We start from the raw sequence: 51,990 nt of genomic DNA on the forward strand, positions 1-51,990 counted from the left end.
TTCTTTTAAAACGTTGCACTTCTTATTTGAATCTAGGATCTTTTAGATCGATAAAATCTAACCTTCAGGTTTTTCAATATCAGGTGGACCTGTCAGCAAATCTTCATCGCGAAACTCATTGGCCGAATTATGCTCTGCTGACTCTTCGGTGACAAACCATTGCTGGTTGCGATACAGTATCAAACGATCTCGACTCAAGCCGCGTAATAAGGAGTACATCATAACGACTATCACAATCGCAAAAGGGAAACCTGACACAATGGAAGCCGCTTGTAGCGCACTCAATCCACCTGCTGCTAATAGTACGGCAGCGATGACACCTTCTGTACCTGCCCAAAATAGGCGTTGAATTTTAGGTGGATTGGCATCGCCACCTGAGGTCAACATATCAATCACAAAACTGGCAGAATCCGATGACGTGACAAACCAAAGCACAATCATCACTACGATAAGCAAGTTCAAAGCTGACGTAAATGGATAAGATTCCATCAGCTTAAAGATGGCACTGCCAGTATCTGCTTGGACAGCCTCAATCAAGCCAGGACTAATGAGGTTGGGATCAGCGGCTGCCATTAATTCCATATTAACGGCTGAACCACCGAAAGCGGTGAACCACAAGAACAAGATGGTGATAGGAATTAATAACACCCCTAAGATAAACTCACGAATGGTTCGACCACGAGAGATACGAGCCACGAACACACCGACGAAAGGCGACCAACTTATCCACCATGCCCAATAAAAAATCGTCCATGATGCCTGCCAGTTTTCTTGACCATCATACGATTCTGTCCAAAGACCTAATGGCACAATTTGATGTAAATAATTGCCAATATTTTCTACAAAGCTATTAAAGATAAACTGGGTCGGACCTAAAATAATCACAAAACTGAGCAATATCACAGTAAATAATATATTGGTATCACTTAAGCGCTTAATCCCTTTATCTAGCCCCATAAATAGAGACAGACCTGCCAACATAGTGATTAAGGCAATCAAAATAATTTGCACTGTAATATTATTGGGTATGCCAAATAACGTCTCAAGACCTGAGTTAATTTGCAATACCCCAAGACCTAAAGTGGTCACTACTCCAAACATCGTACCGAATACCGCTAGTGTATCTACCGTATGACCCCAGCCACCATAGATCTTTTTGCCCAATATAGGATATAGTGTCGAACGGATGGCCAGCGGTAAGCCCACTCGGTAATGGAAATAAGCCAATGATAATGCGACCATGCCATAGAGCGCCCACACATGTAAACCATAATGCAAGAACGAGATATTCATCGCTTGCTTGGCGGCAGCCACTGTTTCAGCTTCTCCTAATGGCGGCGCCATAAAATGGTACAAGGGTTCGGCCGTACCCCAATAGAGCAGTCCAATACCGATACCCGCGGAAAATAGCATGCCAATCCAAGAAACTATATTATACTCTGGTTTTTCATTTTGATGACCAAGCCTGATATCGCCATAACGACTAAATATCATGTAAATGCTCATCACCAACGTTAAGTTGACCACCACAATAAAGAACCAGCCAAAACGCAAAGACACGAATGCTTTGGCATGACCAAACAACAATTCTGCTTGCTCATTAAAAAGAGCACCAAAAATAATGAACACAAGAATTAATAATGCTGAAGTTAAAAACACAGGTTTACTTACCCGTGGAAAAGGGCCTAAGCGGCCAACTTTTACATGATCCATTTAGTCATCTCAATTTTTGAAGGGGCTCACCTTAACAAGATACTGCACAACTATCAAATCGAATCAGACACTTTATAACCTTGCTATTGGTCAACAAATAAAAAAATCCTAAGATAACGATGCATCTTAGGATTTCAAATCACAATTGTTATATTGTGTTTTTACGTAAAAAAAGAAGAAGCTAACTGACTGATTCATTTCATAAAAACAGTATTAAAGCTGATATATAGAATCTGCTAATCACCTTTCACGATTTTAGGTGGTCCTTTTAATAAGTGCTCATCAGCAAACTCATTGGCTGAGTTGTGATCTGCGGATTCTTCGGTGATAAAGTGCTGCTGAGCGCGATACAGTATCAAACGATCTCGGCTCAAACCACGAAGTAACGCATACATCATCGCAAATACTACTAAAACAAAGGGTAATCCTGCAACGATAGCCGCTGCTTGTAATGCACTTAGTCCACCAGCAGCAAGCAAAACAGCAGCAATGATACCTTCCGTACTTGCCCAGAATAAACGCTGGATTTTTGGTGGGTTGGTATCACCACCTGCGGTCAACATATCAATCACAAAGCTTGCTGAATCGGATGAAGTCACAAACCAAAGGACAATCATAACGACAACCATTAAGGTGACTGGTTGTGCCAATGGATAAAATTCAACCAATTTAAAAATTGCACTACCAAAATCCGTTTGCACGGCTTCTACCAATCCTGGGCTGGCCATAGCGGGATCAATAGCAGCTAAGAGCTCCATATGGATAGCAACGCCACCGAAAGTGGTGAACCAAAAGAACAAAATCAGCATGGGAATCAATAAGACACCCAATATAAACTCACGAATAGTACGACCACGACTGATACGCGCGATAAATACGCCAACGAACGGTGCCCAACTTACCCACCATGCCCAATAAAATATCGTCCATGATGACTGCCAATTTTCTTGACCTTCATACGATTCACCCCACAGACCTAGCGGTACAACTACCGACAGATAATTGCCAACATTTTCAAGATAGCTATCAAAGATAAAAAGCGTCGGCCCTAAGATGACCATAAACCCGAGTAGGATTGCCGTCAGTCCGATATTAATATCGCTCAAGCGCTTAATACCTTTGTCTAAGCCCATCATGACGGAAAAAGCAGCTAAAATAGTAACGAAAACAATCAGACCGATCTGTATCGTTAGATTATTAGGAACACCAAATAATCGCTCAAGTCCTGAATTAATTTGCATAACGCCAAGACCAAGCGACGTTACCACACCAAACATCGTACCAAATACCGCTAAGATATCAACGGCGTGTCCCCACGAGCCATAGATTTTTTTGCCCAATAGAGGATAAAGCGTTGAGCGAATCGATAACGGCAAGCCACGGCGAAAGTGAAAATAAGCCAAAGACAATGCAACAATCGCGTATAGCGCCCATGCATGTAATCCCCAATGCAAGAATGTAAAATTTATGGCTTGCTGAGCGGCTTCTATCGTTTCCGCTTCTCCGAGTGGTGGTGCCATAAAGTGATACAAGGGCTCAGCTGTCCCCCAATACACCAATCCTATACCAATACCAGCAGAGAACAACATCCCTATCCATGAGAACAAACTGTACTGTGGCGTCTCAGTTTGTGCACCTAGACGAATATCGCCATAACGGCTCATCGCGAGATAAATACAAAGCAACAATGCTAAATTTACTAAAATAATAAATAACCAGCCGAACTTATCCGTAATAAAGTTCTGCAAAAAGCTAAATAACACACCAGCGGTTTCAGTAAAGAAAGCACCAAAGATAATAAATCCAATAATAAGTAGCGCTGAAATAATAAACACAGGTTTACTTACCCGTGGAAAAGGGCCTAACCTGCCAACTTTTACATGATCCATTTGTTTGTTAGCCTTAGTTTTTTAGGAAGAATACCTTAACAAGATACCTCTCAACTATCAAATCTAATTAGCTATTTACGTTTTTCTTATTGACAGAAATAGACCAAAACCATTTATCAGCCTAACCTACAATAGTGCAAACGCTTGGAAAGTTGAAGAGCAATGGCTACTAATCACTACTGCGGAATCAATTGTAATAATCCACTATTATCGCCATCTTCTAATACCCAAACTTGTCCATCTACATTTAACACACTACGAATACGCTCGCCCATATCATAGCGATAGCGCTCAGTCGCGTGACTATTTTCATCAAAATCGACGACTATCAGCGCTTTAGATGATAAGCCACTAATGAGCGCATTACCTTGCCACGCTGGGAAATCATTATATTTTCCAGCGTTATAAATACTCATCGAGGACGGCGATATCACTGGCGTCCAACTAATTTTGGGCGACGTAAACTCAGGACGCGTCTCATGGTCAGGAATATCAGTGCCTGTATAGTTACGCCCATTTGAGACGCTTGGCCAGCCGTAGTTATGACCTTTTTCAATGAGATTGAACTCATCACCGCCCCGTGGTCCCATCTCATGCGCCCAAAGCCTACCTTTTTCATCGAACGCCATACCCAATACATTACGATGTCCTATACTCCAAAACTGCGCGGCAATGTCATTGCTATTATCTACAAAAGGATTGTCTGCTGGAACAGAACCGTCAGGGTTTAGGCGTACTATTTTACCCAGATTTACACTCATGTCTTGTGCTGGTGTTTTTTCTTGGCGCTCGCCTGAACTGATATATAAATATTTTCTGTCAGGCGAGAAAAGCAAGCGATGACTATAATGCCCCTGCCCTTTTACTTTCGGTATTTGCTCCCAAATGGGCGTAAGATCCTGCAAACGTGGCGTGGCTGTATCCAATCCTATCAATGTCGCTTTGATGACTTTAGCGCCAAATTTATTATTATCAGTGTCATTCCCTGCTTCAACGTAGCTCATATAGACATGATTAGAAGTAGCAAAATCTGGTGCAAAAACGATATCGCCAAGACCACCTTGCCCACCATAAGCCACTTTCGGGATACCACTGATGGCTGTCTTGGCACCTGTTGCCGTATCAACAATGAATAACTCGCCTGTCTTTTGGGTGACAAGTAATTTAGGGGGCTCATTATTAACGGTAGGTAATGCTGTCATTGCCCAAGGCTCATCAAACGTAGCAGTTTTTTTGGTGATAAAGGTGGGCTTTTCGGTACTTGCTAGCGATTCACTAGCAGAGGCTTGTCCTTCTCTATAGTCTGTCAGGTCTTCATGGGTATTGACGGCAGTTTGATTGGAGCAAGCAGGAGCACTAAACAGCAGTGCGCTGATCATTATCGGTAACATTAATGGCGTGCTTAGGTGCTGCATACTGATGATCGTCATTTTGTCGTCTCCGTAACTGTTGATGTCTTATTCCTAGTGCTTAATTTTTAGTGCTTAGTTTATTTATAACATAGTCAAAGCACTCAAACCGTAAATAATAATGGCGCACAAAAAAACCCCTTACCTGCCTGTAGAAAAAATAGGCAAGTAAGAGGTTGGTTTTAAACCACGGTCAGTTAGGGTTAGATATTAATTCATGCTACGTTTCTCAAACACCAACTTATCATCTGCGCCGACATCGACTTTGATGATATCTCCTGCGCCAAAATCACCAGCCAATAGCTTCAATGACAATGGATTTTCAATTTCCTGTTGGATCGCACGTTTTAGTGGACGTGCGCCATAGACAGGATCATAACCAATCGCAACCAGTTTGTTCATCGCATCAGCTGATAGCTCGATATCCATCTCACGCTCATGCAAGCGCTGGCGCAAGCGATCCAACTGAATCGCAGCAATACCTGACATCTGCGACATACCGAGCGGATGGAATACCACAATCTCGTCGATACGGTTGACAAACTCTGGGCGGAAATGCTGCCCAACTGATTCCATCACCTCAGCTTTGATATCTTCGTAACTTTCACCGACCATCTCTTGGATTTTGTGCGAACCCAAGTTACTGGTCATAATGATGACCGTGTTTTTGAAGTCCACCACGCGACCCTGTGAGTCCGTTAAGCGACCATCGTCCAATACTTGTAGCAAGATATTGAACACATCAGGGTGCGCTTTTTCAACTTCATCAAACAAAATCACACTATAAGGCTTACGGCGTACCGCTTCGGTTAATGCGCCACCTTCTTCGTAGCCCACATAACCTGGAGGCGCACCCACCAAACGACTGACACTGTGCTTCTCCATATACTCACTCATGTCGATACGAACAATCGCATCTTCAGAGTCGAATAAGAAGTTCGCTAGTGACTTGGTTAGCTCCGTTTTACCGACACCCGTTGGTCCTAAGAATAAGAACGAACCTGAAGGGCGATTCGGATCAGACAAACCAGCACGGCTACGGCGTACCGCATTGGCGACCGCTTCGACTGCTTCATCTTGACCGATGACACGTTCATGGAGCTTTTCTTCCATCGCTATCATCTTGTCACGCTCGCCTTGCATCATTTTACTGACTGGAATGCCAGTCGCTGCCGCTACGACTTCGGCAATTTCATTATCCGTGACTTTGTTACGTAGCAGTTTTACACCACTACCTTCGCCTGTCTGCTCTTTTTGTTCTGCCAAGTCAGACTCAGTAATGCGGCGCTCAAGCTGCGGAATCGTTTCATACTGCAGCTTACTCATAGTCTCGTAATCACCTTCACGACTGGCTTTGTCATAGGCGATACGCGCTTTATCCAGCTCGTCTTTTAGCTGCTGACTGCCTTTGACCAAGGCTTTTTCTGCTTGCCAAATCTCATTAAGGTCAGCGTACTCTTTTTCTAGCTCTTCAATTTGTGCATCAAGCACTTTACGCTCGGCTTGCGCACCAGCGTCTTCTTCATTTTTGAGCACTTCGCGCTGCATTTTCAACTGAATCAAGCGACTATCAAGCTTACCTAAGGCTTCAGGCTTGCTGTCCATCTCCATACGTAAACGACTCGCCGCTTCATCAATTAAGTCAATCGCTTTATCTGGCAGCTTGCGATCGGTAATATAACGATGGCTCATCCGCGCAGCAGCAATAATCGCGCTGTCTTGGATATCAACACCGTGATGCAGCTCATAACGCTCTTTTAGACCACGCAAAATCGCAATGGTGTCTTCGACCGTTGGCTCATCGACCAGTACCTTTTGAAAACGACGCTCAAGAGCCGCATCTTTTTCGATGTACTGGCGATATTCATCGAGAGTTGTCGCACCGACACAGTGTAGCTCACCACGCGCAAGCGCAGGTTTTAGCATATTACCAGCATCCATCGCGCCATCGGCTTTACCAGCACCTACTAAAGTATGCAACTCATCGATAAATAAGATGACATTGCCTTCTTGCTTTGATAAATCGCTGAGTACCGCTTTGAGTCGCTCTTCAAACTCACCACGGAATTTTGCACCCGCAATCAATGAGCCCAAATCTAACGACAACACTTCTTTGCGGCGTAGTCCTTCTGGTACGTCACCATTGATGATTTTTTGTGCCAAACCTTCAATGATAGCCGTTTTACCAACACCTGGCTCACCAATCAGTACGGGGTTATTTTTGGTACGACGTGATAGTACTTGAATGGTACGACGAATCTCTTCATCGCGACCAATCACAGGGTCAAGCTTACCAAGTTCCGCCTGCTCAGTTAAGTTAATGGTATATTTATTCAGCGCATCACGTTGATCTTCAGCATTTTGATTATTCACGGTATCATCACCTCGCAATTGCTCAATGACTGTTTTTAATTTACTCGCTGTTACGCCCGCACTCTCAAATATCTTTTTGGTTTCACCTTGCTCAGCGAGCGCCAACATCACCCATTCAGTGGCGATAAAATCATCGCCTTCTTTTTGTGCTTGACGATCTGCCAAGTTCAAAATCTTAACCGAATTGGGGTTTAAATTAACGTCGCCGGTTGGCTCGCTAATCGTTGCTTGATTGTCGAGCGCCTTTGCCACACCATTTTTTAGCGCAGGAATAGACGCGCCCGCTTGCTGGCAAATAGACAAGTTAGACTCATCTTGCAGCAATACGGCAAGCAAATGCACAGGGTCGATACCTGTATGGTCGCGTCCCAATGCTAGGCTCTGTGCTTCTTGAATGGCTGATTGTAGTTTCTGGGTAAATTTTTCGAACCTCATAATTGTATCCTTTTATAATTAGTATTATCAGTCAGTGGATGCAACATAAAATACCGAACGCGCAGCATTTAAAACATAGCGCTTATCGTCAATTTTATCGTGTTTCAATCACCGTTAGTTGTTATATATATAGGGTATAACATACAAGATTTCAACCTACTTGTGCAAGTTGTCAATCAATATCTATGACTTATTAGTAAATACTGAAAAATAGTAAGATTTTATATAGGTAAAAACCTTACCCATAGCAATGATATTATCACAAACTATCAATAGGCACACTAAGAGAGTATTTCAAGAGGATAAATAAAAAAAACAACCAAAAGAGAGGCTTGCTCAACAATGAAAGGCAAGCAAGAGACAGCTATAGCAGAGATTTTAATACGCTGTAACTGCTAGAAATGTACTACACGATAGCCAGCATTAACATAACGCTCACTCTACAATTTCTATCGATGTACCAACCTTAACTGCCGCCATAATCTCATCCATCTCATTATCAGTGACCGCAATGCAACCATCGGTCCAATCACGTTGTTGGTTAATCCACGCTAGATGACCGAAGCCGTTCATCTGCCCATGAATCATAATATCGCCACCAGGATGGACGCCGCGTGATCGTGCCCGAGCTTTGTCCGCAGCATTGGGGTAGCTTATATGGATGGAGCGATGGGCAATAGAGTTCTCATTCTTATAATCTAAGATGTACGCCCCCACGGGTGTGCGCTCATCGCCTTGCTGCTGTTTATGACCAACCGGACTATCTCCTAGCGCAATACGATAGGACTTAATGACTTTATCACCACTCAATAGCTGCAAAATACGATCGGATTTATCGACAAAAACTTTATCGATAATCACCGTGCTGGAAATAGGCTGACCATTATTGCCTGTACTTTTTGTATCTGAGGAGGCTGTTTTGACATACCCTATCGCACTGGTGCTCATAATAGTGGTCAGTCCCAGTCCTATCACGACAAACAATCGACGCGGCTTTTTGCTGAAATTCAGAGAAAAAAATGACATAGGCTTTGATAACTCCGTTTGGCGTTCAAGAATGAAATGACAACATCACACGCTATTAACTTACCAAAGCACCATGCCAGTTTTTGTGAAAATTTCATGGATAACATTAGGGTCTTTTGAACATAAAAACTTCGTTAATACCATTACACCATACGAATCGCGCCATCTAAGCGAATGACTTCTCCATTGAGATAGGCATTATCAATGATATGCATGACCAACTTGGCAAACTCATTGGGATTGCCCAGACGCTTAGGATAAGGTACGCCCGCCTCTAGTTGCTCGCGCGCTTTTTCAGGGATAGTCTCCATCATCGGCGTGGCAAATACCCCAGGCGCTATCGTCATTACGCGAATACCATGACGTGCCAGCTCACGCGCTAGTGGTAAGGTCAGACCGACAACCCCCGCTTTAGACGACGAATAGCTTGCCTGCCCTACTTGCCCATCAAACGCAGCGATGGAAGCAGTATTAATAATGACGCCGTTATCAGTGTTTTTTCCTGCCCCGCTGTCTGCGTTATTGGTATTCGCTACACGCTTTGCAATACTGGCTGCGACCAAACGTGCCACATTAAAAGAACCGACAAGATTAATATTAACGCCTCGACTAAAGGCATCAAGATCCGCTGGGTTGTTATCACGGTCGAGCAGCTTTTGCACAACGGCAATACCTGCGCAGTTAATAGACCCTTGCAAACCGCCAAATGCTTTTTCAGCCGTATCAACAGCCGCTTGCACTTCATCACCACTGGTGACATCGCAACGTGTAAAGCGAACGTTATCGCCTAGTTCAGCCACCAACGCTTGACCAGCTGATTCATTCAGATCTGCGATGACGACTTTACCACCTTGATTCACAATAGCCCGAACCACTGCCTCTCCCAAACCTGATGCACCGCCTGTGACCAAAAAGCTCTGTTGTTCAATTTGCATAATTATTCCTTTCATTAATATTTTTACTGTTATTTTTATCAGTTATCAATTTTTCATCCTAACCTGACGATATGAGTGCGTTGCTTTTTATCTATGCCGCAGACAAACTGCGCAGCAAAAAGCGCTGAATTTTACCACTTGGAGTCTTCGGCAATGCTGCCACAAACTCAACCTCACGTGGATAAGCGTGAGTCGATAGACGTTTGCGTACGAGCTCTTGAATCTCCTTGGCAATCTCATCCGTTCCTTCGATACCGTCTTTTAGCACCACATAAGACTTAATGGTATGACCGCGCACCTCATCTGGCACGCCAACAGCAGCAGACTCTGCGACTGCCTCATGCTCAAGCACAGTGTTTTCGACATCGGTAGGGCCAACGCGGTAACCTGCCGTAATAATGATGTCATCATCACGGCCTGAGAACCAATAGCTGCCATCACTGTGACGCTCAACCACGTCGCCTGTTAAATAATAGTCATCAGCGAAGGCGTCTTTTTCGTTCCAGCTATAACCGCGGAAATAAAACGCTGGCGATTGACTGACCACTACGGCAAGCTGCCCTTGCTCGCCATCAGGTAAGATGTTCATGTCATCATCTAACACCACCAATGTGTGTCCTGGTAGCGCCATGCCCATCGAGCCAACCGGACATTTATGTGCTAACGCATGGTGCTCACAGCAAGTCATTCCCGTCTCGGTCTGCCCATATTGATCACAAACTTTACAGTTTAAATAGGTTTCAACCCAGTTGACCACTTCGGTATTTAAGGTCTCGCCTGCTGAATTGGCACAGCGTAGTGATAATTTAGCCTCATTGTCATTATTATTGTCATGGTGAGCAGCTTCAAAGACGCCACTCGATTTCATCATCCGAAACGCTGTCGGTGAGGACGCCAAATTACTAATCTTATGACGTACCATAAAATCGCGAGTATTTTGTGCATCAAAGCCAGCTTCATTAAAATACGTTGTTACCCCTAATAACAAAGGTCCTGTAATCGCATAATAAAGACCGTATGCCCAGCCTGGATCAGCCATGTTCCAGTAATTATCATCCGCTCGCAAGTCAATCGCATAGTGCATGTAGAGATAAAACGCTGAGAGCGCACTTAGCGGCACACTAACGCCTTTTGATTTGCCAACCGTACCCGAGGTAAACATTTGCAGAAAGGGTGCATCGGTATCTAATAAAACCGCGTCTACTGTTTGCGGCTGCGTCGCCATCATCTTGGCATAATTATCATCGCCCCAACTGTTTTCACTATCAGCTTGCGCGTCATTCTCGCTGCCAACCATGACCATTTTGGTCTGCTGAGCCAAGTCTTCGAATTTTCCACGATTTTCTTGATTGGTAAAAACCACTTTGGTATTGGCTTTGTCCATCCGATACTTAATCGAATCATAGCCAAAGGCAGTAAATAACGGTTGATAAACCGCGCCAATCCGCCAAGTCGCTAATACAATGGTGAGCAGCTCAGGGGTGCGAGGTAGCATGGTCGCCACTTGGTCGCCAATTTTTACGCCATAAGACAGCAATAAATTGGCGACTTGCGCGCTTGCCTTATCAAGCTCAGCAAAAGTCATGCGCGTCACATTGCCCGCTGTATCTTCATGTACTAGCGCCAGGTTATCGCCACGACCGTCACGCACATGGCGACCGCAGCACGCCATATAAGCGTTTAAACGATCATCTAAATGCTTACCAAATATCTCAGTTAATAGCGCATTCATATCAAAGTTATGATAATAATCGCTGTAGCTCATTGGCGGCTGTGCAGGATGGTTTGAAGATGTATTTACAAATGATGGGTCTGGAGAAGAGGTGTTCATAAGCTAATCCTTTAGCAATAGACGGTAAATGGCGAAATAAGAGATTTATCAGCAGAAAAACAGTCATATCCAAGCAACTATTTTTTCTTCTTTTGCACACATATCAGTGCACATATATTCTATTAGTAACGCATTTTAATATTTATTTCAATACATAACGTATCATTTTTATAATCCGATCACAAAATTCTTAATGCATTTTATGTTAAAGGACTCAGCAGCCCCTTAAAAATCCTAGCAGTGCTTTTTCTTCACAGCTTTGATACTGTTTAGTACGCCCCCGGCGCGCTTGCTTATAAGGCTCAAAGAACTGCCCCGCCAAAAAGCGCTCTATAATCACTGGATTGATATAAGACGATCGGCAGACAGCAGGGGTATTGCCCAGCTCTGCTGCCACACTTTTTACCATGTTAGTGACCAGTTGCTGGCGCTCATCGCTATTGGGATCACTGGCTAATATTGCTTTGCCCTGAGCGCTCTGTAACTCATCGTGCAAGTAACTGGCGGCAAGGACACTGGCCATCCAAGTACGAAAGTCCTTTGCGCTATACAAATTACCGCTATACATCTCACTGTCACGACCATGACCGCTAGTATGCGTGCGTAGATAGTCATTAATATCGCTACTGTCGACGACTTGCTTGTGACCATTGTCATCTAAATATTTAAAAATCTGATAACCAGGTAACTCAGAACATGCTTGTACAATCTCAATCAAATGCTCATCTTGCAATTCAATATGATGCTCTTTGGCACTTTTACCGACAAAATCAAATGCCAGTCCGTTATCGGTTTCGCTCACGTGCTTACTGCGTAAAGTACTCAAACCATAGCTTTTATTAAGTTTCGCATAGCGGCTGTTACCGATACGAATTAAGGTCGTTTCTAATAACTTGACCACTGCCGATAAGACATTGTCACGCGATAATGATTTTGCCTCCAAGTCTTTTTCGACTTGCAAGCGTAAATTCGGCAATGCTCTAGCAAAACCTATCATGGCATCGAATTTGGCTTGGTCACGTACACGATCCCACTCAGGGTGATATAAGTATTGTTTTCGCGCTTTGTCATCGCGCCCCGTCGATTGCAAGTGCCCTTTATCATCTTGGCATATCCAAACCTCTGACCACATCGGCGGTATCACTAGCGCATCAAAACGCTGACGCAAGGCTTTGTCTTTGACTGTTTTGCCCGTTGCATCGCGATAGGTAAAGCCGCGCCCCCAACGCCTGCGCGTAAACCCAAGCTCATCATCACTGACATAGCGCAGATTAGCAAGACGAGCGAGTTTTTCATAATCATGGCGTATGTCTTGCGTGGTGGTTTGGTCATCTAACGTCGCCATAATACATACTCGATTGATAAAATAGTCGTTTTAGCATAATGAATTGCGATTGTTTTTGCTGTTTATTTGCCACGAGCAAAGTGTAATCGATGTGTAAAATAAAACAGTGATAAAAATAGCGATACGGGTTCTAAGCCATGCGTTTTTGAGGCATAATTTAGCACTACTCACGACTTAAGTTTATAAAAAATGAACCATTCATCTGTAAAAATAAAACCACTAACTATCACTGATTACGACCTTTGGTTACACTTATGGCAAAACTATCTAAAATTTTATGAGACCAGTTTGCCATCAGCCACAACGCAGACAACGTGGCGCAATCTGCTTGATGACGACGTCCCTGTTTATGGTTTTGGTGCTTGGCAGGACGATAAGTTGGTAGGTATCACACATGTGGTGCTACACCCCAATACTTGGAATACCACTGAGTGTTGTTATTTAGAAGATTTATACGTCAATGAACAGGTGCGCGGACAAGGCGTAGGACGGGCACTTATTGAGCAGGTCTATGACTTTGCCAACGACAAAGACTGCAACCGTGTATATTGGACGACGCAAGAGGGAAACACCGCGGCGCGCAAACTCTATGACGCAATCGCCACTCAAACAGATATGGTGCAATATCGTAAAAATCTATAATTTTACTAAATATTATATGACTGAAACTTAAAAGACAGTCATAAAAAAACGCCAAGCGTTAAACACTTGGCGTTAAGCTGTTGCCTATTAATCTAAAAATAATCACTTACCATAAACACATAAATAAGCAGTCTCTACTGCCACTTTTACTTGAAACTTCTGATTGGCTTCAACGGTAAACTGTTCGCCCGCATTAAAGGTTTGCCATTCATCACTCTCTGGTAGCTTGACCGTCAATGCACCGCTGACCACACTCATGGTTTCAAATTCGCTGGTGCCAAATTCGTACTCGCCAATCTCCATCACACCGACAGTAGCTGGCTTGGTCGCCGTTTGGAAAGCAATAGAAGTAACTTTGTTATCAAAATAACTATTAACGCTTGGCATAATTTTCCTTAATTAAGTATTGGTTGATATTTTAAAACTTTCTTTAGAACAGTTTTTATCACTTAGCCTTACAGTCCCGCTTTTAGGCTCGCTTCGATAAATTGATCGAGGTCGCCATCGAGTACCGCACCAGTGTTAAAAGTTTCAACGCCAGTACGCAAGTCTTTGATACGTGAATCATCAAGCACATAAGAGCGAATTTGACTGCCCCAGCCCACATCAGACTTACCATCCTCGACCGCTTGCTGAGATTCCATGCGTTTTTGCATCTCAAGCTCATAAAGCTTGGCACGCAACATTTTCATCGCCGTCGCCTTATTACCATGCTGGCTACGCTCGTTCTGACAAGTGACCACTACCCCACTTGGCTCGTGGGTAATACGTACAGCAGAATCGGTCGTGTTCACATGCTGACCGCCTGCGCCCGATGAGCGATAGGTATCGATACGCAAATCCGCAGGATTGATATCAATCTCGATATTATCATCAATTTCAGGCGACACAAAAACGGCAGCAAATGAGGTATGACGACCGTTATTGCTGTCAAATGGCGATTTACGGACTAAGCGATGCACGCCGATTTCGGTACGTAACCAACCAAAAGCATAATCCCCTTTAATCTCAATCGTTGCTGATTTAATACCAGCCACGCTACCAGAAGACACCTCAATGACCTCAACTTTAAAGCCATGCGATTCCGCCCAGCGTGTATACATACGCAAGAGCATCTCCGCCCAATCCTGCGCTTCGGTGCCGCCACTACCCGACTGGATATCCAAGTAGCAGTTATTAGGATCCATTTCTCCACTAAACATGCGACGGAACTCTAAATCCGCAACGCGTTTCTCCGCATTGTCGAGCTCTGCTTGCACATCTGCCAGCAAGGATTCATCCTCTGCTTCTACTGCCAGCTCCAGCATAGCAGACGCATCTTCCAATGTCGTCTCAAGTGATACCACGACATCAATGACGCCATCAAGCTGGCTTTTTTCTTTATTGATCTTAGTCGCACGCTCTGGATCATTCCATAGCTCGGGATTCTCTAGTTCCAAATTGACTTCTTCTAAGCGTTCTTGCTTACCATCGAAGTCAAAGATACCTCCGCAAGTCCTGCCCACGCTCTGATAAATCTTTAATTCGTTCTTGATACGGATTGATTTCCATAAAGTTTCCTGTCTTTTTAAATAAATATCTCACTGATATGGCGCTATTTTAAATGAGATTGACGATAAATAGTTGGCTAATTATGACTGGCTTTATATTAAATAATGTTAAATAGCCTAAATCGACCAATCCTCTACTGCCCAGCGATGCGCTAAAGCATGCGCATGCAGCGCCTCATCAGGAGATATACAAATAGCCACATCTGCCCACTCCAGCAATGGAATGTCATTTTTGGAATCTGAATACGCATAAGTTTTATCAAAAGTCGTGCCTGCTGATTGCTGCTTATCTAGCCATTTATTCAGATGGTAAATTTTACCTTCTTTAAAGTTTGGCTTGTCGGTAAGTTTGCCCGTATAGCGCTCATTTTTTATCTCAAGCGGTGTCGATAGCACATTGGCACCTTCGATACCAAAACGCTTGGCGATAGCAGAAACCACAAAATCATTGGTCGCAGAAATAATCACTACCTCATGACCTTTTTCAACATGCTGACAGAGCACTTCCATCGCTTTTGGGCGTATGTGCGGCTCAATTTCACTTTTAATATAGTCTTCTCGTAGCTCATGCAATCTATCCATCGGCAAGCTACTTAAAAACTGTGCCACAAATTCATTATATTCCGTCGCATCAAGCGTACCTTCGATATAGTCTTGGTAAAATTTTTGATTGGCCGTGCGGTATTGCGCTTCATCGACGAGGTCGTGCTTGACGATATACTCGCCCCATAAATAGTCGCTATCGACGTCGAGCAAAGTATGATCTAAATCAAAAAGTGCCAGCTCTTTTGGAGAAAGTTGTGCTTGTGTTGCCTGCATAATGAGACCTTATTATTGTTTGTTAAAGGACAGAAATACAACTGATTTTTAATAACTTCCGCTTTGGAGATAGATAATGATATGAAAAAATTTCTCAATAATTTTTAGTGAATGCTACTGTTTACCAAACAAAATTATGGTAAATTTATTTATATAACTTGTGGTTAGGGCGTGTCCTCAATCTGAACGAAAGTGCCTAAAAGGCGCCTAAATGGGTTAAAAATGGTGACACGCCCTAGTATCTGTTTTGCTTACTTCATCATAAAAATAGAGAATCGCATGGAAGCGCCTGATGTCAAAACTGTTTTGCCAAGTAAAACGCGTCGCCCTGCCCGTTCGATCAAAGAAATCAGACAACGTCAGCTGGGTAAAAGCTATCAATCACCTTTCGACCGTATACTGTATGCGCTCTTAAATGGTGTGATGTACGGCGTTGGCGGTTTACTGATCGATCTTGCTATCGTGGTTATTCGCTCAATAGCTGGTATAGGTAATGGCGACGTTTTTTGGTTATTCACCCCATTTATGTTGGTCGTAGGCGCAATCATGGGTTTTATCGTTGGTAAAAATGCTGGCGCTGAAAGCGTCAATGCGCTCAACATCAACGAAACAGCCAATCATAACGCTTACCTTAATGACTATTCTATACGCCACGATATTTTTCGCGGACTGATTATTGGTATTATCATTTTTGCCATCATTTGGCTGGTCATGATGCTGATGACATAAAGAACCTCTATATAAGGCGCGTTTGCATCATTTGCATAAACATAGACAATAGATCAATATCAGACAGTTCGCTTATGTTTTGCGTGACTCTATGATTTGGCTAGCGCTTTATTTAGGCAGTGGAATTTCAGTCAACCCTTCTTTATAAGTCTCACAAAGTTCAGCATAATGGTGCGCTGACATTTTTAGCATGGCGGCTTGCTCGTCCGTTAAGGTTTTGACCACCTTTGCAGGCGCACCCATGACGAGTGAGTTGTCTGGAATCTCTTTGCCTTCAGTGACCAATGCCTTAGCACCAATAATGCAATTTTTACCAATTTTGGCATTATTCAATACCACTGCCCCAATACCAATTAAGCTATTGTCACCGACTTCGCAGCCGTGCAGCATCGCTAAATGACCAATAGTGACATAGTTGCCGATTTTAACCTCAATACCTGCATCAGTATGAATGACGCTGTTTTCTTGCACATTACTATAATCGCCGATATGAATGCGCTCATTATCACCGCGAATCACTGCCCCAAACCACACGTTAGCTTGATGACCCAAATAGACATCGCCTATCACTCGTGCTGAGTCTGCGACCCAACCATTAAAAGGTGCCGCGAATTCGGGCACCTTGTCTAAATATTGATAAATCATAACGGCTCCTTGTTATATATAGTAATGAAATAGGTCAATCATGAAAATTAGTCATGAAAGCGAATCATGAAAACCAGATATTTCGATTTGCTGTCCATTGTGGCAAAGCCAAAAGGGAAAATCCAGCGCTATTAACGGCTAATAATTAAAGGCATACTTTTCAATCTAAAAATCGGCTGGCTATCTGCGGGCATATTGTATATAATGCGCAAAATCTGTGCCTAAGCGAGCGGACATGATGCAAGTTACCTATTCACTATCTAGTGGGTTTTGTAGTTTCCATCAATAATGTCTTCTCGCTTTTTTGTGGAAAAATTTTGGGTTTAGGTATTTTTTAGTATCCATTAATAGCAATTTTTGCGATACAAAAAACCATTTCTAATCTAACATTTAATCATGAAAATCATGGCACTCACTAATAACAGCGGAGGCAAACCTTGAATTCATCGGCAGAAATACAAGCAATTTTGGCATTAGCAGACGGTACGATTTTTCGCGGTGTGAGTATCGGCAGTCTCGGTCATCGTGTCGGTGAGGTGGTGTTTAATACAGCCATGACAGGGTATCAAGAAATCCTAACCGACCCAAGTTATGCGCGCCAGCTGGTCACCCTAACCTATCCACACATTGGCAATACCGGTACCAATAGCGAGGACACTGAGTCTGGCAATGGTCATCAGGTATGGGCAGACGGTCTTATCATCCGTGATGCAACGATGGTCACCTCAAACTTCCGTAACTCAGAATCATTAAGCGACTATTTATCACGTAACGATACCGTTGCAATCGCTGAGATTGACACCCGTCAATTGACTCGTCTATTGCGTGATAAAGGTGCACAGAACGGCTGTATTATGACCGCCTCAGACGGCGAGACAATCAGCGCTGCTGACGAGCAACAAGCCATCAAATTGGCACAAGAGTTTGCTGGTATCGAAGGCATGGATCTGGCAAAAGAATGCTGTACTAAAGAGACGTTCGAATGGACAGCAGGTACGTGGGATTTATCAGATACCCTACTTAACCGTGATGCCATTGGCAGTCATGATAGCGGTACCGGTGGCTTCTTTAAGCAGTTGGGCACTCACATCGATTCTAAATACAACGTCGTCGCTTATGACTTCGGTAGCAAAACAAACATCTTACGTATGCTCGTCGACCGTGGTTGTCACGTAACGGTTGTACCAGCACAAACGCCTATCGCTGATGTGCTAGCAATGAACCCAGATGGCATCTTTTTATCAAACGGCCCTGGTGATCCTGCAGCTTGTGATTACGCTATCGATGCGGTACGTCACATCATTGAGCAAACTGACGTGCCAACGTTTGGCATCTGCTTAGGTCATCAGCTGATTGGTTTGGCTAGCGGTGCAAATACTATCAAGATGAAAACTGGCCATCATGGTGCCAACCATCCAGTACAAGATCTAGCGACCGGCACGGTTATGATTACCAGTCAGAACCATGGTTTTGCGGTTGATGAAGACACGCTACCTGACAACGTTAAATCTACTCATCGCTCATTGTTTGATGGTACTAACCAAGGTATCGAGTTGACCGATAAGCCTGTATTTAGCTTCCAAGGTCACCCAGAAGCCAGCCCTGGTCCACATGACTGCGCGCCATTGTTTGATAAGTTTGCGGATATGATGGAACAGTCTAAAACTGCCCAAGCGTAAACGGTTGATTATAACTACATAATAAGTAAACGCTTGAATCGTCCATAGCGCCTCAAGCGGTACTAAATAAAGCACTGCAAGCATAAAACGCCATGAGCGTTATCAAAAATAAAGATTACTCAAATTATCACCCAAACGAAGGTAGCTCTAACTATGCCAAAACGTACCGACATAAAAAGCATTCTTATCATTGGCGCAGGCCCTATCGTCATCGGCCAAGCATGTGAGTTTGACTATTCAGGCGCACAGGCGTGTAAAGCACTAAAAGAAGAAGGCTACCGCGTCATCTTGGTCAACTCAAACCCTGCGACCATCATGACTGACCCTGTCATGGCTGACGCGACCTATATCGAGCCGATTACTTGGCAGACCGTTGAGCAAATCATTGCCAAAGAACGTCCAGATGCAATCTTGCCAACGATGGGCGGACAGACAGCTCTAAACTGTGCGCTAGAGCTAGACAAGCACGGCGTATTGACCAAGTATAACTGCGAGTTGATTGGCGCGACCAAAGACTCAATCGAGATGGCAGAAGACCGCAACTTGTTTGATAAAGCCATGAAGCGTATCGGCCTTGAGTGCCCTCGCGCTGAAACCGCTGAAACCATGGAAGAAGCCTTTGCTACTCAAGAAAAAATGGGCTATCCGTGTATTATTCGTCCATCATTCACGATGGGTGGTTCAGGCGGCGGTATCGCCTATAACCGCGATGAGTTCATTGAAATCTGTGAGCGCGGTTTTGATTTGTCTCCAAACCATCAATTATTGATCGATGAATCATTGATTGGTTGGAAAGAATACGAGATGGAAGTGGTTCGTGACAAAAACGACAACTGCATCATCATCTGCGCTATCGAAAACTTTGACCCAATGGGCGTGCATACCGGTGACTCAATCACCGTTGCGCCAGCACAGACCTTGACGGACAAAGAATACCAAATCATGCGTAATGCGTCATTAGCAGTACTGCGTGAGATCGGTGTAGAAACTGGCGGCTCAAACGTACAGTTCGGTATCAACCCTGATACTGGTCGCATGGTCGTCATCGAGATGAACCCACGCGTGTCACGCTCGTCTGCCCTAGCCTCAAAAGCCACTGGCTTCCCGATTGCCAAAATCGCAGCGAAACTAGCCATTGGTTACACGCTAGACGAATTGCAAAACGACATCACTGGTGGCAAAACGCCAGCCAGTTTTGAGCCTGCACTTGATTATGTCGTGACCAAGATACCTCGTTTTAACTTCGAAAAATTCCCACAAGCAGACAACATCCTATCGACTCAGATGAAATCGGTCGGTGAAGTGATGGCGATTGGTCGTAACTTCCAAGAGTCTATGCAAAAAGCATTGCGCGGTATGGAAACAGGTGCGGATGGCTTTGACGAGCAAATTGACTTGTCAAAAGTAAGTGCCGAAAAAGCGCGTAGCGAAATCATTAACCGCCTAACCATTCCAACACCTGAGCGTATCTACTACGTTGCTGATGCATTCCGCGTCGGTATGAGTGTCGATGAAGTGTTTAACTTTACCAAGATTGACCCATGGTTCTTGGTACAGATCGAAGACATCGTCAAAACAGAAGCTACCGTAAAATCACTTGGTTTTGGCGGCTTGAACGAGAAAAATCTACGTAGCTTTAAACGTAAAGGTTTATCAGACTTACGTTTGGCTAAATTGCTTGGCATCTCACAAAAGCAACTTCGCAAAAAGCGTTGGGATCTAAACGTCTATCCAGTCTATAAGCGTGTCGATACCTGTGCCGCAGAGTTTGCTACTAGCACGGCCTATATGTACTCGACGTACGATAGCGAATGTGAAGCCAACCCAACAGACAAAAAGAAAATCATGGTTATCGGTGGCGGTCCTAACCGTATCGGCCAAGGTATTGAGTTTGATTACTGCTGTGTGCATGCAGCGCTTGCTATGCGTGAAGATGGTTACGAGACCATCATGGTCAACTGTAACCCTGAAACGGTTTCAACCGATTATGACACTTCTGACCGTCTATACTTTGAGCCAATCACATTAGAAGACGTGCTAGAAATCGTTCGTATCGAAAACCCTGATGGCGTGATTGTACAGTTCGGTGGTCAAACGCCATTGAAACTTGCTCGTGCACTAGAGTCAGCAGGCGTTAAAATCATCGGTACTAGCCCAGATGCAATTGACCGTGCCGAAGATCGTGAGCGCTTCCAGCATATGATTCAGCAGCTAAACCTAGTACAGCCGTCAAACGCACTAGCAACCAGCTTAGAAGATGGTTTGGTTAAAGCAAAAGACGTTGGTTATCCGTTGGTAGTACGCCCATCATATGTACTTGGTGGTCGCGCGATGGAAATTGTCTATAACGAAGACGAGCTAAGACACTACTTGCGTACGGCGGTACAAGCATCGAACGAAGCGCCCGTACTATTAGACCGCTTCTTAGACGATGCGATCGAAGTCGATGTCGATTGTGTTAGCGACGGTACAGACGTCGTGATTGGCGGTATCATGCAGCATATCGAACAAGCAGGCGTGCACTCTGGCGACTCAGCCTGTTCATTGCCACCTTACTCATTGTCTGATGAGCTGTGCGATGTGATGCGCGCGCAAACGGTCGCCATGGCAAAAGAGCTTGGTGTTGTCGGCTTAATGAACGTCCAGTTTGCCGTAAAAGGTAAAACGATTTATATCTTAGAAGTGAACCCTCGTGCTGCCCGTACCGTGCCGTTTGTCTCTAAATGCATCGGTACTTCTTTAGCGCAAATCGCGGCGCGCTGTATGGCTGGCACCTCATTGAAAGACCAAGGCTTTACCACTGAAATCGTTCCAGCATTTTTCGCGGTCAAAGAAGCGGTATTCCCGTTTGCGAAGTTCCCTGGCGTTGACCCAATCTTGAGCCCTGAGATGAAATCAACGGGTGAAGTGATGGGCGTTGGTAAAACCTTTGGCGAAGCATTTTATAAAGCCATTATCGGTAGTAATGAGCGTCTGCCAGGTCTACCGACCGAAGGCGAAACCAAAACTGTCTTTATCTCAGTACGTGATAGTGACAAAGCACAAATCGCCCCTATCGCTCGCCAGCTAGCGGACTTTGGCTTTAACATCGTCGCTACTACTGGTACGCAAGAAGTCTTGGCTCAGAATGATATCGAATGTAAGCAAATCAACAAAGTCACCGAAGGTCGCCCGCATATCGTCGATGCCTTGAAAAATGGTAAAATCGACCTTATTATCAATACCACTGAAGGCAAACAGGCACAAGAGGATTCATTTTCTATCCGCCGTAGTGCCCTGCAAGGTAAAGTATTTTATGTGACGACTTTAGGGGCGGCAGACGCGGTTTGTAAATCTTATGCCATTGACCTACCGTTTGAGGTCTATAAGCTACAAGATTTGCACGAACAAGCAAAGACTATTGCTTAGCTCTATTGACTTAGCAGCATAATTTCAGTAGATTAAGCATAACGGCAACGCTTGTTTAACAGCGAATGCAAAACTTGTTATCGATTTTCATATAACAATAGGGCTTTAAAAAAACGTACGGCTTAAAAAAGCAGTACTTTAAAAAAATAAAGTTTTAAAAAGATAGACCTAAAAAGCATAGTGGCTAAACTGCGACTATGCTTTTTATTACGTAAGGTTAAAGTGCCTTGTTTGTCAGTGTATCCATGCTCACAAATAAGCGCGTGTTTAGTTGTTACGCAGTCTAAACCTCATTCTTTTTATATCTTCACATACTCATTGCAACAACACTGACACCATCTCACTATTCACTAAGAGTAGGAGATGGTGTGGTGTTATTGGTTTAAGGAAAAAACATGCAACGTTATCCCATGACTCCGCAAGGACATGCGGCTCTAGAAGCCGAATTAAAACAGTTAAAAAGTATCGACCGTCCACGCATCACTGCTTCTATCGCTGAAGCCCGTGAACACGGCGATTTAAAAGAAAATGCTGAATATCATGCAGCTCGTGAGCAGCAAGGTTTTTGTGAAGCGCGTATTCGCGATATCGAAGCCAAACTTGGCGGCGCGCAAGTGATTGATCCTGCAACATTACCAAAAGATGGTCGTGTGATATTCGGCGTGAGCGTCGTTATCGAAAACATGGACACCGGAGAAGAAAAACAATACAAAATCGTTGGTGATGACGAAGCAGACTTTAAAGCGGGTAAAATCTCAGTCAATTCACCGATCGCACGTGGTTTGATTGGTAAGTCTGAAGGCGATGAAGCACGTATTGAAACGCCAAAAGGCGTGGTCGAATACGAAATCATGAAAGTGATTTACGATTAATTTTCCTTATTTGAGAAATATCTGGATAGGATAAATATCTGGATAGAAAGCCTTTGATAGGTAATTCTTTGATAAATAAAAAGCTTTTGATGACAGCAGTATTTTAACGCGAATCAGCTGGCAATTCGCCTAGCAAATGAGCGTAGAAAGCAGTACACAACCTCATTATGAATAGAGCAGAAGTTACACAACGCTGCTTTTTTAGTCTGTTTGTTTTAGCGCATAATTGTTCGAGTATAGATACTGAGCCTTGTGACTATTACAAATGTCTCATTATAAGCATTAGACATCAGTGCTTAGCAACTGACTAAAATAATGATGGAGAGATAGCGAACGTTGGCTATCATTAGTATCTTTACCCTCGTTATTTGACATGGTTTACATGCTCATTTGACGGGGGTTTTTCTTTTCTAGCTGTTGTTTTCTAAGCGTTATTTTTTACGCTTTGCTTTCTGCTACTACATTAGCGGCTTTATTTACTGTTATCTTAAAGGAATCTATTATGACCATACACATCGATATGCCAGCGTTACTGACTATAAATAAGAAGGCATTTACCCAGCACAGCCTCGTCAAAAAAAGCATGATAAGCACTGCTATTCCAACAATTTTAGCAGGCGCTTTATTGACGGTATCTACCGCACATGCTGCGCCTGAAATCGCCATCACTTCGTCTGCGGGTAGTAGCACTACCGTCGTTGAGCAGTATTCTGACGGTAAAACCGCGACCATTACAGCGACACCACACGGCATCACTATGCAAGACGGCATGCCTTATGCGGTGACTCAAGTAACCAATGTGCCACGCAATACGGTCGTCACCCAAGGCAGCACCACGGTTACGAGCGTACCTGTGACTAACCAAGTCACCAATCAAACAAGCAAAGTTGATGTCATAGCCGTGCCGACGACTAGCGTGACACAAGTATTGCCTGTGACGACGGCTACCCAATTGCCAGTCATCAATACGCCAACGACAACCGTAGTAACGAACCAACCTGCAACGACGCAAATAGTATCTACGTCTTTAGATGCTCTGCAACTGACCCCGACCTTTAGTACGCCTGACGTGGTGAATGCACAAACCAAAGTGATGAAAATATTAAAAAATAAAGATGGTCGCGAAGTGGCTGTCCCTGCGAACCATATCGCACCTGGCGACATCATCGAATACCACACCACTTATACCAATACCACGGCACAACCCGTCACTGACATCAATGCCATGGTGTCACTGCCAAATGGCGTGCAATTAGTATCATTGAATAGCCCACTACCAACGCTTGCGACAACAGGCGGCGACAGTTATCAGACTATCCAACAAGTTGGCAATACTGTAGTCATCACGGAAAATTACTCTGGACTCAAATGGAACTTGGTAGATCTTCCTGCTAACGCACCGCAAACGGTTGTTATACGTGCGAAGGTTCAGTAAAAATTAGATTTGAAAGTTTAGATTTGAAAGTATTGTTATTTAATAAATCTTAAAATTAATAAAAGGTCTTGCCGGCTAATTTCCTAGTCAGCAAGACCTTTTTGATGAGCGTACCTTATTCCTTAACAACCAACCTTTTGCTATAGTGCTATTAACTCAAAACAAATATCCGGTCATTATTTACATGTATAAATTTACTCCTCTCTATTCATTGGTTTTTATTATTTATAGCTGTATTTTTAGTTCTATATCTTGGGCTGAAGCTGCCGAACCAAAATTTGACGCTAGCTTTTATATGTCGAAAATTTGTACTGCATATATAACTAAGAACGATAATGAATTTTGCGATGATGGTTATATCCTTAAAAGCGAAACGTTAAATAATGGCGAAGTAATAGAAACCGTGCTTATGGATGGAATAGGTCATTACGGCTGGAACCATACTTCGCTCAAAAAAATCGATAAAGATACTTATCATGTCTATATCGGCTGTGGCAATCCGTGCGGTGCTAACATGCTATTTGGTCGTGGCGGCAAGGAGCAATACTTTGGCCGTTATTTCACCTTTGACCTAAACAGTCGGTGTAGCGTTGGATATAATAATGATAAACAATTATGGACGGCTAGCCGATTTTTTTCAGATAAAGAAATCGATTTTCCTTCGACCTATGACCCAGACGCTTTTGCAGCTTACCCCAAGTACAACGTCGAGTTTGATAAAAAAGGACGTCTCATTGTCAAAGAATACTTCTCAGAAGAAGTGGTTCAAACGTTGCCTAACCCCTGCTCTCATAATTAAAAAAATCTCATAAGTAGCACGACAACAGTTGTCGCATGAAATCAATATTTCTTCAATAATTACAGTGACTTACAAGTCAATTTGCTAAAATAATAGCCAATAAATGAATTGGTAATCTTATGGCCACCATCAATTATGAACGACTACAAGGCAAGCTCAATATTTTAGCGGATGCTGCTAAATATGATGTTTCTTGCTCATCCTCCGCTGGTACGCGCAAAAACCAAGGCGGTGGTCTGGGCGATGCTTCTGCAACTGGTATTTGTCACAGCTACACTGAAGATGGTCGCTGCGTCAGCTTGTTAAAAATCCTCTTAACCAATCATTGTATTTACGACTGCGCTTATTGCACCTCACGCAAAAGTAATGACACCCCACGCGCTGCTTTTAGCGTCGAGGAAGTCGTTGATTTAACCATACAGTTTTATCGTCGTAACTATATCGAAGGGCTGTTTCTGAGCTCAGGTATCTTTAAAAGTGGCGATTATACGATGGAGCGACTGGTTGAGGTCGCTAAGATATTGCGGACACGTGAACGCTTTAATGGCTATATCCATTTGAAGACCATTCCGGGTGCATCTAAAGAGCTGCTATTAGAAGCGGGATTGTATGCCGATCGTCTCAGTGTCAATATTGAGATTCCAACGATATCTGGCTTGGCTTTACTCGCCCCAGAGAAGTCGCATGATGAATTAAAAGCACCGATGGAAACGGTTAAAACTGAAATTATTACGATCAAAGAGAGCCGTAAAACGCATAAAAAAGCGCCGAAATTTGTACCAGCAGGTCAGACCAGTCAGATGATTGTTGGCGCGAGTAACGAGACTGACTTGCAAGTAATTCAGTTATCGAGTCATTTTTATAAACAGTACGATCTTAAGCGCGTTTACTACTCTGGCTATGTACCGATGTTGTCCGACAGCCGCTTGCCAGCGATTGGCACACCCGTGCCGATGACACGTGAAAACCGTCTGTACCAAGCCGATTGGCTAATGCGTTTTTATGGTTTTGGTGCGCATGAAATCGTTGAACCTGACTCGCCATTTTTAGACTTAGACTGCGACCCAAAGCTTGCTTGGGCAATCCGCCACCGTGAGCATTTTCCGGTTAATATTCAAACCGCCACTTATGAGATGATTGTGCGTATACCCGGTATCGGCACCAAAACGGCTAAAAAAATAGTGAAAGCACGCAAATTTAATCAACTGACACTTTATCATTTGAAGAAAATGGGCGCAGCGGTCAATCGTGCTAAGTACTTTATCGCGACGACGGGTAAGAACGAACATTTAGCGCATTTAACGCGTGATAACTTCCGGCAATATGTATTGGCACAGACGCAGACCAAGTATAAAGACCAGCGTAATGGGCAAATGGCGCTGTTTTGATAAGTGCGGTTTTAATTAGCATGGTTTTAATGAGTACGGTTTTAATTGGAGCTATTTTAAATAGGAATATAGATGTCACAACTGCTGCAAAGCCACGACTATACTGTCGGTCACTTAACACCCAGCATCGTGCTTTATGAGCCAAGTTTTGAGGGTTGGCTGAGTGCGGTATTTTATGTCTATGCCAATAAATTGCAAAACGATGATGCTCTACAGTTAATCGCTCAAGACTGCTATGTACCTTCATTAATCGCACAAGCGACTAGCGTTACTACTGATGAAGACAATGCCGAACGCGTACTCACCAAGCTGCATAAGTTATTAGGTCGTTCAGGTATGCGCAATATTCTCTGGGGATTTTTATCCGAAAAAGACAATATCGGTACGATTTTATTTCAGGTAGTCAAATATGCCATTGACTACCCTAATCGCTCTATCATGGAGGATTTGGGTAATCTTAATGTTTTAGAGCTGGTGCAAACGGTCAAGTCTGTTGGTCGTGAGAAGCATCGTATGGAAGCCTTTGTACGTTTTGAGCATACCACTGACGATATCTATTTTGCGCGAGTAGAGCCTGATTTTAATGTCTTGCCTTTGATTGGCGAGCATTTTCGTCAGCGCTACCAAGACCAACACTGGGCGATTTATGATTTATCCCGTGGCTATGGCATTTATTATGACAAGAGCCAAAGCACGCCATCACGACCTGCGACTTTGCAAACTATCACTGATTTAGATGATACCGTGCTGCGCAATCCTGCCAGTATTCATAGCGAGGATGAGCAGCGTTATCAAAAATTTTGGCAAGGTTACTTTACTAACGTCAACATCAAAGAGCGTAAAAACCTACGTTTGCATAAGCAATACTTGCCGCAGCGCTATTGGAAATACTTAAGCGAAAAGCAAGTACTGCTCAATGCTGAGCATTTACAGAAACGTCGCTAATGACTTTTATCCTTCGATTCAAGCCTTTATGCGTCTCTCTCTTAGAAACTCGACCATATAACCTTATCTTTTTATCTTGACGGTTGAGTTTTGGCGGCTTTTAACTGACAATAGCCACTTGATATCTTATTTGGTGACCGACGCTATTATGAAAGTTATGCGCTTATTGTCGTCTTTAAAGCATGATGAATCCGAGCGCGGTATTTTTCATCTTGGGCGCGCATTGGTCAAAAATGGCCATACCTCCATCATCGTCTCTAGCGCCGATGAAGATAATGATCTGGTCAAACGTCTAAAGCGTGATGGCAATAACTACCATCAGCTACACATGAATAAAAAGTCTTGGCTGTCGTTACTACAAGTCACGGCGCTGCGGCGTTTAATTGAAGAGTACGATCCTGACGTGATCCATGTGCACTCACGCACACCTGCATGGATACTGCATTTGGCATTGCGCCGCGCCCGTGTCAAGCGGATACCAAAGCTAGTGTCAACCATGTATGGTTTTTATCCGATCAATAAGTACTCTCAAGCCCTACTTGATGTCGATACCATCATTACCGTCTCCGATAGTGTGACCAATTATCTAAAAAAAGGCCTGCGCCGAGAAGATGCAGACCCTAAAGTCATCAAACGCATCTACCGTGGTATCGATACGCGCCGTTATCCTTATCGTCATAATCCGTCTGTTTATTGGTTGCGGCATACTTTTGCTGAATATCCTGAGCTTGAGCATAAAAAGTGGCTGGTATTTCCAACCATTATTGGCAACGAATATGGTCAGGAATGGCTGATTGATATTTTGGGCAACTTGCAAGAGCAGTTCCCTAACATCCATGTCATTATCATGGATGATGATTATAGAGATGGTGACGTCGCGCATGAAGATTTCCGCCAACGCACTAATACATTAGGGTTGGCTGATCGCATTACTTATGTAGGCAGCAAACGTAATGACATGCGTGAATGGCTCTCAGCCGCCAATATCGTCATGGCGCTTGCGAATGAGCCTGAATCAATCGGCATCAACGCCTTACAAGCGATTCATTTAGGTACACCCGTTATTGGTTGGGATCAGGCCGCATTTAGTGAGATTTTACAACCGCTATATCCTCAAGGGCTGGTCAAAAAATACAATGCCAATGCGCTATGTAAAGCCGTGAGAAATCAATTAGAAAGCATCACACGCCCTGAAATGACCAATAAATTCACCATGCGTGAGATGATTGAAGAAACCCTCGCTGTCTACCAAGGTTTATATGACGACTCACTCGCAGAGGAACAAGCTGCAAGCGATGCCGCTGCTGTCAAAAGAATTAACAAGACGCTAAAAAAATCCTCTAAGCCCACTAGTAAGAAGCCTGAGTCTGCTTATGTCGCGCTTGCACCAGCCGATAAACAAACTAAAGTAAAGCTTGTCAAAGAAAAGCCTAAAGCGATGAGTACCTCAAATTCGCCTACTGACTCAGACACGCTTCAAAATCATAAAGACCTGTAAGCCTATCACTTTGTTACTTAGGCTAATATCTAACAGCTTGCTGGGGCGTGTTTTCACAATGAATTATTTCATACAAAAAAACGCGGCTTCTATTTTTAGAAGCCGCGCGGGAAATCACTATGGTTATTTAAACATCAACTTAAATGGCTATTAAAATGCTCATCTAATAAGTCGTCGGGGTGTGCGCACTAACAATGCGAGTCACGCCATCAGTAGGGTTGATAAAAGTATGCGGGCGAATGGTATCAATCACGTAGCTATCACCTTGGTTTAATAGATACGTCGTCTCATCGATACGGATAAGAATCTTGCCTTCAATAACGGTGCCAATCTCTTCACCTTCGTGGGCGATTTTTTCTTCCGTTGAGCTGTTCGGTTGATACACCTCAATCAAAAAACCCAAATTCTTGGTGGTACTACAGTTATATACCTGTCTTAGCGACACTCTGCTACTCGGTTCGCTCAGCTCCAACAAATCCTTTGGCGTTACTACAACTCTCGCCTTTGGTTCCTTCCATTCATCACTAAAAAACGTGGTTAAATCAGAACCCAATACCGCCAAAATTGCCTTTAGCGTATTCACTGCTGGACTGACTTTATTGCGCTCAATGGAGCTGATAGAAGTATTGGTTAATCCTGACAATTTCGCAAGCTTACGTTGCGAGTAGCCTTTTGCGAGACGCAGCTGATTGATCTTTTTACCTATATCCTCTTCTGGCGACTCGTCATTTTCGGCTGACATCGCTGTCTCAGAGTCTGTCAGCTCATCTTCATCATCACCACTGATGTCGTCATCTGTATCGATATCAGCCGCTTTATCGCTGGCAACATCAGCGTCAATGCCGTTATTAATATCAATGTCAGTGCTGGCATTGTCTACATTGCCTTCAGTAGTGCTATTCAGTTTGGGGTTTGCTGGCATAGTGAATGAATTCCGTGAATAGAAATTTGGACAAGTCGTCTTGTGCATAATTTAACTCAGGATGCCATTGTACACCAATCATAAATGGATGTTGCAACAAGCTGATGGCTTCGACCAAACCATCAGGCGCTAGAGCCTCAACCAATAAACGCGCGCCTACTTTATGGATTGCTTGTTTATGTAGCGAGTTAACGTGCCATTTTTCACCAAAGGCGGCAAGCCTGCCATTTGCTTGAATAATCACGTCATGAACTGGCTGATACTGCACTTCAAGTGGCTGAGTATTGTCCTCTAAATGTGGCTCATAAAACCCCTCCACTTCCCGCCAATCAGGATGTAGCGTGCCACCAAAATGCACATTCATCTCTTGCAAACCTCGGCAAACCGCTAGTAATGGAATGCCAGTCTTGTCTGCATAATCCAACAGTTTAAAGCTCAGCTCATCACGACCCAAGTCTTGTTTCGCTTCGATATGCGTCGCGCCATAACGCGTTGGTGCCACGTTACTATAACTGCCCGTTAACAAAATCCCATCTGCGATATTCAGTAGCGCCTCAAAGTTTTCGCTATCGGCAGCAGTATTTGGCAGCAGTATGGGATTGCCACCATAAAAATTCACGGCATCGATATATTTTTGATACACCGCTTGTGCTGGCTGCCCATCAACCATCTTATGACAAGAAACAATAGCAATAATAGGTCTAGAATTTTTCATACCGTCTTCCCTAGTTATAACAAATAGACCTCATCGTCTATATTGCTCAATCCTTTATTTAGCTAAAATTTAACACAGCATCTCATAAAATGTAAACTATAAATCTCAATATTGCCGATATTAATAATAAAATTGGAAAAATGCATTAATTTAAGATAATTTTAAATAAAAATTGACAACTATATTTTTCACACATATATTGGAAGTCATCAGCGAGACATTAAACAAGGGTTGACGTTTATATCTCGATGTTAAGGGCTAAGAACAGCGAAATCTAAAGAATTCATATTATTAATAAAATCAGTTTTGAGAAACCTAAAGAGAAATACAAAGAGAAACATAGAGACTGTTTAAATAAGAGGTAATCAATCGCTGTTTTACCAAGCATTGGTTATAAAGATCACTAAAAGACGATGCGCCAGCAGTATCCGTATCGACAATAATCCCAGTAATTCTAAAAATTCATAGGAAGAATAGACATGACGACAACCAATGGAATGGTCGAATCTGCAAACAACACAGAATACGTTTATGTTGCGGCAGGTGATATTAATGGCTTACTTCGTGGTAAGCGCATCCCTTTCAATCAAATGGAAAAAGCTGAAAACGGTGCGATACGATTGCCTTTATCTATCTTAGGCGTTGATATTTGGGGTGCTGATGTCATCGAGTCTTCTCAATGTAATGGCGATATAGATGCCATTGCCCGTCCTACTGGTCGTGCCGCCTATCCACTTCTCAACACCAGTGCGCCTTCATCGCTATTGCCCGTTTGGCTTTATACAGAAAACAACGAACCTTATTACGGTGATGCCAGACACGTTTTGGATTACATTAGCAAAAAATTCAAAGCGCTTGGTTTGACTCCAGTGATGGCCACTGAGCTGGAATTTTATTTGGTTGACTACACTGAAGGCGAAACCCCAAGACCACCTATCCGCCCCAAAAGCGGGCTAAGACTGAATAAAACCTCAATTTTGAGCATCAATGATCTATTACAATTCGATGAATTTTTAGACGAAGTTTATGCACAGTGCAAAAAGCTCGATATCCCAGCAGATGCCGCGTTGGCAGAGAATGGCTGTGGTCAGTTTGAGATTAATTTATTACACGTAGACGATCCACTAAAAGCCGCTGACGATGCGATTTTGTTCAAACAGGTCGTCAAGGCCGTCGCTGCTCGCCGTAAACTCACCGCGACATTCATGGCAAAACCTTTTGGTCTGCAGTCGGGGAATGGTTTTCATGTGCATTGCAGCTTATTAGATAAAGACGGCAATAATGTCTTTGATGATGGATCAGATGAAGGCTCAGATATCTTGCGCCATGCAGTCGCCGGATTGTTAAAAACCATGTCAGATTGCACGTTGTTATTTGCCCCACATGTGAATTCTTATCGCCGCTTTACACCCGGTACGCTAGCACCAAACAATGTGTCATGGGGTTATGAAAACCGCACGGCGGCAGTACGTATCCCTGGTGGTGACTCAAAAGCACGCCGTATCGAGCACCGTGTCTCTGGCGCTGACGCCAATCCTTATTTGGTCTGTAGTGCGGTACTGGCAGGTATGCTGTATGGCATCGAAAACAAGCTGGAAGCGCCAGAACCCATTAATAGTATTACTTACGACGAAGCAGAACTTAAGACCTTGCCACTTGACTGGCTGTCCGCCATCCGCAAATTTGAAAGCAGTGATGTGATTGATTCGCTGTTCCCAAGCGAGATGATTGAGCTGTTGATCGCGGTTAAAAAGCAAGAAGCCAAACGCTTTGCTCAGCAAGTGACCAACCTTGAATACCTCACCTATTTACAGGATGTTTGATATGTCAAATAGCAACTCAAGTAGCAATTTAAATGGCAACACAGCAACGAACCAAAACCAGCCGTCTAATAACACGCGTAATATTCCGCATTATTCAGACAAAGGGCAATATCCTGATAGCTATTATGCGGCCAGTCGTAATCCTAAGCCTGATAGACCAACGCTAAAAAATGACATCCAAGTGGAAATCTGTGTGGTTGGCGGCGGCTATAGCGGTTTATCCACTGCCCTGCATCTCATTGAAACGGATCATGAAGTCGTTATCCTTGAAGGCGCGCAAATTGGTTGGGGCGCATCAGGGCGTAATGGTGGTCAAATTGTCAATGGTCTAAATGCCAGCCTACAAAAAATCAAAAAGTCTTATGGTCAAGAAAATGCAGACTTCGTCGGTCAGCTCGTGACCCGCGGTGGCAAAATCATTCGTCGTTTTGTTAGAGACTACGATATCAGCTGTGATCTCAAAGAAAAAAATATCTTTGCGGCATTGAATAATGGACAGCTAAAAGACTTGCAAGAAACGCATGCACTGTGGGAGAGCCATGGTATGCATGATAGAGAGATGCTCGATAAGCGCGGTATCCAAGAGCATATAAAATCAGATGCTTATGTGGGCGGGGTCATCGATCACTCTGGTGGACACTTTCATCCACTAAATCTTGCTCTAGGTGAAGCAGCGGCCATTGAGCAAGGCGGCGGCACCATTTACGAAAACACCTTAGTAGTTGATATTGAGTATGCTGACGATGCTATCAAAATCATTACCGAGTTTGGCACCGTGACTTGTAAGCAAGCGGTGCTATGCGGCAATGCCTATCTTAATAAAGTCATCCCTAAACTGACTGACCGTGTTATGCCTGTATCGACGCAAATTATCGCCACCGAGCCGCTGGGTGATTTAGCAGACCAGTTACTGCCAACCGATGTTTGTGTCGAAGATGTCCGCTACATTTTGGATTACTATCGCCTCTCAGCAGACAAGCGCATGTTATTTGGCGGTGGTACAGTCTACGGTGGTCAAGACCCCGCCGACATCACAGCTAAAATTAGACCAAATATGAATAAGATTTTTCCAGAGTTACGTGATGTCAAAATTGACTATGCGTGGAGTGGGAATTTTGCGTTGTCTTTTTCTCGTGTACCACAAATGGGCAAACTACATGAGCGAGTATATTTCGCCCATGGTTATAGTGGTCATGGCGTGACAGGCTCGCATCTATTTGGACAAATATTAGCCGATGCCATCAATGGTAAAACCAAAGAGTTCGATGCTTTTGCACAAATTCCTTGGATTCCATTCCCAGGTGGTCGAGCGCTGCGAGTCCCTTACTCTGTCATGGGCTCATGGTGGTATGCGCTAAAAGATACCACTGGCATGTAAACGCATAAAAACTTTGAATAATAAACATTGAATAAGGTGTTTTTATTTTAAAAGCGGTCGTTACAGTGACCTATCATAGCAACGGATTGTTGTGATAGGGCGCGATAGACAATTGATTCGCTACTGTCCTACTGTCTATCGTGCGTCAACCATAGAATAGAGCTTGTTTAAAAAAACAATGAGGTTTTACAGGGAGCGTAAATATGAACATGAAGCTCAATGATGCGGTCGAAGGACAGTATCATAATAAGCGAGTATTTCTCACCGTCATAGTAGCCGTCGTCATCTATCTGGCTTTTGCTTGGCTATCTACCAGCCGTGCCCCAGACCAATCTTGGGGCGCCTTATCTTTACTACCAACATTACTAGTATTAGTAACTGCCATTGTCTCTAGGCGACCATTCGAATCCATGATCGCAGGCTGTGTCGCTGGCCTCGTGATGCTCAATCCTTTTGATTTGGTCTCCCCTTTTGCAGACAACATGTCGATGGTGCTGGGTAATGAGACCATTATTTGGATTGTTCTCGTCTGCGGTCTGATGGGCGGTCTCATTCAACTGCTTGAGATTAGTGGGTGTCTAGATGGCTTTAGTGAATGGCTACAAAAAATCATTAAGTCGCGCCGTCAGTCATTGTTGGCCACCTTTGCTTTGGGCGTGGTGGTTTTCATTGATGATTATTTAAACTGTCTAGCCGTATCAACCTCCGTCAAAAAACTCACTGACGTCTATAACGTCTCTCGTGAAAAGCTCGCTTATATCGTCGATTCAACTGCCGCACCGATGTGTATTATCGTGCCTATTTCTACTTGGGCGGTCTACTTTGCCGGTCTTTTAGAAGAAAACGGCGTGGCTGGCGATGGTGAAGGTATTGGGCTTTATATCAGCGCGATTCCTTATATGGCATATGCTTGGTTTGCACTTTTGATTGTATTCTTGGTCGCGTATGGCATTTTAGGTGACTGGGGTCCGATGAAAAAAGCCGAGGCACGCGCCAAAGCGGGTAATCCTGTTCCTGAAGCCTTTGTCGAAGAGCAACTGGTCTCAAACGTCCAAGCCAAACGCAAGCTGTCGTTCAAAGCCAATATCGCAAACTTCGCTTTCCCAATGATTTTGTTAATTGTCTCGACGGTCTACTTCGAAATCGATCTATTACGCGGTGCATTATTGACCTGTTTTGTGACCGTCGTTGTCTATTGGATGCAAGGCATTTTAAGTTTTGAGACGCAAGTTGAAGCCATCTTTAAAGGCTTTAAAGTCATGCTTTATCCGCTCTCAACTGTCATCGGCGGTTTTTTCTTAAAAGCCATCAATGATGAGCTTGGCATGACCTCATATGTGATTGAAGCTATCACGCCTTATATGACGATTATTATTTTCCCTGCCGTCATCTTTGCCGTCATGGCTTTTTTAACTTTTGCCACATCATCAAGCTGGGGACTGTATGTCCTTGCCATGCCGATTGTCTTTCCAATCTCTATTGCACTAGGCGTTAGCACTCCCCTTATGATTGGCGCATTGTTATCAGCATCATCATTTGGTAGTCATGCTTGCTTCTTTAGTGATTCATCGCTACTTGCCGCGCAAGGTGCTGGCTGCTCCCCCATGCAGCATGCCTTTACCCAGTTCCCCTATGCCATGCTCGGCGCGGTTTTATCCGTCGTCACCTTCTTAGGATTGGGTTATATGATGGCTTAAGCCAACCTTAGCGCTATTATTGTAATCATTGACTAACGGGCAATGAGAGATGGTTCGTTAATCAATAAAAACAGCCCTTTTATGTGGTAGTCACTAATAAATACGATAAGGATTTAGATCATGCGCAATGTTACCGTTGCTACGACTCAAATGGCATGTGGTTGGGATATACAACAAAATATTGCCACTGCGACTGACTTGGTCACCAAAGCCGCCAAAGCGGGTGCCAATATCATTTTGCTACAAGAGTTGTTTGAGACGCCTTACTTCTGCCAAGTTCATGACTTTGATTACTTTACCCTTGCGACCGCAGTTGCAGATAATGCGGCCATCAATCACTTCAAACAGTTGGCTAAAGAGCTGCAAGTGGTATTACCGATTAGCTTTTATGAAAAATCAGGCAATACCTTTTTTAATAGCGTGACCGTGATTGATGCCGATGGCGAGATACTTGGCACTTATCGTAAAACGCACATACCAGATGGCATTCCTTATGCCGAAAAATTCTACTTTACCCCCGGCGATACTGGATTCAAGGTTTGGCAAACCAAGTATGCCAAAATCGGTGTCGGTATTTGCTGGGATCAATGGTTCCCTGAGTGTGCTCGTAGCATGGCATTAATGGGTGCAGAAATACTGTTTTATCCCACTGCGATTGGTGATGAGCCAACATTGGACATCGACTCAAAAGGTCATTGGCAACGCTGTATGCAAGGTCATGCTGCCGCTAATCTCATGCCAGTCGTAGCAGCCAATCGTATTGGCACTGAAACCATCAGCCAAAATGGCAACGACAGCACCATGCAATTCTATGGTGGCTCGTTTATCACGGATGGCCGCGGTGAGATCATCCAAGAAGCATCTAAAGATAAAGAACAGATACTTAGTACGACTTTTGACTTAGATCAACTGGCTATCGAACGTCAGCAATGGGGCGTTTTCCGTGATCGTCGTCCATCGATGTATGGCACGTTGCTGACTCATGGATAAAGTTTGTTAACAAGCAAGATCACTCGCGCTATCGTCAAATAAGGTGCTCTATATGTCATTATTACCGAACCAATCAATCACTGGCTCAACACCACAGCAAGACGGCTTTTACATGCCAGCAGAATTTGAGCCTATACAAAAAATATGGATGGTATGGCCATACCGTGCTGATAACTGGCGACAGCAAGCCATTCCTGCTCAGAAAGCTTATGCTGATGTCGCATTAGCAATCAACAGATTTTGTGAGGTTGGCGTACTGGTCAATCCTGATAATTATCAATCATGCCGCGATAGTCTACCTGCTAATATCGAAGTCATATCCATGCCCAGCAACGATGCGTGGGCGCGTGATACTGTGCCGACATTTTTAATCAATGATAAAGGTGAGCTACGCGCTTGTGATTGGACATTCAATGCATGGGGCGGCGACTATGACGGGCTATACTCGCCGTGGGATGACGATGATAAGCTGGCTGAACGCTTGTGTGACCATCTAGATATCAAACGCTATCGAACGGATGACTTTGTGATTGAAGGCGGTGCATTTCATGTCGATGGTGAAGGCACGGTTCTGACCACACGTATGTGTTTGCTCAGTCCTGGACGTAACCCGCACCTAACCGAAGATCAAATTGAAGACACGTTAAAAGCCTATCTCAATGTACAAAAAGTACTGTGGATTGATGACGGTATCGATCCTGACGAAACCACTGGTCATATTGATGATATTGCCTGCTTTGCGCGCCCTGGTGAAGTGGTTTGCTTGTTTACTGACGACCCTAAGCATCCATTTTATGAAGCAACGCAAAAAGCCTATGAGCAGCTCTCAAATATGACCGATGCCAAAGGTCGCCGCCTAAAAGTCCATAAGCTTTGCTGTACCAAGCAACCTGTTACTTTACCTGAGAACTATGATATTGAACAATCTGACGATGCCAAGACGCGTCATACTGGCGATGTTTGTATCGCCTCGTATGCCAATTTTTTAATTTGTAATGAGGCTATCATCGTACCGCAATATGATGATGAAAATGATTCATTAGCCATCGAGCAGCTTGAAAAAGTATTTCCTCAGCATCAGGTAGTGGGAGTACGCACAAAGGAGATTGTCTTTGGCGGTGGTAATATTCACTGTATTACTCAGCAGCAGCCAAAATCATCAATTAAAAGCATTAACTAAAATCATCAATTAAAAACACACGCATAAAAATATAGACCCAAATGGATTTTGAACCCAATAATATTTTAAAAAAGGACATAGCTATGAGCGATTATCAAGTTAATAACCCAGCCACTGGCGAAGTAGAAGCCACCTACCCTACGGCAACTAAGCAGGACATCCAGAACGCTATTGCACAAGCCGATACCGCTTATCAAGACTGGCGTCAGGTTTCATTGGATGAGCGCAGTACCATACTTCATAAAATTGCCGATATTTATCTTGAACGTCAAGACGAGCTGGCTCGTATCGTTGCCAATGAGATGGGCAAGCCCGTTGCACAAGCAAAAGGTGAAATCGGTCTAGTTGCCGATATCTATCGCTATTATGCAGACAACGCTGAGCAGCTACTAGCACCTAGTACCATTGATGTTGATTCAGGATCAGCTTCGGTAGAAAAACGTCCTGTGGGCGCTTTATTAGGTATCATGCCGTGGAACTACCCACACTATCAAGTGGCACGTTTTGTCGCGCCAAACTTTATGGCAGGCAATACCGTTATTCTAAAGCATGCACCGCAATGTCCTAAGACTGCAGAAGCCATCGCTGATATCCTAAAAGATGCTGGCTTACCAGAGGGTGTCTATAACAATGTGTTTGCCACCAATGAGCAAGCAGCGACTATCATCGAAGACAGCCGCGTACAAGGCGTTTCGCTAACAGGCTCTGAGCGAGCTGGGCAAGCGGTTGCTAAAATAGCAGGCGGCGCGCTGAAAAAAGTCGTGCTAGAGCTTGGCGGTTCAGACGCCTTTATCGTTGCAGCTGATGCGGATATCGAACAAGCTATAAAAGGGGCTATTTCTGGTCGTTTTGGCAATACAGGACAAGCCTGTAATGCTGCCAAACGCCTTATCGTCGTCGAATCTGTGTATGATAAATTCGTTGAAGGGTTTACTAATGCCGTAAGCAATATGACACTTGCTGATCCGCTTGATGAAGGCACTTTCATTGGTCCAATGTCTTCAAAGGCAGCCGCAGTTAACTTGCAAGAACAGCTCGATAGCGCCATTCAAGCAGGCGCAACCGTATTGGTCGAAGGCGGCATGGTCAAAGACAAGCCGGGTGCGTGGTTTAAGCCTGCGGTACTAACAGACGTCGATGAGTCCATGGCTGTCTATCGTGAGGAGCTATTTGGTCCTGTGGCAGTCGTCTACAAAGCTTGTGATATCGATCATGCCATCAAGATAGCTAATGATGTGCCTTTCGGACTTGGCGCTTCTATCCAAACGCAAGATGCTGCGCTAGCCGCTGAGATTGCTGACAAATTAGAAGTCGGTATGGTCACTATCAATGCGCCTTCTGGTAGCGAAGCCAATACCCCGTTTGGCGGCGTTAAACGCTCAGGATTTGGTCGCGAGCTTGGCACCCTTGGTATCACTGAGTTTTTAAACTATAAACTGATTCGTGATAAGTCGTAATCGACAACTTAATTTCAGGACGGGACATTTAGATAAAAAAAGCCTAACATTGGCTGTTAGGCTTTTTTTTAAAGTTGAGGTTATTAAAAAATAACCCATCGAAAAAACTATTGCTTAGGTGGATTGTCTTTTAACCATAATTGATTGACGATTTTTAATTCACGTAACTCTTCTGCCATAATTGACTCGCTAATACCCGGATACTTCACCCTTGCATAGCCATATAACGCAATGCCTAAGACCGTCCAACCAAAGAAAATCCACCACTCGATAGGGGTTAGTGCGGATGGCATACCTGGCATATACAGCATGAGTATTCCAAAACTTAGCGCAATCGTGATCATGCCAACGAGCTTACCTGCTGGTATTCTAAATGGACGTACCATATCAGGCTCGCGGTAGCGGAGTACTAAGAATGAGATAGCGACACAGGTATAAGCAATAACGATACCAAAGCCACCAGCATCTACGATCCACACCAGCATTTTACGACCAAACAAGGGTGCTAGTGTCGCCAAACCACCAATCAATAAAATGGCATTCGACGGCGTCTTATACTTTGGATGTAGCTTGCTTAAAAATGCGGGCAACATACGTGCTTTTGACATGGCATAAAGTAGGCGGCTACCACCAATCAAGAATGCATTCCAACTTGATAAAATACCAAGTACCCCGCCAATGACTAATAAAATACCTGCCCACTTGCCATGCCAAGCATTGGTCATCGCATCAGCAGTGGCGAGCGTTGAGTTTTCGGCTTGTAAGAGTGGCAAGGTCGTGCCAACACTCCAAGCGATACCCACATACCACATTACCGCAACGACAATCGATAAAATCAAAAATTTACCAATATTAGGACGAGTTAGATCAATTTCTTCTGCCGCTTGCGGAATAACGTCAAAGCCGACAAACATAAACGGCACCATGACAATAACGGCCATCATACCGCCAATACCACCGATGAATGCAGGTGCTTGTACTGAGTTTGAGCCTTCAGGATTAAACATGACTGCGCCAATGAACAGCAGCGTACCCACAAATAAGATGCCCAATACGGCCGTCTTTTGGAACCACGCACTGACTTCCATACCGCGAATATTTAGCCAAGTGACGATGACTGAACCCAGCATCCCGACACCAACCCAAGTGGCATAAACATCCCAACCAGCGATGGTCCAGAGATACCCTTGATTGTAATTGGGGATGAAATACTCTACGACTGTCGGCAAGGCAACCGCCTCAAACGCGACCACCGAAAAATACCCAAATAGAATACTCCATGAGCAGATAAAGGAGACATTTACCCCCAGCGCTCTATGCGTATAGGTATGCTCACCGCCCGTAATCGGCATCGATGCGGCAAGCTCGGCATAAGTCACACCAATCAGTATCACTGCCAAACCGCCTATCAAGAACGCCAGCATTGCGCCCCACGTCCCCGCAGATAAAATCCAACCACCAGCCAAGACTACCCAGCCCCAACCAACCATAGCACCGAATGCTAAGGCGATAATATCTAGCGTCCCTAACGATTTTTTTAATTCAGACATAACCTGCTCCTTGTCTGTGTGTCATCCGTGTTAACCCTTGACGGTCACACTATCTTTTGTTTAGTGGGATAGTACCCATCATAATTATCATATATACCTTTTGATCGAAGCTGTTCGGCACTACTTGTTTCATATTCAAATAGTACAAACAGCAACGGCGTCTTGACTTGCAAGGCGCCGTTGTAAAAAATGTACTCAAAGCGAGTGCCATATGGGCAATCTTGCGGTGCTATTAAAGATAGCCTTCTAACCAAGATCGAGGCTTGATTAAAAGTGATGTATTTCACTATAAATAAATACTGAATACTTATTAAGCGGTTAGGATACCTTTGATAATATCTAGACCTTCTTGGAGCACTTCATCTTCAACCGTCAATGGCACCATCACGCGAATGGCGTTGCCATACATACCGCAAGACGCTAATAATAAACCTTGCTCAAACGCTTTGGCTTTTAGGTTAGTCGTCGCTTCCACATCAGGCTTGCCTTCGCTATCGATTAACTCAAACGCGAGCATGGCGCCTTTATGGCGAATATGACCGATACTGCTTAAGTTTAAGCCCTTCAAGAAGGCTTCGATTTTGTCGCCAATCTCAATACTGCGCTCAAGTAGGTTTTCTTCTTCGATGACTTCCATGACAGCGAGTGCAGCCACACAAGCCAGTGGGTTACCAGAGTATGTACCGCCTAAACCGCCGACTTGCGGCGCATCCATGATATCAGCGCGACCGATAACCGCAGAGATAGGATAACCACCCGCCAAGCTCTTGGCACTGGTCATTAAGTCAGGCTCAACACCCAACTGCTCGGTGGCAAACAACGTACCCGTACGGGCAAAACCACATTGCACTTCATCAAAAATCAAGACAATGCCATGTTCGTCGCAGATATCGCGTAGAGATTTGGCAAATGATGGGGTGACTTGATGAAAACCACCCTCGCCTTGTACTGGCTCGATAATCATCGCCGCCACTTCGCTAGGATCGATATCCGCTTGAAAAATCATCTCAAGGCTATGCAGCGCTTGTGCTTCTGTGACATTCAACTCTTCAGCTGGGAATAGCGCATGGAATACAGGGCCTGGCATTGGACCAAAGTTCTTTTTGTACGGCAGCACTTTACCCGTCAAACTCATGCACATTAAAGTACGACCATGCCAACCACCAACGAAAGAGATGATGCCTGGGCGACCAGTTTTCGCACGAGCAATCTTGATACAGTTTTCGACCGCTTCTGCACCAGTCGTTAAAAAGAAGGCTTTTTTCTCACCGCTGATAGGGGCTTTTTCACATAATTTTTCAGCAAGATCCACATAGCATTCGTAGTTGATCATTTGCGCCGCAGTATGGGTAAACTTGTCGAGTTGCTCATGCACGCGCTGGGTGATTTTTGGATGGCTGTGTCCCGTATTCAGTACTGAGATACCACCAACGAAGTCAATATAACGATTGCCTTCAACGTCCCAAACTTCTGAGTTTTTAGCTTTTTCTGCAAAGATGGGATAAGCAACGCCAAGTCCTGTTGGTAACACAGCTTTACGGCGCTCAAGTAGTGATTTATTGGTAGTCGTCATGGGAATGTCCTTTTCTTTATTTTTAACATAAGTGCCAATGATTGAATGGCGGTTTTGAGGAATGGTTTATCTAATAGTTAACAGTTGTTAGCTATAGAGGGGATTCATGGTGCTGAATCCCGTTCGATACGGTGTGACAATTAAAACCTTAAAAGAGAGCGCATGTCGCTAAACGATTAGCTGACGTCAGAGCACCAGTATTTAGTCACGACATATTCTTCGATGCCGTATTTTGAGCCTTCGCGGCCAAAGCCAGACTGCTTGACACCGCCAAATGGGGCGACCTCGGTAGAAATCAGACCAGTATTATGACCAATAATGCCGTATTCAAGACCTTCAGTGACGCGCCATGAACGTGCATAATTGCCACTGTAGAAATAGGCAGCTAAGCCATAAATCGTGTCGTTGGCTTGACGAATGACGTCTGCTTCATCTTTAAAGGTAAAGATAGTCGCAATAGGGCCAAAGATTTCTTCGTGCGCGATATCCATCTCAGCACTGATATCGGTAATGACCGTTGGATTGTAAGTAAGCTCTGAGGCGTCATTGGTGCTGCCGCCAGCGATAAGCGTCGCGCCTTTGTCTAAAGCATCTTTAAGTAGCGCTTGCACTTTTTCTAGCGCCTTTTGATTAATCAAAGGACCAATATCCACGCCTTCATCCATACCGTTACCGACATTTAGCTCAGCGACTTTTTTCACAAACACATCTAAGAATTCATCTTTAATGCTGTCTTGCACATAGACACGGTTGGCACAAACACAAGTTTGACCAGCGTTACGATATTTAGAGGCGATTAAGCCTTCAGCTGCTTTTTCCAGATCAGCGTCATCAAAGACGATAAATGGCGCATTACCGCCCAGCTCTAATGACAGTTTTTTGATGGTTGTCGCACATTGAGCCATTAAGGTACGACCGACTTCGGTAGAGCCTGTGAATGAAAGCTTATGAATACGTGCATCGCCCGTTAGGATATCGCCGATGGTTGAGGATTTGCCCGTCACTACTTGGATAACGCCTGCTGGAATACCTGCTTGTTCAGCCAATGCAGCGAGTGCTAATGCAGAAAATGGCGTTTCAGTCGCAGGTTTGATAATCATCGTACAGCCTGCTGCGAGTGCAGGGGCTGCTTTGCGGGTAATCATCGCTGCTGGAAAATTCCAAGGCGTGATAGCCGCGCAAACACCCACAGGCTGTTTTAGGATGACATGGCGCAGCTGTGCTTGATTGGCAGGAATAACATCGCCGTAAACACGCTTGCCTTCTTCAGCAAACCAGCGAATAAAACTATTGGCATAGCCAACTTCCCCGCGTGACTCGGTTAAAGGTTTGCCTTGCTCGGCGGTCATAATGATGGCCAAATCTTCTTTGTTGGCATCGATAAGGTCGGCCCACTTTTGTAGTAGCTCAGCGCGCTCTTTTGGGGTTTTGGCCGCCCACGTGATTTGCGCCTCATGAGAAGCCGCAACCGCATCATTGACATCGTCGGTCGTCAGGCTGGGCACGCTACCGATAATCTCGCCATTAAAAGGATTGCTGACGTCAATGGTCGCGTCATCACTAGCACCGTGCCAGCCATCTTTGATGTAGCACTGCTGTTTGAGTAGGTCTGAGTTTGATAGCGTTAGCGTATGTGGCAGTTGTGACATGTTGACACTCCTTGTCAATGTTATTTTGCAGATAGGGTTTGCAGATTTATAGCGATAAAAAACCCAACAATAAATAAAAGGTTATGACTCAAATAATTATTGATAACTTGTTATTTGTTCAATATACTGAACATCTATTCTATATATGAGACATCATTATAAGAATGATAGCCAGCCATTTGCAACCCCTATTCTCATTTTAATGATGATTTATCGCGTTATTTTTATATTTTCCCAATTCTACTGACTTTTATAGGTTCCTTATGAGCTCAACTGCCGTTCCTGCCTTGGACAAAACCTTTCAGATTTTAGATTTAATTACTGACAGTGCACAGCCTTTAACGGCAGCTCATATTGCTAAAGAGCTCAATCTACCACGTAGCTCAACCCACAATATTTTGCAAAGTCTTTTGACCAAGCATGTCATCTATAAAGACAGCGATAGCCGCTTTCATTTAGGCTCTTATTTGATGTATTGGGCGGGTAAGTATGAACAGCAGCAAGGCGTCATCCAGTTATTTAAAGACCTCATTGTCCAGTATCCGATTCTTCTTCAACATACAGTTACTTTATCTAAGCTTGATTTAGGTGAAGTGGTATTTTTAGCCTGTCATGAAGCTCCTGCCCCGCTTGGCTTTACCTTTCGCGCTGGTGTTCGCGTACCAGCAGTATTCTCTGCTACCGGCAAAGCCATGCTCTCAACCTTCTCTATGGACAGTATAAAATCTATCTACGCTACCGGTTTCCCCGCACCTATTACCCAACACGGTGTTGATAACTTTAGCGATTTGTCCACCGAGTTGACCGCCATTCAAAACAGTCGCATCTCACTCGATGATGGGCAACTGCGCGAAGGGATGTATTGTTTGGGTACTTATATTCGCAATGCGTCAGGCAATGCCGTTGCGGGTATGGCAGTTAGCTTTTTGCAAGGCGAATATGAGTCCAAGCGTGCTGAGGTCAGTGCTGTTCTGATTGAATTAGCGCAGCAAATTGAGCAGCGTTTGGGTTTTATCGATAATAAATAAAGTTAAAACGCTGCTAGTTTCTTGCTTACTTCAAACTCTTTCAGTTATTTTGGTGATAACTGTTAATCTTCTGAAATAAGCCCTGATAAAAATGCTTGCAAATTGTCATTGAGCTTTTGCAAGTAATAACCGCCCTCGACTAAAACAATCAGTGGTTTGTTTAGCGCTTTCATCTTTTGTGCCAATATTTTAAATCCTTGCGTACTCACCGCACATCTCGCTTCTGGGTCGTTCTCATAAACATCAAAACCTAAGACATGAACGATGACATCAGGGTCAAATAGCGTCATCGCTTCGATAGATTTATCAACATACTCAAAAAACCCAGCTTCATCGGTGCCGTGCGACATTGGAAAGTTAACGTTATAGCCTTCACCCACGCCTGTGCCCCTTTCAAACGCATGCCCTGTCACTGCGGGATAAAAGTTAACGGGGTCACCGTGAACCGAGGTATAAAGCACATCGCTGCGATCATAAAATATTTCTTGGATACCCTGTCCGTGATGCATGTCGGTGTCTATGATGGCGATTTTTGCATATTTTTGCCGCAGATGTTCAGCGATGATGGCTGCATTATTTAGATAGCAAAATCCGCCAGCGGCGCTCTTGCGAGCATGATGACCAGGAGGCCGTGAGAAGCAAAGCTGTATATAACTTTCGGCACGCTCGGTATCTGATAAACCATCGTTCAGCAATGCTTCAGCCGCATTGAGTGCAGTCTGCGCAGACCAATAAATAGATGTCCAAGAATGCTCGCTGATAGGCGCGCTATCATCCGCTTGATACTTTGCTGCTTTTGCCATGATACCGATACCGGGATTGTCATACGGTACAAAGATCCCTGTTTGAACCTGCGCGCCTAGATCTTCTTCAATTGCCATCCAGTCATCATAGCCATGCTTGAGAAAATCCACATAACCAAAATCGTGAACCGCTAATATAGGCCCAATGCCAATATCGGTAGCTGTCGTCACCTCTAACCCTAACGCTGCTGGTGCTTTTAAAAACTCAACCATACGCTCTGGTACTTCTAACGGCTCATGCATCTTTCCATAAGAGAAATAAGGTAATGGTCTATGTAGACTTAGATTTTCATGGCTATATATCTTCATGCTTAACATTCCTTTGTTTAACATTTTTTCCAATGGCGCTTTTTTTGATGCCTAACTAAACAATCCCATCGGCTTTAAGCTTGGCGATCATCTCAATGTCATAACCCAAATCAGCAAGCGTGCTATCAGTATGCTCGCTCAACTTCGGTGGCGGTGTACGATAAGTAACGGGTGATGCAGATAACTTGATAGGATTGCCAAGTGCTCTTACCGGACTACCTTGCTCAGTGAAATTAACGACCATCTCGCGTGCCAGTGCTTGCGGCATGGCCAATGCTTCAGCGACATTATGAATCGCTCCGCACGGGATACCTGCTTGATCTAAAACCTCCAACCAATAAGTACGTGGTTGCTCGGCAAACTTCTTGCTCAGCTCATCACACAGCAGCTCGCGGTTGGCAACACGGTTAGGATTGGTCGTAAAGCGATCATCGGTATGCCAATTAACTGCAAGCACATCGCGAAGTTTGGCAAACTGACTGTCATTACCACAGGCTAAGATAAAGTGCTGCTCGCCCTGACCTGCGAATACTTGATAAGGAACGATATTGGGATGCTGATTGCCCAGTCTGGGCGGCACTTTGCCTGATGCCAAATGGTTCATACCCACATTGGCCAGCATCGCAAGCGCACTATCTAAAAGCGCAACGTCTACCTGTTGACCTAACTCCGTAGTCTCACGAGCAATCAAGGCCGCTTGAATGCCAATCGTCAGCTGCAAGCCTGCAAACAAATCGACCACTGCCACGCCGACTTTATGCGGTTCGCCATCACTAGGACCTGTGATACTCATCAGCCCTGACAACCCTTGGATAATATAATCATAACCAGGGCGCGCGGCATCTGGCCCTGTCTGACCAAACCCTGTCAATGAAGCATAAATCAGGCGCGGATTGTGTTGTTTTAGACTGTCATAATCCAAGCCGTATTTTTTTAGACCGCCCACTTTGAAGTTCTCTACCAAGATATCACTATCAGCGGCCAGTTTCTTAATGATGGCCTGCCCTGCATCAGTAGTGATATCGACCGTGAGTGACTTTTTATTACGGTTAATCGTCGCATAATAAGCAGACGTATCATCGCTAAATGTTGGCGGTGCCCAGTGGCGAGTTTCATCGCCAATATGTGGACGCTCAATCTTGATAACTTCGGCACCAAGATCAGCAAGCACTTGTGTACAAGAAGGCCCTGCCAGCACTCTCGATAAATCGAGCACCTTGATGCCGTGCAATGCGCCTTTTGCCAATTCATTGCTGTTATCGCTATTGCTATCGACAGTCATAATAATCCCTTATTGTGTGGCGTATTTTTGATAATAAAATTGTTATTCATGATGTAATTTTTCAGTAGTTAAATCATGAAGAACAACTGAAGAACGTACGCTATTGCTAATGCTCTTTTAACAAGAAGCCAAGCAGCAACGTACGTCGTAGAATACAATTGTATGAGCTAAAAGTACTTAAAAGAACGCTTGAATACCAGTCTGCGCACGACCTAAGATGAGCGCATGAATATCGTGCGTACCTTCATAGGTATTAACCGCTTCTAGGTTCATCACATGACGGATAATGTGGAACTCATCAGAGATACCGTTACCGCCATGCATATCACGAGCAATACGCGCGATATCGAGCGCCTTACCGCAGTTATTACGCTTAATCAGTGAAATCATCTCAGGCGCCGCATTGTCTTCATCCATCAGACGACCGACACGTAGCGCCGCTTGTAAACCCAAGGTAATTTCTGTCTGCATATTGGCAAGTTTCAACTGTACAAGCTGCGTTGCGGCGAGCGGACGACCAAATTGCTTACGGTCTAGCGTGTACTGGCGTGCTGCTTTCCAGCAGAATTCAGCTGCGCCCATCGCACCCCATGCGATACCATAACGGGCTTTATTTAAACAGCCAAACGGTCCTTTTAGACCACGGATGTCTGGGAAAGCATTGGCCTCAGGGACAAATACCTTGTCCATAACGATTTCACCCGTGACTGAAGCACGTAATGAAAATTTACCTTCAATTTTCGGCGCTGATAAACCCTTCATACCTTTATCTAAGATAAAACCACGAATTTCACCAGCATCATCTTTTGCCCAAACCACAAATACATCAGCGATAGGACTGTTGGTAATCCACATCTTATTACCCGTCAGCTCATAACCGCCATCAACCGCTCGTGCACGAGTCGACATTGAGGCTGGATCTGACCCTGAATCTGGCTCAGTCAGACCGAAGCAGCCGATATACTCGCCAGTAGCAAGCTTAGGCAGATATCTCTCTCTTTGCTCTTCGGTACCGTACGCCCAAATAGGATGCATAACCAAACTTGACTGCACACTCATCGCTGAACGATAACCCGAGTCAACTGCTTCCACTTCCTTGGCAATCAGACCGTAAGCAACACTAGATAAACCGGCACAGCCATAACCTTCAATCGTGACACCAAGCAGACCCATTTCACCCATTTGACGCATGATATTACGGTCAAAATTCTCGTTACGATTGGCTTCAACAATGCCAGGCATCAGCTCGTTTTGAAAAAACTGGCGGGCGCTGTCCGTGACCATGCGCTCTTCATCAGTCAACTGGTCGCGTAATAAAAACGGATCTTCCCAATCGAAACTTGGACGCGTAGATGTTGCCATGTGGATCTCCTTGATATCAGTCATCCTGACCGACGATTAGTAATTAATGAATAAATTAACTTAATAGTTTATTGACTTACTAATTCCGCTGTGCGAAACTTAGTTTCATAATTTAAATTCATTAAAACAAAGTTTCGGGTCGCTGTAAACCTTTATCCAAAAAAATGAGCATAAAATGACAAAAAACATATCGGCAGCTCCGCCACTACTCGATCGAATGACCACCATTCTTGAGCAAAGTAAGGACGATAATGACCGGCAGTTCGTTACAGCACTGGGTCGCGGGCTATCTTTACTCGCAGCATTTGAACATAATGATCGGCTTACCCATCAGCAGCTATGTCAGATGACCGATCTGCCAAAAGCGACCATTACTCGCTTTATCCATACCTTAACCACGCTTGGATTTTTACGTGTCACTGAGCACGGACAGTATCAATTGGGTAGTAGCGCTGTACGTCTAAGTGCGACCGCGTGGAGTCGCCACGATATGGTCGCAGCGGCTGAACCTTTACTGCGACAGTTTGCTAGTGAGAATGAAGTATCAGTGAATTTGGCAACCGAAGTCGAAGGAGAGATGCGCTATCACGCTTGTTGTCGTAGCCCTGCTCGTCTATCGGTCAATTTACAGGTTGGATCCGCTGTACCTGTCGCACGTACTGCTATTGGACGCGCTTTTTATGCGGCTAGCTCGCCAGCGAGACAGGCTGTCATCATGAGTAATCTACAAGAACAGTTATCTAACGAAGATTATAACCATGCACAAATTGCCCTAGCCAGCGCGACAGAGCATTATAAAAAATACGGCTATACGGTGTCTGATGGGGATTTTTCTACTGACATATTAGCGGTCGCCATTGGCTTGTTTGATGTCGCGACTGGACAATACACCTACTCGCTCAATGCCAGTGTGCCGAGTGCCAACTGGCAGGCAGATGAATATGCGGCGACGATTGTGCCAAAATTGCAGGCGTTGGCTGAGCGGATTGGTGGTGGGGTTTAAAAGAGAACAAATGATAAATCTATAGTACAAGCATCTTGGCTTAGTCGATGGGTTTTGTCTTATGAAAGATGCTTTATTTTAGCTCATCAAACTTCAAACCAAACTTCAGCAGATACTTCCGCAATCTATCGCTATCGTTTGGGCTTTTTAGCTTATCGCGTGAGTTGGCGTACAGATAGCGGCCAGCCGCCGCTTGGTTTTTATGATTGATACACACCTCAATCACATACGCCAGTTGCACCGCATCAAACGGATCGATAGTTGTCAGCATGTCTTCATCGAGATATTGGCGTAAAATATGATGGCTACCCTGCTCAATGGTGTCACTATTTAAACTAGTATCGGGGCTGTTTTTGCTTAGGCTATTTTTAATCCTAACATTACCGCCATTTAAGCTATTCGATCCATTCAAGCTGTCAGGCAATTCCCAAAGATGAGCTAACCTCTCAATCTCCGCTTGCACATCATCATTGCGAATCACTTTACTCTCAGCAAGTGTAGTCAAACGAATCATACTGGCAGTCAAATCACGAAAGTTCCCCTGCCATGTTGCATCCGCACTCATCGCAAAAGATTCATACAGCTGCCTTGCCTCTGGGGTAAATCGATACTGCTGCTGTTGCTCGCTACCCAAGCGCGCCAGTTCATAATCGATATTGGCAGGTAAATCTTCCAACCTGTCTTTGAGTGATGGCAAAAAGAATGTCCATGTATTAAGACGCGCAAACAAATCCGCCCGAAACTCGCCATTTGCGACCGCTTGGCGCAAGTCTTTATTGGTGCCTGCCATCAGCTGAAACGACACGCTAATCGGCGTATCACTGCCAAGTGGATAAAAGCGCTGCTCCTCCAATGCAGTCAATAGCATCGCTTGCTCATCGAGCCCCAACTCACCGATTTCATCTAAGAACAATAACCCACCATCGGCTGATTTTAGCAGCCCATCTCGACTCGTCGCAGCGCCCGTAAATGCTCCTTTGACATGACCGAATAACACACTCATGGCGGTGTCACCACGCAGCGTCGCGCAGTTTACCTCGACGAATTGTTCAAGCGTGTTTTTACCTTGCGTACTGCTGGCTTTGTCTTTTTTAAGCGCGTAAATTTGGCCTGCCAGTTGCGACTTGCCCGCTCCTGTTGCGCCCATCAGTAGTATGGGTGCAGTTGATCGGGTGGCGACTTTTTCGATATCGGAGATGAGCTTTTGATAAGTAGCATTTTGGGTGACTAGATTGGCTTGCAAGGTTTGCCAATGCTGCTGTTTTTCTGCTTCAAAGCGTTCACGTAATCCATCATAGCGCGAGACGTCCAAATCAATCACTTGATAGCGACCTTGCGGATCAGCTTGGTCAGGTCTTGGGCAAGGCGAGGTCTGAATCAAATCAGCTGGTATAAAGCCTGCTTCTACCAACAAGAACCAACAAATCTGCGCCACGTGCGTACCTGTGGTCAGATGCAGCAAGTAATCGGTACTGTCCTTAAAATCAAATCCTGCGGCAAAGTCATACAGCTCAGCATAAACATCGGCAAAATCCCACGGACTGGTCAACGCCACATGATGACCAATAACTTGTGTCTGCGGACTGACCTGTGCCATGTCATCTTTGATAATTTTAAACAGCCGTTTATCATGCTTGCTATACAAGATATGCAGCTCATCGACCAGTAGCTCGTCATGCAGACCCAAACTGACGGTTGGTCGCCAACGTTGCCAACGCTTGTCATTAAAGCCATTGTCTAAAGTAGTGCCGAGGAAGCCGATGACGGCAGTTTTGTTAGACATAAGGTTCAATCATCCAAAATATTGGTGCGTGTACGAAAATTTAGTATGAGCGTTATAAGATAAAAATATCAATATATAGAATAATTACTATACTAATATAATATTTTATAAATAAATTTTT

The 51,990-nt window shown here is 44.3% G+C and carries 39 protein-coding genes; 18 read left to right on the forward strand and 21 right to left on the reverse strand.

What is annotated here, in order from left to right:
• Positions 1–57 precede the first annotated feature (57 nt).
• The 8 genes from INT03_RS10730 to INT03_RS10765 form a co-directional block, all read right to left on the reverse strand.
• Positions 58–1,713, reverse strand: a complete 1,656-nt coding sequence (locus INT03_RS10730; protein WP_055123939.1) for a BCCT family transporter — start codon at positions 1,711–1,713, stop codon at positions 58–60.
• Between the two features lie 236 nt (positions 1,714–1,949).
• Positions 1,950–3,602, reverse strand: a complete 1,653-nt coding sequence (locus INT03_RS10735) for a BCCT family transporter (protein WP_193008938.1) — start codon at positions 3,600–3,602, stop codon at positions 1,950–1,952.
• A gap of 176 nt (positions 3,603–3,778) precedes the next feature.
• Positions 3,779–5,032, reverse strand: coding sequence for a PQQ-dependent sugar dehydrogenase (locus INT03_RS10740; RefSeq protein WP_193008939.1), 1,254 nt, complete (start codon positions 5,030–5,032; stop codon positions 3,779–3,781).
• Positions 5,033–5,221: 189 nt separating this feature from the next.
• Positions 5,222–7,819, reverse strand: a complete 2,598-nt coding sequence (clpB, locus tag INT03_RS10745; RefSeq protein WP_045445524.1) for an ATP-dependent chaperone ClpB — start codon at positions 7,817–7,819, stop codon at positions 5,222–5,224.
• A 435-nt stretch (positions 7,820–8,254) separates the two neighbouring features.
• Entirely contained in the window at positions 8,255–8,845 is a 591-nt protein-coding gene (locus INT03_RS10750) for a L,D-transpeptidase family protein (protein ID WP_193008940.1), read from the reverse strand.
• 143 nt (positions 8,846–8,988) lie between these two features.
• Positions 8,989–9,780 (reverse strand): SDR family NAD(P)-dependent oxidoreductase, encoded by a 792-nt coding sequence (locus tag INT03_RS10755; protein ID WP_193008941.1) that lies wholly within the window; start codon positions 9,778–9,780, stop codon positions 8,989–8,991.
• A 91-nt stretch (positions 9,781–9,871) separates the two neighbouring features.
• Positions 9,872–11,611 (reverse strand): AMP-binding protein, encoded by a 1,740-nt coding sequence (locus INT03_RS10760; protein ID WP_193008942.1) that lies wholly within the window; start codon positions 11,609–11,611, stop codon positions 9,872–9,874.
• 214 nt (positions 11,612–11,825) lie between these two features.
• The gene (locus INT03_RS10765; RefSeq protein ID WP_193008943.1) at positions 11,826–12,956 is read right to left on the reverse strand and encodes a DNA topoisomerase IB; all 1,131 of its coding nucleotides are present in this window, start codon (positions 12,954–12,956) and stop codon (positions 11,826–11,828) included.
• Between the two features lie 189 nt (positions 12,957–13,145).
• Between INT03_RS10765 and INT03_RS10770 the strand changes: the two genes are divergently transcribed.
• Positions 13,146–13,598 carry a GNAT family N-acetyltransferase gene (locus INT03_RS10770; protein WP_193008944.1) on the forward strand — a complete coding sequence of 151 codons (453 nt, stop codon included), beginning with the start codon at positions 13,146–13,148 and terminating at the stop codon, positions 13,596–13,598.
• A gap of 102 nt (positions 13,599–13,700) precedes the next feature.
• On the opposite strand, the gene INT03_RS10775 is transcribed toward INT03_RS10770, so the two are convergent.
• The 3 genes from INT03_RS10775 to INT03_RS10785 form a co-directional block, all read right to left on the reverse strand.
• Positions 13,701–13,985, reverse strand: a complete 285-nt coding sequence (locus INT03_RS10775; RefSeq protein ID WP_045445514.1) for a pyrimidine/purine nucleoside phosphorylase — start codon at positions 13,983–13,985, stop codon at positions 13,701–13,703.
• A gap of 68 nt (positions 13,986–14,053) precedes the next feature.
• A protein-coding gene (gene prfB / locus INT03_RS10780; protein ID WP_193008945.1) for a peptide chain release factor 2 occupies positions 14,054–15,149 on the reverse strand; the annotation gives its coding sequence in 2 pieces (ribosomal slippage) (positions 14,054–15,076 and positions 15,078–15,149; 1,095 coding nt in all).
• Positions 15,150–15,265: 116 nt separating this feature from the next.
• Complete coding sequence (locus INT03_RS10785) at positions 15,266–15,967, reverse strand: HAD family hydrolase (RefSeq protein WP_193008946.1); 702 nt, start codon at positions 15,965–15,967, stop codon at positions 15,266–15,268.
• Between the two features lie 279 nt (positions 15,968–16,246).
• Here INT03_RS10785 and INT03_RS10790 point away from each other — a divergent pair, with 279 nt between their 5' ends.
• On the forward strand, positions 16,247–16,696 hold the full coding sequence (locus INT03_RS10790) for a hypothetical protein (protein ID WP_193216879.1): 450 nt from the start codon (positions 16,247–16,249) through the stop codon (positions 16,694–16,696).
• Between the two features lie 108 nt (positions 16,697–16,804).
• Here INT03_RS10790 and INT03_RS10795 read toward each other — a convergent pair whose 3' ends face one another.
• Entirely contained in the window at positions 16,805–17,341 is a 537-nt protein-coding gene (locus INT03_RS10795; protein ID WP_193008948.1) for a gamma carbonic anhydrase family protein, read from the reverse strand.
• A gap of 437 nt (positions 17,342–17,778) precedes the next feature.
• On the opposite strand from INT03_RS10795, the gene carA reads away from it, so the two are divergent.
• From carA to INT03_RS10835, 8 genes are all read left to right on the forward strand, one after another.
• The gene (carA, locus tag INT03_RS10800) at positions 17,779–19,020 is read left to right on the forward strand and encodes a glutamine-hydrolyzing carbamoyl-phosphate synthase small subunit (protein WP_193008949.1); all 1,242 of its coding nucleotides are present in this window, start codon (positions 17,779–17,781) and stop codon (positions 19,018–19,020) included.
• A gap of 153 nt (positions 19,021–19,173) precedes the next feature.
• Positions 19,174–22,428 (forward strand): carbamoyl-phosphate synthase large subunit, encoded by a 3,255-nt coding sequence (carB, locus tag INT03_RS10805; protein WP_193008950.1) that lies wholly within the window; start codon positions 19,174–19,176, stop codon positions 22,426–22,428.
• Between the two features lie 395 nt (positions 22,429–22,823).
• Positions 22,824–23,300 (forward strand): transcription elongation factor GreA, encoded by a 477-nt coding sequence (greA, locus tag INT03_RS10810; RefSeq protein ID WP_045445504.1) that lies wholly within the window; start codon positions 22,824–22,826, stop codon positions 23,298–23,300.
• 502 nt (positions 23,301–23,802) lie between these two features.
• Entirely contained in the window at positions 23,803–24,735 is a 933-nt protein-coding gene (locus INT03_RS10815; protein ID WP_226950265.1) for a hypothetical protein, read from the forward strand.
• Positions 24,736–24,919: 184 nt separating this feature from the next.
• Entirely contained in the window at positions 24,920–25,534 is a 615-nt protein-coding gene (locus INT03_RS10820; protein ID WP_193008951.1) for a hypothetical protein, read from the forward strand.
• 119 nt (positions 25,535–25,653) lie between these two features.
• The gene (locus INT03_RS10825) at positions 25,654–26,922 is read left to right on the forward strand and encodes a putative DNA modification/repair radical SAM protein (protein ID WP_193008952.1); all 1,269 of its coding nucleotides are present in this window, start codon (positions 25,654–25,656) and stop codon (positions 26,920–26,922) included.
• 72 nt (positions 26,923–26,994) lie between these two features.
• A complete protein-coding gene (locus tag INT03_RS10830) occupies positions 26,995–27,867 on the forward strand; it encodes a TIGR03915 family putative DNA repair protein (protein ID WP_193008953.1) in 873 nt (290 codons plus the stop codon).
• A 148-nt stretch (positions 27,868–28,015) separates the two neighbouring features.
• On the forward strand, positions 28,016–29,365 hold the full coding sequence (locus INT03_RS10835; protein WP_226951683.1) for a glycosyltransferase: 1,350 nt from the start codon (positions 28,016–28,018) through the stop codon (positions 29,363–29,365).
• A 163-nt stretch (positions 29,366–29,528) separates the two neighbouring features.
• Here INT03_RS10835 and INT03_RS10840 read toward each other — a convergent pair whose 3' ends face one another.
• Positions 29,529–30,287, reverse strand: a complete 759-nt coding sequence (locus INT03_RS10840) for a cupin domain-containing protein (RefSeq protein WP_060491410.1) — start codon at positions 30,285–30,287, stop codon at positions 29,529–29,531.
• Positions 30,262–31,002 carry a gamma-glutamyl-gamma-aminobutyrate hydrolase family protein gene (locus INT03_RS10845; RefSeq protein WP_193008954.1) on the reverse strand — a complete coding sequence of 247 codons (741 nt, stop codon included), beginning with the start codon at positions 31,000–31,002 and terminating at the stop codon, positions 30,262–30,264. The genes INT03_RS10840 and INT03_RS10845 overlap by 26 nt, the downstream gene beginning before the upstream one ends.
• A 479-nt stretch (positions 31,003–31,481) precedes the next feature.
• Here INT03_RS10845 and INT03_RS10850 point away from each other — a divergent pair, with 479 nt between their 5' ends.
• The 6 genes from INT03_RS10850 to INT03_RS10875 all read left to right on the forward strand — a co-directional run bounded on the left by INT03_RS10850 (position 31,482) and on the right by INT03_RS10875 (position 39,527).
• Positions 31,482–32,825 (forward strand): glutamine synthetase family protein, encoded by a 1,344-nt coding sequence (locus INT03_RS10850; RefSeq protein WP_055123919.1) that lies wholly within the window; start codon positions 31,482–31,484, stop codon positions 32,823–32,825.
• A gap of 1 nt (position 32,826) precedes the next feature.
• Positions 32,827–34,203: an NAD(P)/FAD-dependent oxidoreductase gene (locus tag INT03_RS10855; RefSeq protein ID WP_226951684.1), complete on the forward strand. Its 1,377-nt coding sequence runs from the start codon at positions 32,827–32,829 to the stop codon at positions 34,201–34,203.
• A 203-nt stretch (positions 34,204–34,406) separates the two neighbouring features.
• Positions 34,407–35,900: a Na+/H+ antiporter NhaC family protein gene (locus INT03_RS10860; RefSeq protein WP_193008955.1), complete on the forward strand. Its 1,494-nt coding sequence runs from the start codon at positions 34,407–34,409 to the stop codon at positions 35,898–35,900.
• A 117-nt stretch (positions 35,901–36,017) separates the two neighbouring features.
• Positions 36,018–36,890 (forward strand): N-carbamoylputrescine amidase, encoded by an 873-nt coding sequence (aguB, locus tag INT03_RS10865; RefSeq protein WP_201555097.1) that lies wholly within the window; start codon positions 36,018–36,020, stop codon positions 36,888–36,890.
• Between the two features lie 52 nt (positions 36,891–36,942).
• On the forward strand, positions 36,943–38,070 hold the full coding sequence (gene aguA / locus INT03_RS10870) for an agmatine deiminase (protein ID WP_193008957.1): 1,128 nt from the start codon (positions 36,943–36,945) through the stop codon (positions 38,068–38,070).
• A gap of 83 nt (positions 38,071–38,153) precedes the next feature.
• Positions 38,154–39,527 carry an NAD-dependent succinate-semialdehyde dehydrogenase gene (locus INT03_RS10875; RefSeq protein WP_193008958.1) on the forward strand — a complete coding sequence of 458 codons (1,374 nt, stop codon included), beginning with the start codon at positions 38,154–38,156 and terminating at the stop codon, positions 39,525–39,527.
• A 107-nt stretch (positions 39,528–39,634) separates the two neighbouring features.
• Here INT03_RS10875 and INT03_RS10880 read toward each other — a convergent pair whose 3' ends face one another.
• The 3 genes from INT03_RS10880 to INT03_RS10890 all read right to left on the reverse strand — a co-directional run bounded on the left by INT03_RS10880 (position 39,635) and on the right by INT03_RS10890 (position 44,299).
• Positions 39,635–41,077: an APC family permease gene (locus INT03_RS10880; RefSeq protein ID WP_060491417.1), complete on the reverse strand. Its 1,443-nt coding sequence runs from the start codon at positions 41,075–41,077 to the stop codon at positions 39,635–39,637.
• Positions 41,078–41,387: 310 nt separating this feature from the next.
• Positions 41,388–42,650 (reverse strand): 4-aminobutyrate--2-oxoglutarate transaminase, encoded by a 1,263-nt coding sequence (gene gabT / locus INT03_RS10885; protein ID WP_193008959.1) that lies wholly within the window; start codon positions 42,648–42,650, stop codon positions 41,388–41,390.
• 176 nt (positions 42,651–42,826) lie between these two features.
• Positions 42,827–44,299, reverse strand: coding sequence for an NAD-dependent succinate-semialdehyde dehydrogenase (locus INT03_RS10890; RefSeq protein ID WP_193008960.1), 1,473 nt, complete (start codon positions 44,297–44,299; stop codon positions 42,827–42,829).
• A gap of 263 nt (positions 44,300–44,562) precedes the next feature.
• Here INT03_RS10890 and INT03_RS10895 point away from each other — a divergent pair, with 263 nt between their 5' ends.
• Positions 44,563–45,327, forward strand: a complete 765-nt coding sequence (locus INT03_RS10895; RefSeq protein WP_193008961.1) for an IclR family transcriptional regulator — start codon at positions 44,563–44,565, stop codon at positions 45,325–45,327.
• 62 nt (positions 45,328–45,389) lie between these two features.
• Here the strand turns inward: INT03_RS10895 and INT03_RS10900 are convergent, their stop codons facing one another.
• From INT03_RS10900 to INT03_RS10910, 3 genes are all read right to left on the reverse strand, one after another.
• Entirely contained in the window at positions 45,390–46,439 is a 1,050-nt protein-coding gene (locus INT03_RS10900; RefSeq protein ID WP_193008962.1) for a histone deacetylase family protein, read from the reverse strand.
• A 55-nt stretch (positions 46,440–46,494) separates the two neighbouring features.
• Positions 46,495–47,721: a CaiB/BaiF CoA transferase family protein gene (locus INT03_RS10905; protein WP_193008963.1), complete on the reverse strand. Its 1,227-nt coding sequence runs from the start codon at positions 47,719–47,721 to the stop codon at positions 46,495–46,497.
• A 177-nt stretch (positions 47,722–47,898) separates the two neighbouring features.
• Positions 47,899–49,083 carry an acyl-CoA dehydrogenase gene (locus tag INT03_RS10910; RefSeq protein WP_193008964.1) on the reverse strand — a complete coding sequence of 395 codons (1,185 nt, stop codon included), beginning with the start codon at positions 49,081–49,083 and terminating at the stop codon, positions 47,899–47,901.
• A 175-nt stretch (positions 49,084–49,258) separates the two neighbouring features.
• Between INT03_RS10910 and INT03_RS10915 the strand changes: the two genes are divergently transcribed.
• Positions 49,259–50,086 (forward strand): IclR family transcriptional regulator, encoded by an 828-nt coding sequence (locus INT03_RS10915; protein WP_193008965.1) that lies wholly within the window; start codon positions 49,259–49,261, stop codon positions 50,084–50,086.
• Between the two features lie 73 nt (positions 50,087–50,159).
• Here the strand turns inward: INT03_RS10915 and rtcR are convergent, their stop codons facing one another.
• Positions 50,160–51,869: an RNA repair transcriptional activator RtcR gene (gene rtcR / locus INT03_RS10920; RefSeq protein WP_193008966.1), complete on the reverse strand. Its 1,710-nt coding sequence runs from the start codon at positions 51,867–51,869 to the stop codon at positions 50,160–50,162.
• Between the last annotated feature and the right edge of the window lie 121 nt (positions 51,870–51,990).

The organism is Psychrobacter sp. PG1, from assembly GCF_014897815.1.
Taxonomy (GTDB): Bacteria; Pseudomonadota; Gammaproteobacteria; order Pseudomonadales; family Moraxellaceae; genus Psychrobacter.

Excerpts from the sequence above, each read along its gene's own strand:
- INT03_RS10730 (WP_055123939.1), bottom strand. The coding sequence starts at position 1,713 with ATGGATCATGTAAAAGTTGGCCGCTTAGGCCCTTTTCCACGGGTAAGT.
- INT03_RS10735 (WP_193008938.1), bottom strand. The coding sequence starts at position 3,602 with ATGGATCATGTAAAAGTTGGCAGGTTAGGCCCTTTTCCACGGGTAAGT.
- INT03_RS10740 (WP_193008939.1), bottom strand. The coding sequence starts at position 5,032 with ATGACGATCATCAGTATGCAGCACCTAAGCACGCCATTAATGTTACCG.
- clpB (WP_045445524.1), bottom strand. The coding sequence starts at position 7,819 with ATGAGGTTCGAAAAATTTACCCAGAAACTACAATCAGCCATTCAAGAA.
- INT03_RS10750 (WP_193008940.1), bottom strand. The coding sequence starts at position 8,845 with ATGTCATTTTTTTCTCTGAATTTCAGCAAAAAGCCGCGTCGATTGTTT.
- INT03_RS10755 (WP_193008941.1), bottom strand. The coding sequence starts at position 9,780 with ATGCAAATTGAACAACAGAGCTTTTTGGTCACAGGCGGTGCATCAGGT.
- INT03_RS10760 (WP_193008942.1), bottom strand. The coding sequence starts at position 11,611 with ATGAACACCTCTTCTCCAGACCCATCATTTGTAAATACATCTTCAAAC.
- INT03_RS10765 (WP_193008943.1), bottom strand. The coding sequence starts at position 12,956 with ATGGCGACGTTAGATGACCAAACCACCACGCAAGACATACGCCATGAT.
- INT03_RS10770 (WP_193008944.1), top strand. The coding sequence starts at position 13,146 with ATGAACCATTCATCTGTAAAAATAAAACCACTAACTATCACTGATTAC.
- INT03_RS10775 (WP_045445514.1), bottom strand. The coding sequence starts at position 13,985 with ATGCCAAGCGTTAATAGTTATTTTGATAACAAAGTTACTTCTATTGCT.
- INT03_RS10785 (WP_193008946.1), bottom strand. The coding sequence starts at position 15,967 with ATGCAGGCAACACAAGCACAACTTTCTCCAAAAGAGCTGGCACTTTTT.
- INT03_RS10790 (WP_193216879.1), top strand. The coding sequence starts at position 16,247 with ATGGAAGCGCCTGATGTCAAAACTGTTTTGCCAAGTAAAACGCGTCGC.
- INT03_RS10795 (WP_193008948.1), bottom strand. The coding sequence starts at position 17,341 with ATGATTTATCAATATTTAGACAAGGTGCCCGAATTCGCGGCACCTTTT.
- carB (WP_193008950.1), top strand. The coding sequence starts at position 19,174 with ATGCCAAAACGTACCGACATAAAAAGCATTCTTATCATTGGCGCAGGC.
- greA (WP_045445504.1), top strand. The coding sequence starts at position 22,824 with ATGCAACGTTATCCCATGACTCCGCAAGGACATGCGGCTCTAGAAGCC.
- INT03_RS10815 (WP_226950265.1), top strand. The coding sequence starts at position 23,803 with ATGACCATACACATCGATATGCCAGCGTTACTGACTATAAATAAGAAG.
- INT03_RS10820 (WP_193008951.1), top strand. The coding sequence starts at position 24,920 with ATGTATAAATTTACTCCTCTCTATTCATTGGTTTTTATTATTTATAGC.
- INT03_RS10825 (WP_193008952.1), top strand. The coding sequence starts at position 25,654 with ATGGCCACCATCAATTATGAACGACTACAAGGCAAGCTCAATATTTTA.
- INT03_RS10830 (WP_193008953.1), top strand. The coding sequence starts at position 26,995 with ATGTCACAACTGCTGCAAAGCCACGACTATACTGTCGGTCACTTAACA.
- INT03_RS10835 (WP_226951683.1), top strand. The coding sequence starts at position 28,016 with ATGAAAGTTATGCGCTTATTGTCGTCTTTAAAGCATGATGAATCCGAG.
- INT03_RS10840 (WP_060491410.1), bottom strand. The coding sequence starts at position 30,287 with ATGCCAGCAAACCCCAAACTGAATAGCACTACTGAAGGCAATGTAGAC.
- INT03_RS10845 (WP_193008954.1), bottom strand. The coding sequence starts at position 31,002 with ATGAAAAATTCTAGACCTATTATTGCTATTGTTTCTTGTCATAAGATG.
- INT03_RS10850 (WP_055123919.1), top strand. The coding sequence starts at position 31,482 with ATGACGACAACCAATGGAATGGTCGAATCTGCAAACAACACAGAATAC.
- INT03_RS10855 (WP_226951684.1), top strand. The coding sequence starts at position 32,827 with ATGTCAAATAGCAACTCAAGTAGCAATTTAAATGGCAACACAGCAACG.
- INT03_RS10860 (WP_193008955.1), top strand. The coding sequence starts at position 34,407 with ATGAACATGAAGCTCAATGATGCGGTCGAAGGACAGTATCATAATAAG.
- aguA (WP_193008957.1), top strand. The coding sequence starts at position 36,943 with ATGTCATTATTACCGAACCAATCAATCACTGGCTCAACACCACAGCAA.
- INT03_RS10875 (WP_193008958.1), top strand. The coding sequence starts at position 38,154 with ATGAGCGATTATCAAGTTAATAACCCAGCCACTGGCGAAGTAGAAGCC.
- INT03_RS10880 (WP_060491417.1), bottom strand. The coding sequence starts at position 41,077 with ATGTCTGAATTAAAAAAATCGTTAGGGACGCTAGATATTATCGCCTTA.
- gabT (WP_193008959.1), bottom strand. The coding sequence starts at position 42,650 with ATGACGACTACCAATAAATCACTACTTGAGCGCCGTAAAGCTGTGTTA.
- INT03_RS10890 (WP_193008960.1), bottom strand. The coding sequence starts at position 44,299 with ATGTCACAACTGCCACATACGCTAACGCTATCAAACTCAGACCTACTC.
- INT03_RS10895 (WP_193008961.1), top strand. The coding sequence starts at position 44,563 with ATGAGCTCAACTGCCGTTCCTGCCTTGGACAAAACCTTTCAGATTTTA.
- INT03_RS10900 (WP_193008962.1), bottom strand. The coding sequence starts at position 46,439 with ATGAAGATATATAGCCATGAAAATCTAAGTCTACATAGACCATTACCT.
- INT03_RS10905 (WP_193008963.1), bottom strand. The coding sequence starts at position 47,721 with ATGACTGTCGATAGCAATAGCGATAACAGCAATGAATTGGCAAAAGGC.
- INT03_RS10910 (WP_193008964.1), bottom strand. The coding sequence starts at position 49,083 with ATGGCAACATCTACGCGTCCAAGTTTCGATTGGGAAGATCCGTTTTTA.
- INT03_RS10915 (WP_193008965.1), top strand. The coding sequence starts at position 49,259 with ATGACAAAAAACATATCGGCAGCTCCGCCACTACTCGATCGAATGACC.
- rtcR (WP_193008966.1), bottom strand. The coding sequence starts at position 51,869 with ATGTCTAACAAAACTGCCGTCATCGGCTTCCTCGGCACTACTTTAGAC.